The organism is Neptuniibacter sp. UBA6509 (assembly GCA_002435145.1).
Classification (GTDB): domain Bacteria; phylum Pseudomonadota; class Gammaproteobacteria; order Pseudomonadales; family Balneatricaceae; genus Neptuniibacter.
In genome coordinates this window covers 1-53,310 of record DJLT01000077.1, presented here as the reverse complement: position 1 = coordinate 53,310, position 53,310 = coordinate 1, and the positions used below count along the sequence as shown (strand labels likewise).

Genomic DNA, 53,310 nt, shown 5'->3' with positions numbered 1-53,310 from the left:
GGGGAGTCCATCCCATTTCCCTAATACATCAACTTCCTGCCAAAACGCACTCAGAATGGAAAATTACTTAAATAAATCAAGTTATGTTTAATTAATGTACTACGATAAATAAGATAAAACTGTGCATATACAGTGCCTGTATGACATAACGATTCGTATCAACTATATATCTCTTTAGACACAAAGAAAAAGTTGCGGGATGAACGCTTTCTTTCATTAGATGAACTTACAGCTCTATCCAGGTTCGGCGCTCGATAGCCATTTCACCGTGAAGCACCTCACTCTAAAAGTGGAGGCCAACTACGGGGATCAGGAGGCATTCGTTGCATCGAAAAACGTCAGCAGTTGCCAATTAGGCACCACCAAAATCAGCCAAAACTAAAAGCTGAATTAGCACCGAATTTCCCACTCAACAATTGCCACCTGAGGGACCCAAGCTGCCTCTCTCGGCCCGCCTCAGAAAAATCGGTAGCGCGGCAGACAGCTTAGAAGTCGAACTTTTACAGGGTGCTTTGTGATAAATAGAGATAATTAAGATGCTTTAACTCGCCTCCTGACTAAGAACATAGATTAGAATGATAACTCTGCTATATTGACGACTTTGACCATTAACAAATTTCGGTTTCGCTTCACTATAAATAAAACTTTATAAACATTAGGCTCCCAATGTGGATTGAACTTATAAAGCTCATTGCGCTTTTACTCGCATTTACGATGCTTCTTACCTTTGTATTTCGGGCCGTTGGTAAAAACAACCCACGAAGCAGTCTGTTACAGGGAATACTATTTGGTTTCATCGCCATTGTAGGGATGAGTATGCCTGTACATTTCTCTACTGGAGTTATTATTGACCCACGTTCAGTTTTAGTATCTGTAGCCGGCTTATTTGGTGGACCATTGACAGCAATACCTGCAGGAATACTGGCAGGTGGATATCGTCTATGGCTCGGAGGAAGTGGAGCTATCGCTGGTATGCTTGTCGTGCTGTTAAGTACCGTTTCAGGCCTAACTGCATACTATTTGCGTAAAGCAAACTATTTGCCTGTAACTGTCGTTAATTTATTTATTTTTGGACTTTTCAGCCATTTTATCGCCTTGTTTGGGTTATTTGCACTTCCAAACGAAATCATGTGGGCAGTTATTAAAAACCTCTCTATTCCTTTCTTCATTATCTATCCTCCCATGACAATTTTCTTGGGATATTTAATAAATTTCATCGAAAGGAAACATGACATAGAAGAACAGCTTGTTTCATCTACTGCGCAATTAAAAGGACTTTTTGATGCCAGCCCTGATTTGATGTGGCTCAAAGATATTAATGGCGTTTACCTGATGTGTAATCATCAATTTGCAAAGTTTTTTGGGGCACCTGAGTCTGAAATAAGGGGACAAACGGATTATGATTATGTAGATGAGACATTGGCAAATTTGTTTCGCGCAATGGACAAAAAGGTTATAGCTTCTGGCTGCCAATCAAAAAATGAGGAGTGGGTTAATTTTGCTACTGATGGAAAGGATGTATTACTAGAAACAATCAAAACTCCAATATACGGTAGCGATGGGCAAATCATTGGAGTGCTTGGTGTCGCCCATGACATCACTCAACGAGCACAGAATGAAGCGAGGTTGAGGCAATCAGCAATTGTATTTGAAAGTACTACAGAAGGTGTAATTATAACTGATAAAGCCTCAGATATCTTAGATGTTAACCAATCATTTTCGGAAATTACTGGATACCTAAAAGAAGAAGTAGTTGGTAAAAATACTCGCATACTCAGCTCTGGAAAACATGATGATGATTTTTATAGACAGATGTGGAATACCGTACAAAATACTGGGAGATGGCGAGGAGAGGTCTGGAACAAAAGAAAAGATAATACAATTTATCCAGAGTGGCTAACGATAAGCGAAGTTAAAAATAAAAAAGGCGAGGTAATACATTATGTTGCTGTTTTTAGTGATATAACATCAATTAAAGAATCGCAGGAAAGGCTCGATCACCTCGCTTTTCATGATGCTTTAACTGGTCTTCCAAACCGAGTTAGTTTTAATTCAAAACTAGAAGCAGCATTGAAGCATGCTAATCGTCGCAATTCTAAATTGGCAATTCTTTTTATAGACTTAGATAACTTTAAGAACATTAATGATAGTTTCGGGCATCACGCCGGTGATAACTTACTAAAATACATAGCTACCGGTTTGAAATCGATTACCAGAAAGGAAGATACTGTAGCTCGCATTGGTGGTGATGAATTTATCATTCTATTTGAAGATATCGATAATACTGATCACATCATTGGTGCTATAGAGAAGATAATGACCATAATCTCCTCAAAGTTTGAGATTGAGGGTCATAGTATTCAAGTTTCAGCGAGTGTTGGTGTGAGCCTGTTTCCGATGGACGGAGATAATCCTGTCAACCTCATTCGTAATGCTGATGCAGCAATGTATCGAGCAAAAGAAGAAGGTCGTAATACATTCCAATTTTATACAAGAGACTTAACGAAGAAGGCTTTCGAACGTGTAATCATGGAAAATGAGTTACGCAACGCTATAGAGAAAAATGAGTTTCTTCTTTTCTATCAGCCTCAATTTAACCTATCGTCGCAACATATCGCTGGATTAGAGTCCTTAGTAAGATGGAATCACTCTACATTAGGGATAGTTCCACCAAACAAGTTTATCACTCTGGCAGAAGAATCTGGGCTAATCAATCAAATAGGTGAATGGGTGATAAATGAAGCATGCCGCCAAGGTAAGGAATGGATGGATAAGGGACTTGAATTTGGTCGTATTGCCGTGAATATATCCAGTGTTCAGATTAATAAAAATGAATTGGTAGATATTGTTTCATCTGCATTAATAGAAAGCGGCCTACCACCATCTCGTCTTGAGCTAGAAGTGACAGAAGGGGCTATTATGAAAAAGACAGACAGTGCCATTGCCCAATTGGAACAACTCAGAAAAATGGGAATAATGTTGTCAGTAGATGATTTTGGCACTGGCTATTCATCATTAAGCTACCTGAAGAAACTGCCTATAAGCAAACTGAAAATTGACATGAGCTTTGTTCAAAATATTCCTGATGACAATGACGATAAAGCAATAGTCAATGCGATAATCAGCATGGGTAGAAGTTTAGGGCTGACTGTCATTGCAGAAGGAATTGAAAACAAAACCCAAGAAGCATATTTAAAAGACTCCAAATGCAATGAAGGTCAAGGTTACCTGTATAGCAAGCCTATATGCGCTGAAGAAATAGAGAGAATATTGTAATTTAGACAATTAAATGGATAGATCTCTATTACTTGATTGAGATTGAGACCAAAATCGGCGGTTATGGCAGTAAGTGAATACAAATTATCGATAGAATTCGGTGCGCTCAAAACGGCAAAAATCGCCAATATGATACCGCCAAAATCAGCCAAAACCAAAAGCTGAATTAGCACCGAATTTCCCACTCACAAATTGCCACCAGAGGGGCCCAAGTTGTCCCTCGCTGCCCACCTCTGGCGAAACCGAGGGCTGGGCATCTCAATTGGTATTGTGCGGTTGAAAATTCTGAAAGTGGCAGACAGATTGGGAGTCGGACTTGTGCCGGATGCTTGGTCATGGATAGTTATGAATAAGATACTTTAACTCACCTCCTGACTGCCCTTCTTCGGTGGTTAGGAGGATCATCCATTTATTTTTTTGAGGTCAGCCTGTGTCAATAGCAGATGCCTTTTAGCTTGATAAAAGGTGCTAATACTCAACAAAAACCATATAAACCCAACAGTCCATCTTCCATATTCTTAATATTGATCTAAAACATAGTGTTTCATCAGGTCAAGCGCTATGCTCACCTGAAAAATAGAAAGGATTCTTTATATGACTAGGAGCTGTATATATGGATCGTAGAGTCTTTCTCAGAGCCAGCAGAGATGTCGGCATAGCTGTTACAGCTAGCATTGCTTTTCCGTCAATTGTAAAAGCTTACAACGCCAAACCAACCATTAAAGTGGTTGGCACGCACGTAACCCTTCAAGAGCAAATACGTCAAAAAGCTGAAAAAGATCTTGGTATTAATATTGAATTTTATCCGGGCGGTAGTGCAGAGGTGCTTCTCAGAGCCTCTACTGATCCTGATTCATTTGATCTCTATGAACAGTGGTCGAACAGTATAAAAGTTTTATGGCAAGCCAACGCCATACAGGCAATTGATACGAAAAAACTGACCTACTGGGATGAAGTAAACAATCTTTGTAAGACGGGGCGTATTTCCCCAAACGCTCACTTAGGGCTAGGAGACGCTCCCTATAAGCTGCTTTACGCTCAGCCAGACGGTAGCTTGAGTTCTGCACAAACTAATCATATTAGTTTTATGCCTTATGTCCATAACACCGACTCTTATGGATATAACTCCGATATCATCCCCAAAGGAATTCCATATGAAACAGAGAGTTGGGGCTGGCTACTGGATGAAAAGCACCATGGAAAAGTCGCGATAGTCAACGCACCCACAATCGGTCTATTTGACCTCGCTCTTGCGGTTAAAGCCCAAGGTTTAATGACATTCAAAAATATGGGGAATATGACTCGTGCGGAAGTGGATCAGCTATTTGACATCATTATTGCAAAGAAACGAAAAGGGCATTTCAGGGGCGTATGGACTTCCGTTCCTCATTCTGTGGAATTGATGGCTTCCAAGGAAGTACACCTACAAAGCATGTTCTCTCCCGGTGTTAGTGCACTGAATGGCCAAGGCTTTCCTTGTATTTATGCTGCGCCTAAAGAAGGCTATAGAGCTTGGCATGGTGTTATGTGTTTATCTCGTAAATCTGTAGGTGAACGACAAGATGCCGCTTATCAATTTATGAACTGGTGGTTATCAGGTGAACCCGGTGCTTTCATTGCAAGGCAAGGTTATTACATCTCAAATCCAGAGCGTTCCAAAAAGCATATGTCAGCTGCAGAATGGGATTACTGGTATCAAGGAAAACCCGCACAAGAAGCTCTGTACGGGACGGACGGAAAGATATCAGTACCTGAAGGAAGCATTAGAAACGGTGGTTCATACGTCAAACGCTTTGAGAATGTAGCCGTCTGGAACACGGTAATGGACACTTATGAATATACATTGCAGAAGTGGAATGAGTTTGTCTTGGCTTAAGAGGCGCTGCAAATGATCGATTTTTTAATAAAGGCACTTGGCCTAAAATCACGTATATACTCTGGCTATATTCTTTTAGGTGCCGTTGCTCTACTCATTGCAGTTGTTGCATTCTTTTCCTTAAATAAACTAAAAACAGAATTCCAAGATTACTCTGCCTTCACCGACGGCACGATCGAAAACGTTAACTTCTCAGTTCAAATGTCCGAGATGCAACGGCAAGCTCTGATATATATCTACGAAGGGCATGACAGCGCAGGAGATCGAGTTGCTGAAATATATCAAGGAATGATCAAACAACTAAAATCCCAAGCCCTACATAACAATACTGTAGCAAATCAGAGGTTATTCACAACAGAACAACACTTAGAAAACTATTTCAAAACTTTTCAAGAAGTACGTCAACAACGCCAATTACAAAATACTCTGGTAATTACAACACTTCGCTCCAATGCAAATAAAGCACAAACGCTCATCGAACAATTGATAGCATCTTCCTCTACAAACGAAAAAGAAGAAAACACTAAACTACTCTATAACCAAATGCTGATTTCATTCCTGAAGATCGAAAAAAATGCATATCGTTATTTCGATACACTGAATTCTGAAAGAATTAAACAAGCATCCATCAGCATTGCAGAAACTGAAAAATTGATGGCGCTAATTAAATCTGAAGACCCTACTAAGTCCGCTGAGCATAGAGCTATAACGTCAGCGTTAATCAAATATGAGAATAGTTATTACGAAGCTGTGCAGCGGACACGGGGCTATCTTTTCTTAGTGAATGTAGTGATGGCTGCTGAAGCCTATGAAACCCTATACCAAACAAAACAATATGCAGCTCTAATTAAAGCTCAAACACAACAAACTAAAACTAACGTTTTTAAGAGCATTGAAAATACCGTTTATGCTCTAATTAGCTCAAGTTTTATTTTCATAATAGGTGTAGGTTTTCTCTCTTTGGCTATCAGCAGAAGTATTACGCTTCCGATTAAGCGTATAACCAATGCTTTTAATAAACTTACAAAAGGTTCTTTGAATGTGGAAATTCCACATTATGAACAAATGGACGAGATTGGTGAGCTTACTAAAGCGGCTACGAGTTACAAAGAAAGCAATATTGAACTCGAACATAAGAAACAAGAACTGGAACGCTCAAATGATGAGCTGGAACAGTTCGTATACACGGTTTCTCATGATCTAAAATCTCCCATAGTTACCAGTATGGGATTTATTGGAATCATCCAAAAACTAGCTAAACAAGGTAAATTTGAGCAGGCAATCGAAAAACTTGATCGCGTAGTTAACTCGAACAGGCGAATGAGCCAATTGGTTAACGATTTACTAGAACTTAGCCGAGTTGGGCGTACTGATTCGGATAAAACAAGCATTGATCTCAATGAACTGTTTAGGGCTTTCTATAGCAGCCAAGCCGAACGCATGAAGCGCTCTAGTGCTACTATGGAAATTGAAGGAAACCTTCCTACAATTTTTGCAAATGAAAGCAGAGTTCTACAAGTTTTTGAAAACTTACTCTCTAATGCCCTAAAATATGGTTCGGGGAATAATGGAACCTCGATTAAAGTGGGTATAAAAGATGACCCCAAACACCATTTTTTGTATTTCGCAGATAATGGACAAGGTATTCCTACCGAGTATCAAGAAAAAATATTTGGTTTATTCTACCGTTTAGATTCAAATTTTGAAGGTACAGGAATTGGGCTTACAGTATCGAAAAAAGTTATGACTAATCATGGTGGTAAAATTTGGGTTGAATCATCACCCGGAAATGGAGCAACTTTCTGGTTATCATTCCCCAAAGAACTAATTACTAACTTATCGCCGGAAAAATCTGCGGAGGCAATATGAACCAATATATTTTACTGGTAGAAGATGATGATGATCATGCTGAACTCGCTGAATTTCATATCAACAACTACTGTGATATTGAGGTTGTACGCCTATCCGATGGTGAAGAGGCTATGAGTTATATCGCTCTGTTGGAAAACAATGAAAAGCCTTTACCATGGCTTGTTTTACTGGATCTGAAAATTCCCAAGTACGATGGTCATGAAATTCTAACCAAAATAAAGTCATCAACAAATTTACTTAAATGCCCAGTGGTGATGTTCACTACATCTAACTCAAATAAGGACATTAAAAAGGCATTAGACTTGAAAGCTAACAGCTATATTCTAAAGCCCACGGAATTAGGCATGTACGGTGACGTATTAGAAGAAATGATCGACTATTGGAAGCTTGACCAACATCATGTATTGAGCCAGCCGGGACAGTAGTATGAGTGATACCCCAATCAAAATACTTTTACTTGAAGATAACCCAGACCACGTTGATTTATTTATTTCGATTCTGGAACTAACTTCTTTTCATAATGCTGTTGTAGATAATTATGATTCACTATTCGTAGGTTTAGAGTTACTAAACAAGTCCCCCTATGACTTGGTGTTTATTGATTTGTCACTGAGGGACAGCGTAGTAACAAGTACCCTTGGGCAGCTCGAGAAGATCAAAGCAGTTTGCCCTGTTATCGTTATTACCTCACTAGATGATAAACAAACTCTTTTGGACATTATTCATAAAGGTGCCGATGATTGTCTGCCAAAATCAGAACTGAATGATTTTACATTAGAACGAATTATTCATTACAACCTAGATAGAGCAGCGTTATATCAGAAACTGACTCATAGTGAGGCTTCGTATAAAGATCTTTATCACAACTCTCCTATTTATCACGCAACATTCGACCTTAAAACCAGAAAAATTATTAACTGCAACGAGACCTTAGCCAAGAGTTTAGGTTGGAAGTTTAATCACCTCATCGGCATGGATGTACTTGATATTTATCATGCCGATTCCCTAAAAGAAGCTGAAGCAATCCATACTCAACTATTAACAAGTGGGTATGATAAAGTTGAAAATAAACACTTGCTGTTAGCTCAGGCGGATGGTTCCTCCCGAGATGTACTGTTGAATATATCTATTGTTAATAGCAGTGGCGCAGAGTCTGATCGCTGCCATGCAACTTGGGTAGACACAACAGCAAGGGTGCGAGCACGCAAAGAGATACTTCGCTTGCAAGGTATCCAAAAACAGATTCTAGATGCTATACAAGATCCAATATGTCTTAAAGATCTCGACAGTAATATCATCGCTTGTAATCAAAGCTTTGCATTATTAGCAGGGAAAGATGAGGAAGATATCATTGGAAAAAATAGCTATAGCGTATTTCCTCAACAGCTATGCGATGAAGTTTTACCCATTGAAGAGGAAGTAATAACTTCTGGTGTGCCTTCGAAAAATGAAACATGGGTAACTTCACCAGTATCAAAGCAACAAGTCTTACTCGAAATCACAAAAACTCCATTGAAAAATGATGACGGCACCATCACCGGCGTAGTTGGCTACGGGCACGACATAACAGAAAGGCATAAATTAACGGAGCAACTTGAGCATTCTGCAAAACATGACAGTCTCACTCAACTGCCTAATCGGTACCTTTTTAAAGAACTCTTTTTGAAAGAGCAGCAACGTAGTATTCGTGACAACTCAGTTATAGCAGTACTCTTTATAGACTTAGATGGTTTTAAACAAATTAATGACACCTTTGGTCACGATGTAGGTGATGAAGTGCTGATATGCGCATCTAAAAGGATGAAAGATGCAATAAGAGAAGCTGACATCATTGCTAGACAAGGGGGAGATGAGTTTTTAGCAGTGTTAACAAATCTATCATCACCAAACGATGCCATCCCATTAGTAGGGCGTATTATTAGTACTGTAAACGAGGCCATAGTTACATCAAAAGGGAACTCAATGAACCCAGTTAATATATCCGTAAGTATTGGGGTGACCTTTTATGAGAAAAACGGATTAAACCTTAAAGAGCTGCTACGCGAGGCTGATGACGCTATGTACCATGCAAAAGCGGCAGGTAAAAATTGCTATCGCATTTATAAGCAATGACCGCTTTGTCGATAACTGAGCTTAGCCTACTTCTGCTATGTGCCCAGACCGTGTAAAAACTCGGTTTGAGGATCAGCCTTCAAGCATGAAGGAGAAATTATCCATTCAGATCGCCATAATGAGTCATTTTAGGGACTTACTTTCAGGCAAAGCCAGATTAGCGCCTAATTTATCTACTGCAAACCTATAGGCTTTGTACGGAAAAATGAAGTCGTCGAGAACTTCAGGAAACAACGTGACCTGTGATCGACCCAGGCCTTGAATGTGGGGTGACATATCAGCGGAACCTTGATGCGTTCGCTGACCATTTTCCCAACTTAAGCCTGAGTAAACTCCGGGAAGGGTTTTGTTCGTTTTCACACAGTCTGTGCCCAAAGCCGACTAATTAACCACTTAATTTAAATATATATTATCTATTATTGATACTAATAACTCTGCGCGATTCTGTACGTCGGCCTTGCGATAAACAGCACTTAATTGAGCTTTGATAGTACCCTCGGATGTCCCCCTAAGTTCTGCAATTTCTGGTGGATTAAGGCCTTTAAACACGAACATAGCAACATCAAATTCTGCAGGCGTAAGTTTCCATTCTCGCAATTGATACTCAACAATTTCATGTAAATTTTTCTGCGAGCGGGTTAGTTGATCTTCTAGGTGAGCTTTACGTAATAAAATATTTCGCAGTACACTAATTTCTAAAAGAATCGCAACTATAAGGGCAATTGATGCTACTGATTCAGCAGCAAGATGGAGTTTTTCTGCATTAGATAGTTCATAGTTAGAAAGATCACCAACTACATCAAAGATAAAAAATATAGCACAGACCGATTGCAGCAATATTATCGCTAAAATAAAAAAAGGGTGTGAAATACGATCTGTACTTAACATGGTTTTCCTCAAGGGTCAGGTATTTCTTTAACACCCGTTAACATTGCATGAGGTAGGTTAACTGAGCTGCGCTTTGACTCGAAAATAACAGCAAGAATATGAAGAACAATTGAGATTTCAGCCCAAGTAACAAATCCTTCATGCAATTCTTCTACCCACTCAGCCCCCCATAGCCAATCAGTCGTCATCAAATACCCTGACAATCCGATTAATGCTATAGATAGCAATAGATTATATATCATTACAGCACCTAACGGAGTATGCCCGATATGTATATGATTGCGTTGTAACGCTATATCTTGTAACTGTTTGAAACAACTTTCAAAACATACAGGAAAACTATTAAAGCGCGAGTAGTTCGTTCCAATAAAGCCCCACAAAAGACGGAAGGTCAGGAATCCGAGAACAAAATATCCTACATAGTTATGCAGGTCGCTATCATCATCAATCAAAAAAGCATTTGCAAAAAAAGCAACCACTAAACTCCAGTGAAATAAACGTACGCCTAAATCCCAAACATAGATAGATTTCATAACTTACCTCCCGTGCAGACTAATCTTCTTTTACACGAACGATCTCTAAAGATTTATCCATATAAACTTCATACTTAATACCATCTTTAATCGCATATGCTTCATAAAAACCATCTTCGGTTTTTATCTTACGTACTTCATAGCCGTTGTCAGTGAGCTGCGATGTGATTTCTTTTTTCGTTTCACCGCTTAGACAAAGATCACTATCACTGGCAATTGCAAATGTACTGCACAAGCCTAGAGTGATGCTTATAAGTAGCAAACGAGGTTTGGTGAACTTCAGCATTGATATTCTCCTTATGTAAATGACAAGCTAATTACAGAAGAAATTACTGATAATAGCGATAAACTTAAGTTATGATTTTTCCAATTTAAACAGCAGCTTATGCGCATAAACTTTAGTTTATAGGACAGGATTTTGGGGAAAGGTGAAGGATAGCGATGTTTGGTTTGTGCTAGCCGACCTAACAGCGAATAGCTTTACCCAGAGTTGTAACTTTATAAATTCATTTAATGGGATGGGCTTTGAATGAAGATAGCCTTGGACAAAATCACACCCCATAGAAGCTAACGTCTGATTTGCTTTTCAGTTTCAACCCCTTCAGCTATTGCCTCAATTACCAACTTATGAGCCATTACAATAATAGATTCGCACAACACTTTAGAATCTGTTGAAGCAAGCAAATTTTGTACGAATTCTTTATCAATTTACAGATAGTCGATATCGTATTTCTGAATGTATGCTAAGGATGAGTAACCCTCTCCAAAGTCATCTAATGAGACCTGAATACCTGCATCACGAAAATATAAAAGTGCAGATAAATTATTGTCATTAGCCTCTAAGAATAACCCTTCAGTTATTTCCACAACTATTGTTTTTGGATCAATGCCTTGGTCATTTAGATACTCTACCCACTTCTGCCAATGAGCATGACCTAAACCAAGCCTGCAGACTGTTACATGGTGAAGAGCGCTTTATATTTGTTGATGAGGGTTATCGAGGTGCAGATAAGAGGTCAGAGCTGCAAGACGTTGAGGCTGATTGGTATATCGCCGAACGTCCCAGCAAAGTTAGCGCATTAAAACGCCATCCTCGTATCAATAAAGCACCGATAAGCATTGAGTATATGAAAGCCAGCATCAGGGCAAAAGTAGAACATCCGTTCAGGATAATTAAATGCCAGTTTGGATTTACTAAAGCTCGGTATCGAGGGCTGAAGAAGAATGATAATAAATTAGCGATGCTTCTAGCTCTGGCTAATAGGGTTCGGGTGGATCAGATGATGAGGGCTTAGGGTAAGTCCGTCTATATGCTGTAAAAAAGAGCATATAGACATTCCAGAACGGGGTAAAAACGCCTAAAAATAGCCGAAATCCATTCAGACAGTTCAACCACCTAAAATACGGGACCTAATCGCAGGTTCCCTAGCTCCCGGACATTATCGATAGACGCAATAAACAAACTTAATAAGCAAAACCATTAACTAAACTATTTCGTAAGCTGCAGATTTAAACTCAATAGAGAAAAATGAATGCAGCCTTCTCTAGCTACATTCATACTTCAAACCAGTTCGTTACACTTTAGATTCACAATAAAAACGCTGTAGAACCTTGGTAAGAGCCTCAACATCTTTGGCACCCGCTAACTCACGTATTGAATGCATTGCAAATTGCGGCACACCTACGTCGAGTGTTTTTACACCCAACTCAGCTGCCGTAATGGGGCCAATCGTACTTCCACACGCCATATCACTGCGAACCACAAAAGACTGTACCGGAACATCCACTTGCTCTGCCAAGTCCCTGAATAATCCACTTGTTTCACTATTGGTTGCATAGCGCTGATTTGCATTTAATTTAATGACAGGTCCTGAGTTAATAAGAGGCCCATGGTTGGCATCATGCTTTTCAGGAAAATTAGGATGTATTCCATGAGCATTATCCGCTGATATCATCATTGAGCGGTTAAGCATCTGCGCACGCGCTTCAACATCAGGGACCAAACGTTCGATCACCTGGCTTAACATAGGTCCTTGAGCACCCGAAGCACTCATACTGCCAACTTCCTCATGATCATTACAAACGAGTAGCGCACCCTCTGTAGGATCTGCATTTAAAAGAGCCTGCAGACCGATAAAACAACTCAACAAATTATCCAAACGAGCTGAAGTTATAAACTCTTCAGATAAACCAACTAAAGAAGGAGGCTGGCTATCATATAGTGATATTTCGTAATCAAGGACCTTATCAATGTCGGCTACGCCCTTTCGCTCCAACTCATCAGATAGCAGTTGCTTGAAATCACACTTTTCCTCACCCTGCCCAATAATCAGAGGCAGATAAGTTTGTGCGTTGATTGTTCGGCTTTTGTTAGCCTCACGATCAAGATGTATCGCAAGACTAGGAACCACTGCGACAGGCCTTTCAAAATCGATTAGTGCTTGCTGCCTTTTCGCATTTACATCCAAATAACTGACTCGGCCTGCCATTGAGAGGTCACGATCAAACCAAGGATTTAGAAGTACACCACCATAAACCTCCACACCAAGTTGATGATAACCATGCTTGTGTATTTCAGGCTGAGGTTTAACCTTCAAGCAAGGTGAATCCGTATGAGCACCGACCATCCTTATGCCTGATTCCAGCAACGATTTTCCCTCAGGCATAGCCCAAGCAACAATGGAAGAACCATTTCTCAATGTGTAATAACGCCCTGCCTCAGCAATATCCCATGCATCACCTTCATCAAGACATTTATAACCTGCAGAATCTAAACGAGCGCTCATCTGCTTAACTGCATGATAAGGGGTGGGAGATTGCTGTAAAAAAACTTTAAGATCATTCAATAAATCAGACATCTAAAACCCTATTCACTTCTCAGCATTAAAATCAATCAATTCAACTTTAAACACTAGCGCTGAATTAGCAGGAATCATTGGCGATGGACTTGTTGCCCCATACGCTAGTTCAGAAGGTATATACAACATCCACTCACTTCCCTTATTCATTAAAGATAACCCCTCAGTCCATCCTTTAATAACTTTATTTAATGGAAAGTTAGCGGGCTTACCGCGCTGATAGGAGCTATCAAATACCTGCCCATCTATTGTCGTTCCTTCATAATGGACTGTTACGATATCAGTTAACGTTGGCTTTTCTCCTTCGCCAGCTTTCAATGCCTTATATTGCAAACCACTCTTAGTAGTTACAACCCCTTCAAGCAGAGTGTTTTCCTTTAAAAAAGCCTCACCAGCTTTCTTAACATCATCATTCAGCGCCTTCTCAATTAATTCACTTCTGAACTTTTCTTTCGCTGCATCATCACCACAACCACTCAACACAACTGACATCAAAATTAAGCCAGATAAACCTAAGGCACGTTTCATATTTTCATCCTAACTTAGAATAAAGGAATAGATTATAAGCAATTGATTTTACAACACTGCTCAGCATGACTACACTCAACTAACTTTGTTTGGGAACTAATAGCCCACAAACATGGTCACAACTGAATCCAAAGCTGAGAAAATCAAGATATACATTATGCATACATCGCTGCTAAAGCCACTCTTCATTACCGCATTTTCTTTATTAATTCCTGCCACAGCCTTTGCGTTAACAACACCGCTGGAATCAGAACCTGTTCATAAACAAACCCTGCTTGAAATAACAGAGTCTTTAAAGCTTGGACACTATAACCGAATTCCACTTGATGACACTTTATCGAGCCAAATTTTTGATCAATATTTAAAAGATCTTGATCCATCAAGAAGTTATTTTTATAAAAGCGATATTGATGAATTTGAAAAATACCGGCTTACATTAGATGACAGCATTAAAAATGGGGATTTAGACTCAGCATTCCTGATTTTTAATCGCTTTGAAGAACGTCTGGAAGGCCGCCTTGGTTTTACGATAGACGAACTTGAAACGGGTAAAGAGTTTGATTTCAGCATAAACGAAAGCCTTGACGCTGATCGCGAAAACGCACCTTGGATATCCAGCGAAACCGAGATGAATGCGCTCTGGGATCGCCGACTAAAAAGCGCCCTACTTAATCTAAAACTGGCTGACAAATCAGACCAAGAAGCACGCGATATACTGATAAAGCGCTACAACAACCAACTAAAACGTTCTTTACAAGTTAACAGTGAAGACGCTTTCCAAACGTTTGCAAACTCATTTACAAAACAGTACGACCCCCATACGCAGTACTTCTCACCGAGAAAGTCCGAAAACTTTAAAATTAACATGAGCCTATCTCTTGAAGGTATTGGCGCAGTTCTTAAAAGTGAAAACGAATTTACTCAGATTGTACGCCTCGTGCCCGCGGGCCCTGCAGACAAAACAGGGTTGCTAAAAGCAACAGATAGGATAATTGGCGTAGGCCAAGGAGACGATGGCGAAATTGAGGATGTTATTGGATGGCGTTTGGATGACGTAGTGCAACTTATTCGCGGCGCAAAAGGCACCACTGTTCGACTTGAAATCAAAAGTTCAGAACAGGAAGAGATCCCCTCTAAAATAGTTAAGATTGTGCGTAACAAGGTCAAACTTGAAGAACAATCTGCCCAAAAGCGTATTCTTGATGTTAACCACCTTGGCCGAAACTTCCGTATAGGCGTTATCGAAATCCCTGCTTTCTATATCGATTTTGCAGCACTGCAACGCGGTGATGAAGATTACAAAAGCACATCAAGAGACGTTGAAAAGCTTATCAATGAACTACAAGAAGAAAGTATTGACGGACTAATAATAGATCTACGCAACAACGGCGGCGGCTCTTTACGAGAAGCAAACGATACGGTAGGGCTTTTCATTCAGCAAGGCCCAACAGTTCAAGTTAAAGATTCTTCAGGCCGCGTAGAACGCTACCGTGATAGAAACCCTCAAGTCACCTACACCGGCCCAATGTCAGTATTGGTCAACCGTTTATCCGCTTCAGCTTCAGAAATTTTTGCAGGAGCAATACAAGACTATAACCGCGGCATCGTAATTGGCGGACAAACATTTGGTAAAGGCACTGTACAAACGCTTCTTCCCCTAAACCACGGCCAGCTTAAACTGACACATGCGAAATTTTATCGAATTTCTGGTGAAAGCACTCAGAACAAAGGAGTCCTTCCAGACATCTATTTCCCAACCCTATACGATCCAGAAATCATTGGTGAAAGCGCGCTTGACCATGCACTTGCATGGGATAAAGTCAGGTCCGCACCACACGGAATTTACCCAAGCACCCAACAATTTATGGACAAAATTAACGAGCGACATAAAGCACGCACAATGACTGACCCTGATTTCATTTTTATGCGTAAACAAGTTGAACGACTAAATGAAATACGTAAAGAAAGCAGTCTTATTCCTCTACAAGAAGCGTTACTCAAAGAGGAACGAGACAGCGCAGAAGCGTGGCAAATAGAAACAGAGAATCAACGCCGTTTACAAAAGAAACTAGAACCTATTACAAAACTTTCAGAGTTAGATGACGAACTCAAAAAGGACAGCCAAGGGCGTCCGATTAATCCAGAGTCAGAAGCTATGTTAATTGAAAGCGGCCGCATTTTGTTAGATGCAACGTTAATGCAGTTACAGTACTCTGCGGCACAAACAGAAGAGAGCAAGTGACCCCTAAATAAGGGGCCTCTATATAAGAGACCCAGGCATTTAAGCTTTTTCTAAAGAGAGATGTATTCTAGATGCAGACCAAAAAGATCATTATTTTAAGTATTATCATCCCACTTATACTCATACTTTTAAGTGGTGGTGGATATCTTGCTTATAATGAACTTCAAGGGCAGCATGCAGATAATCTTAAGGATCTTGAAAAGTTTGGTTTCTCTGTCATTCCTCTCAACACACACTCCGAAACCACCGGGGCTCTTGGTGCAAAACAGCTTCCGGCCACATTTGCTGAAAAAAAAACCACTCCCACTCAAAAAGTCATTAAAGGGTTAATGGACGACAATGAACAACTCATAGCGGAGCAAGAAGTACTCCAAGCACAAATTTCATCACTTAAGGCCGAAATAAATGCTCTACAAGAGTATAAAAAGCTTAATGAGCATTTCGCACCGCTAACCATTACTGAAGAAGTCGCCGCCGTAGAACAACAATTAAAAAAATTACTTATAGATATGCCTGACGCCCGCAGGTTCTCTAACTTACAAATTGAAGCCATGTCCGCATCTGCCGGTAACGAGTACAAGAAATTCATCGGTGGTAAGCGACTGATTCTTTCCGATATAGAACGCGAAGCTCTTGTAAAAGACTACATGCCCGCTTTTTCTTTTTGCGTTGGTGACGGTATTGATATTGCTGCTAACTCCCCTCGTGAAGAGAGACTCATTACTACTTTTTTCCGAAAACAAGACAGCAGCATCCTCTCATCTAGCTTAAAAACAGACCTAGATACTGTGATAAAGCCATGCCAAACCGCTCTCTATGCACGACTTAGCGATTACGACACCCCCATGTGAGTGATACAACCGCAGAGTAATCTTTTACCTTCAATACAATAAACACCTGTAATATCTTACTAAGATACTGTATAATGCGCGCTCAAATTATATTGAATTGGGTGCTACGCCAGTCAAAACACCCTCTTTAAAATTACTTAAACTGACCCTGTTAAACTGGCATTACAGGCTGAAGCGCTGCACTCTCCACTCTTCCATAAATGTGGAATGTAGCCCTTACTTATAGGACATTTTCAATGAGCGAAAGCTTTGCTGATCTGTTTGAAGAATCCCTTCAATCACTAGACATGACTCCAGGTAAACTTGTAATTGGTGAAGTTGTCGATATCGACAGCGACTGGGTTACTGTACATGCTGGTCTTAAATCTGAAGCAATCATCCCGCGTTCTCAGTTCCTTAACGATGCTAACGAACTAGAAATCAAAATCGGTGACGACGTTAAAGTTGCACTAGAAGCGGTTGAAGATGGCTTTGGTGAGACTCGTCTGTCTCGTGAAAAAGCGAAACGCGCTGAAGCTTGGGAAGTTCTGCAGACTAAATTTGAAGCTGAAGAAACTGTTAAAGGTTACATCAGCGGCAAAGTTAAAGGCGGCTTCACTGTTAGCATCAACAATATCCAGGGCTTCCTACCTGGTTCTTTGGTTGATGTTCGTCCAGTACGTGATGTTGATCACCTGGAAGGTAAAGAGCTTGAATTCAAACTGATCAAACTAGATCCTAAGCGTAACAACATTGTTGTTTCTCGCCGTGCGGTTCTACAGGAAGCTAACAGCGCTCAACGCGATGAGTTGCTAGCTACTCTGGAAGAAGGTCAGGAAGTTAAAGGTTTCGTTAAGAACCTAACTAACTACGGTGCATTCATCGATCTAGGCGGCGTTGACGGCCTACTTCACATCACTGACATGGCGTGGAAGCGTATTTCTCACCCATCTGAGATGCTGAACCCAGGTGATGAAATCACAGTTAAGATCATCAAGTTCGACAAAGAATCTGGTCGTATCTCTCTTGGTCTTAAGCAGCTATCTATGGACCCATGGGCGCTTATCAAAGAGCGTTACCCATCTGGTGCTAAGTGCCAGGCTCGTATCACTAACCTTACAGACTACGGTTGCTTCGCTTCTATTGAAGACGGCGTAGAAGGTCTAGTACACGTTTCTGAAATGTCTTGGACTAACAAAAACATCCACCCATCAAAAGTTGTAAACATTGGTGATGAAGTGGAAGTTATGATTCTTGATGTTGACGAAGAGCGTCGTCGTATTTCTCTTGGTATCAAGCAGTGTACTGCTAATCCTTGGGTTACTTTCGCTGAGCAGTTTGCTGCGAACGACAAAGTTACTGGTACTATCAAAACTATCACTGACTTTGGTATCTTCGTTGGTCTACAGGACGAGCTTGACGGCCTAGTTCACATGTCTGACATCACTTGGGAAGCTGATGCTGAAGCAGCTCTACGCCAGTTCAAGAAAGGCGAAGAAGTTGAAGCAGTTATCCTTTCTATCGATGCAGAGAAAGAGCGTATCTCTCTTGGTATCAAACAGCTTGAAAGCGATCCTTTCGCTGAATACGCTGCAGCAAACGACAAAGGCGCTATCGTAAACGGTAAAGTACTTTCCGTTGAAGCTAAAGCGGCTATCATCGAGCTTGCTGAAGGTATCGAAGGTACTCTGAAAGTATCTGAGATCTCTGTTGACCGTATCGATGATGCATCTACAGTATTGAACGTTGGTGATGCTGTTGAAGCTAAGATCATCACTATGGATCGTCGCAACCGCGTAATCAACCTGTCTATCAAAGCGAAAGAACAGGCTGAAGAAAAAGCAGCTATCTCTGCTGTACGCAACGCTGAAGTTGAAGTATCAGGCCCAACTACAATTGGTGACCTAATCAAAGCTCAGCTAGACAACCAGAAGTAAAATATTTTTAAGCCTTAGGGCTTAATACAAAAAACCGCAAGCAGTTAACTGTTTGCGGTTTTTTTTGGCCAACCTTGCCCCATCCCTCCTCGCACAAAAAGCAAAATAACGACCATACCAATCCAAGGCATGCTTTTTGCATTGCACATACTAGTCGTCACCTCAAAAAACCGAGGTTTAGAGCGTACATTTCTAAAAGCTCACCCACCTTGCACTTGAGGAGTAACAGAAATGCTTAATAATTTGTGGCTAATTGTATCTGCTCTGCTGGTATTCCTGATGCAAGCAGGTTTTTTGTGCCTTGAAAGTGGCCGCACACGCAGTAAGAACAGCATTAACGTTGCAGCTAAAAACATTGCAGACTTTATCCTTTCAACATCTCTCTTCTGGTTATTAGGCTTCGGACTAATGTTCGGTAATAGTCAATTTGGGCTTATAGGTGGTGATAAGTTTCTCTTTGGCTTAGATAATTCAGCCTATGAAATATGCTTTTTCTTATTTCAAATGATGTTCTGTAGTACTGCCGCAACGCTCACTTCTGGTGCAACGGCAGAAAGAATGACCTTTATGGGGTACATATATGTCACAGCAATACTCAGCGTAGTGATTTATCCCATTACTGGACATTGGGCATGGGCAAGCATTTACCAAGGCGAGCAACAAGGCTGGTTAGAATCCATTGGTTTTATAGATTTTGCAGGCTCCACTGTTGTTCATTCTGTAGGCGGATGGGTGGCTTTAGCAGCCGTTTTGATTATAGGTCCCCGCTTAGGTCGCTATGATCGCAGAAGCAGGTTTCCATCTGGTAGCAACCTACCTATGGCAACTATGGGTACACTTTTAATATGGTTTGGCTGGTTTGGCTTTAATGGTGGCAGCGTATTACAGATCAATGACCAAGTTCCTAAAATCTTACTAAACACCTTCCTTGCAGCTATCTGGGGAGGGCTCATTGCATCCTGCTTACATTATTTTGATAAACGCTTTATCGATGTTGGTTACATCCTTAATGGTATTATTGCAGGCTTAGTAGGCATCACAGCCTCTTGCTATGCGGTCTCTCCTTTATCAGCAGCTTTTATCGGCATGGTATCCGGCATAGTAGTGTATTACGGAACACTGTGGCTGGAAAGAAAGCGTATAGATGATGCTCTCGCGGTTATACCCGCACATCTTATGGCCGGTATCTGGGGAACTTTAGCCGTCGCATTCTTTGCTAATCCTGAACAGTTAGATACGGGTTTAACCTCTTCCCAGCAACTGATTAGTCAACTTACAGGTATCATTTCTATTGGCCTTTATAGCTTTACTATCAGCTATATTTTACTGCGTATTGTAAATAGCTTTGTCCCTTTAAGAGTATCTGAAGAGGATGAAAAACAGGGACTGAATATCGCCGAGCACCGTGCTTCGACAGAACTGATCGATCTACTAGGAGAGATGGAGCAACAACAAAACTTAGGTAATTTCACCTCCCCCGTAAATGAAGAACCCTTTACAGAAGTGGGGCAAATCGCACAAAAATACAATCAGGTTATAACGCGTATTAACCATGAGATGTCACAAAAAGACTTTGCAATTGATCAGTTTCAAGCCAGCGAGAAGCGCAAAAGTGCTATTCTTGATTCGTCTATGGATTGTATTATATCAATCGATTGGGAAGGCAAAATCATCGAGTTTAACCCTTCGGCTGAACGTACTTTAGGGTGCTTAAAAAAGCAGGTCGTTGGAAAAAAATTCACTCAATATTTTGTACTTGATGACGATAGACAGTCTGTCGAATACAGCTTACGCCACTCGTTCAGCTCGGCTAGTGGTCTTCTTCTAGATAGACGCAATGCGATACAAATTAAGCGTATATCTGCTCACCCTTTCCCTGCTGAAGTCACTATAACCAGTACACGCATGAAGGATGATGCTCCTATAGAATTCACATTACATATTCGTGATGTTACCCGTGAACAAAAGCTTCAATCACGACTTAAATTTCTTGCTTATAAAGACCCTTTAACGAGTTTATCTAATCGTACGTTTATGATGAAATCCCTATCAGAAGCGATACGTATGGCGAAATTACATAGTGAAACCGTCGCTCTGTTTTTCCTAGATCTAGATAAGTTTAAAAAGATTAATGATACGCTCGGGCACAAAGCAGGAGACGAGCTTTTATGCGAAGTTGCTAACAGATTAACTAAGGTATCTAGAACAGAGGACCTCATCGCACGCTGGGGTGGTGACGAATTTGTTGTCGTTATAAAAGGAGAGATCAATAACGAGATAATAAGCAACAAAGCCAGGAATATTTTGGAGATTATGAGAATGCCTGTGGAGATTAGCCAAAAGCAATTTAATATCCCCACTAGCATAGGAATTTCACTATCAGTTAACGGAAAGGTTGAAACCGACAACCTTATCCAAGAAGCTGATATAGCGATGTATACCGCAAAAGAAAACGGCCGAGACAACTATCAAATCTTTCAACCCTACATGGCTGAAAATGCTACAAAAGCGATCAATTATGAACGTTTAATGAAAATTGGCATTGCTGAACAACAGTTTCATCTTGTCTACCAGCCAAAGGTATTCCGTAGCCAAGAAAATGTCATCGCCCTTGAAGCCTTAATTCGCTGGCAGCACCCTGAAAAAGGGCTAATACCACCAGCAGAATTCATCCCTATTGCAGAAGAGAGCAATCTTATTATCCAATTAGGTGAGGTCGTCATAAACCAAGCCTTGAATCAGCTTCATCAATGGATGGCTCAAGGACTAACACCAGTGCCTGTTGCTGTTAACATTTCAGGAAAACACCTGATATCCGATGAGCTTCTACCCTTCATAAAGCAGCAGCTTACCCTTTACTCAATTTCTGGAACATTACTAGAGATAGAGATAACTGAGGGAGTATTAATACAAGATATAGAAAGCTGTATAAAAGTACTCGAAGAATTAAAAGCACTAGATATCAGTATATCTATCGATGATTTTGGGACAGGCTATTCCTCCTTAAACTACCTAAAAAGGTTACCTTTAGACATTCTAAAAATAGACCAATCCTTTATTGAAGAGTGTGATAGTAAAGAAGAAGATAGTGAAATATGCGCCACCATAATCAATCTAGCCAAAAACCTAAATTTAGATACCATCGCAGAAGGTGTTGAAACCAAGGAACAATTAAACACTTTACTCCAACTTGGCTGTGAAGTTTTCCAAGGCTATTTCTTTCACAAACCCCTTAGCGCTGAAAAAATAGCGGCACTGCTAATACCATCCGACGAGAGCATTCTAGAAGTTAAGGTAACAGCATGTTCTCACTCCACCGCTGAATTAAAGCTCGATAATAGCGGTGGATAAACAATTCCACTAGCAACGTCAAAAAGCGAATTTGCTTGCTCCTAAAGTTAATTCTTTGCCAAATAGTCTTCAAGTTCATCAGAAGGCATTGGCTTCGCGTGCAAGTACCCCTGAATAACCGCACAATCAGAACGACATAAGAAATCTAACTGCTTATCCGTTTCGACACCTTCAGCAACCACACGTATACCTGTCGCTTTAGCCATAGTGAGCAAGGCAGCAATTACAGCCTCAGATTTAACCTCTCCTATACGTTCAACAAAAAATCGATCTATTTTTATGACATCTATAGGGCACTCAATTAAACGCTGCAACGACGAATGCTCAGCTCCTAGATCATCCAGTGCCACACTAACATTCAACTCACGCAGTTTCTGTAAATTACTTACAACATCACCATAATGACCAATTAATGCACGCTCTGTAATCTCGATTTCAAACAATGAGGGCTCTAGACCTGATCGATCCAAAACATCTTTAACACGATCATAAAAATCCGGTTGCTGAAGCTCCGTCGCGCATACATTTATAGCCACACGACCAAAACTTAATCCTAATGACTGCCATTTAAGCGCCTTATGGCATGCCTCATATATTACCCAGCGCTCGATACTAGGTAGTAAACCTGATCGCTGCGCTACAGGTAAAAACTCACCCGGTAACAACACCCCTTTTTCTGGATGATTCCAGCGTATCAAGGCTTCTACACCTTCAACTTTTGATGACTGATAGTCATATCTAGGCTGGAAATAGAGACAAAATTCACCTTCTTGTATTGCCCTATGCAGATCATTTTCTATTTTTTTCTTTAATACGATATCGTCATGCATAAGACATTCAAAAAACTTATAGCATTGCCCGCCACTCTCCTTGGCTTGATACATGGCTAAATCTGCATGTAACATAAGCTGCTCAGGGTCACCCGAATCTTCCGGGTACACTGTTATCCCAACACTTGTCCCTGTACGAATCATATGACCAGATAACGGTATAGGCTGACTTAGAGTATCAATCACTCTCAGTACAGTATTCACAACACCCTCAGACTTATCGAGATCGGTCATAACTACTGCAAACTCATCTCCCCCTAAGCGCGCAACAATATCCTGCTCACGAATATTCGCCTCAAGTAAAGCAGCCACAGCACAAAGCAATTCATCACCAACCCCGTGACCTAAAGTGTCATTCACCTCTTTAAAGCCATCTAGGTCAAATAACATTAAAGAGACTTTCTTAGAATTACGATCAGCACGCTTTAATGCTTCAGTTAACTGGTCCTGAAAACCTCGCCTGTTTGCCAAACCTGTTAGCGCATCATGATGCGCTATATGCCTCACTACTTCCTCAGCTTTTACGCGCTCTTCAATCTGAACGAGTAATTCCTGAGTTCGCTCAGCTACGCTCTCTTCTAATCCCTCCTGAACGCGCCGCAACTCTCCTTCTGTACTCTTCCTGTGCTTAACCTCATCCTCTAACTGGACAAGATGACCCTCCACCTCATCAGCCATCTCATCGAAAGCATTCGCCAAAGAGCCCATCTCATCTTTTTCAGTTGTTTTAAATCTATACTGCCTATCACCCTGCTTAAATAACGCAATACCCGCAATAAGAGCTGTAATTCTTTGCGTAAGATAAGATGCTATCCAAGTTGCTATAATTATGACAATCACAATCATTAACAACGTAGAAGCGGTAAGCCTTTCCGCCATCTCTCTCAAATTACTTACAATTACTGATCGTCCCTTTAACGCCTCCTCCTGAATCTTCCCATCAATCAGGTCAATCTTATTATCAATTCTTTTTCGGGATGCCACTGCAGCTAAGTGAAAATCATTCACGTTAGCTCCAACCGTTACAAACCCAAATCCCCTCACACTATTTCCATATTGACCAGTAAAATAAGGAATTGGGGCTGCTGTCGTGAGCTTCCATAAGCCGCTCCAATATATGGTAAACGAACCGGATCCCCCTTTTTCAGTCAAATCAAACCAGCCTGTACACTGAGGGGCAAAGTTTAAGTATCGACAATCTAAAGCACGATTCCCGGTTTTCATTAAATCTTTAGCTGGTTTACGCTCTAAGCTTTGATCACGAAAAGTAGCTGCTTGCTGCTCAAATTCTGCATAAGAAAGGCCCGAAGCTTGCCAATCATCATAGACACTTTGCTCTAGCCAAGGGACCTGCGGCTGCCCTGTTTCAGGGTCATACCCCACAATAAAATAGTGCCTAGGATGAGCGATATTCCGGCCTTTATAATCCCAGATAAACGCATAATTACCCTCCGAAGCATCAGGCGTATTCGTATACCGCTGCTCCGTAGGCATTATATGATCGGTAAAAGCCATCACATGGCGATGATCCAGCGCCAAAGATACATAACCCACCTTCACACCATTACGGGTCACAGGCATTGCCCAACGAATAATGCCCTGAAAGCGCCTTCCTAGGGGGTTCTCTTTACCCGCATAAGCCCCTTTTTCTGGCTCAAATTCAATGCCAGCTTTTTTAGCTGATTTAGGTGTATATTTCCCGATAATCCTAGAAGGAACATAAGCCCCAATTACATCAGAGACATAGATATCGCCTGGCTTAAGTTTTTTTAATGCAGGGAAATAAGATTCAGCTTTGATGAAGGTATTTTCTTTTACAGAGATATCTTTAAGCTCAGATGTGAAAAGCTCAGATTTGACGACTTTTAAACGCTCTACGCCCTCCAAATCAATAAAGGTCATCTCCAAATATAACGAGGAATCTTTTAAGTCGACATTAGTATCAGCAGGGTAAGAATGGAAAGATTTAGCATTAGCTTCTAACGATGAAACAACCGGAACACCTGGCTGCTTATTATCTTTAGTGACCCAACCACTACCATCAGGCTTTAACTCCCAATCAGCCCTGTTCATTAGCTTAGATTGACGATGTGCAATAAAAGTCTGATAGGTAGCTTCATCAGGCACTAATGCAGCGGCTAATCTAATATCTTGATCACGTGCATGCAAAAAACGAGCTATAGATTTGGCCGTATCCGTTGTTATACGTTCTATTTCGTTACGCGCTCTCTCATCAAGTGCCTTCACAGCATCATTAACAGCTAGTTCTCCTGTCTCTGACAAACTCTCACGAGAAAGCTCCGCTAAACTTTCATACCTAAACCCTAGCATTTCAGCTAGTTTAGATGACTGGTTCCAAGCCACCCAAGCGATGAGAATGAGAGGAAAAACTTTTATTAAGACAAAGAGAAGAACTAACTTACCCCTCATACCAAAGGCTGCAGCACCTTGTGGGAGCGTATTTTTATTCAAACAAAGCACCTTAGGCCGTGAAGCCTAACAACAAGCAGAAAAAACTATCCCTTTCACTAAAAAATCCCTCTATCTATTGAACATAGCTGCATTGTTTGCAGCTGTAAATAAAATTGAAAAATAAAACCTAGGAATACATTCAAACAAAGAAAGGAGATATTTTAAACTTGTTACTCTATAACGTAATCGGCAAAACCCTCACCATCAATATCATTATCTTTCACCTCATACTCGCTAAGTACTTAAAGCCGGTATTAAATTCTCAGGAACTGACAGGAAATACTCTTCACATTGAATTATGCAAGAAGATCCAAAGTTTAAGAGAATACAAATTACCGCCAAATATAGGGCTTCTGATAATGACAATTAGCACTCTTAAATTTAGATTTACTAATCTTTGATCGCATATTGCTTAGACACTAACGCGCGAAATGATAGCCTCGCTTTCCACTTCGCTTTACTTTATACATTGCATGGTCAGCCTCGCGTAATAGCTGCTCAGCATCCTTAAAGGGCCCCTCAATATCCAGCAATGAAATGCCTATGCTACTGCTGATTTGTACACTCTGAGACTTATCCCGAATGTCAGTAATCACAAAAGACTCATCCATTGCAGATATAATCTTAGCCGCCACAGATTCAGCATCCGCTATAGAGCTAATATCAGACATCAGAATAATAAATTCATCCCCTCCTATGCGCCCTACAGTATCAACAGCTCTGATCTGCTCTACTAAACGCTTGCCGGATTCGATCAACACCTGATCTCCAGCATCATGGCCAAAATTATCATTTACTGATTTAAAACCATCCAAATCAACAAACATTATGACCGCTGACTTCCGCTCACGCTGCGATCGAGCGATAAGCTGCTCCATACGGTCACGACACAGCCTCAAGCTCGGCAATCCTGTTAAAGCATCATAATGAGCTAGTTTGTTTAATCGATCTTTTGCCTTTTCAGCTTGCTGCACCGCGTTATGTAACTGCGTCACATCATATTCAGAAACTAGTAGAAGATACTCGCCTGTAAGCGGATGCCGGCTTGTACGGATATCAACAACATGCCGCCTCACACCTTTGCTGGTAACCATCAAATGCTCATGCTTCCCATCCTCATGCTTTCGCCCCTGCGAAAGACGTTCGAGCCCTTCTGCACCATCATGAAAACGACGCTCAAAAATAGAAACACCACCTTCTTGATCATCGACGTAACCATAGAGCGAGGCCGCTGCAGGATTTTCAAACAATGGTCTACCCGACATATCAAAACTCGTTACGGCCACAGATGTATATCGAATAGCTTCAGAAAAAAGCAGATGTTCAGGCTGCTTACCTAAATCGACCGGCTCACTAATGAAAGCAATAATTCCACGGTGACGTTCTGGACCTAAAAGCACGGCTTTATGTCGCATTAGGAGCGTTTTAGCCTGACCGTTGGGATAAGTTGTCCAAGGGTCTGAAGTTAGCCCCTGCGAAGCGGCTTTATAGAACGTATGCTCTGTACGCTTACGAGCACCTTCAGTATCAGCAGATAGATCTTTATCAATTAGTGCTTGAAGGTTATCCAGCCCCCAAAATTCTAACGCTCGTGTATTGCCCCACCAGAAGCCATGCCGATCCAAATCAAAAATCCAGATAACATCAGGTACAAAATCGAATGCAGTAACCGCATTAAAATTTTCGAGTATAGGTAGGTGGTCAAACTGATCAGGCTGACTCAAAACATTCATCTCCAACTGATCATATGCACTTTATGCTAGAAGAAACTTCTCCGCAAATTAGCCTCATGCAATAAAAAAGCGCCCTAGGCGCTTTCTATTTATTCAATAACGTAATCGACAAAATCCTCTTCATCAATCTCGTTATCTTTTACCTCATACCAGCTAAGCACTGAAGCACCAGACTGGATCACTGTGGCCTGATCACCACTAACTAATGGATGCCATTCAGGCAGGTCTTTTCCTTCATGCACCAAACGATACGCACAACTAGGTGGGAGCCAATGAAACGCATCAACATCCTTAGGGGTTAGTTTTACGCAATCAGGAACAAGCGAGCAACGCTCTTCATACTTAGTACAACGACAGGTATCAAAATCTAATAAGTTACAAACAACCGTTGTATAGAAGACCTCTTTGGTGTCTTCATCCTCAAGCTTGTGTAAGCAACACAAAGCACAGCCGTCACAGAGCGACTCCCATTCACGGGAGCTCATCTGATCTAAGCTTTTGCTACGCCAAAAAACTTCTTGTGACGACACTTATCGCACACCACTTTCAGGGCGATCTTTGTGTAGATCTAACATGTAATCATCTTTAGGCGGCGGCATTTGCAAATAATATCCCTGATCTTCAATACCAGCCAAAACCTTCTCGGTATCAACCCGCGCCAACTTACGGTCAGCAGTCAAAGGGATATCCATCACCAATTTAGGTGTACCAAACATCTCTCTTAGCGCGTCCGGCACTTTGTTTAGCTGATCTCGTTTATCAACATATAAATACATTTCGTCCTTACGAGTACTCAGATAAACTGAACAAATTTTCATGAACTAGCACCTTAATTTCTTTAATCTGAATTTCTTAAACTATCAATTTCTTAAACTATCAATTTCTTAGACAATCAATTTCTTAGACAATCAATTTTTTCCAGCTCAGCCAACAGCGCAGGTCCAATCAGTTCCTGTCGCCACTTACTCATCTGAATAGGCAGCCTATATTCACCATGATCTACACCCGAACGTATAAGTACTTCCAACTCTTTACGTCTTAACAGTATCTCAGGAGCGATATTGTTAGCCTCAGCTTCCTTACGAGAAATAGCTTTCAATTTCTTTAGATGTTTATTCCAGAAAAAGTGCAGCGGCTTAGGAATAGCCTTAGGTGAGGATTGCTCAGCACTACTGGCACCACCCTGAAGGAAACCTAATATAGTTTCACCATCAGTACGCAAAATCCGCTTCTTAATCTCATCTAATTTAGATAATTCACCTAAACTGCGCGGCCAATTTTCAATAATTTGCAACAAAGCTTGGTTACGCAAAATGCGGTTTCTAGGCACATCTCGTTCACGCGCAATACGTTCACGCCAAGCGGTTAAATCTCTTAGTGCAGCTAACTTATGCTCAGGGCAACGCCACATCTGGGTGAATCGTAGGTAATACTCATAACCCTCGACATCATCAACTAAGGCATTATCAAGCATCGCTTGGTTTTCTTGCTCGGCCCAAGTATACGTATCCCTATCTATAAATTCTTTCTTCTGTAATTCATAGATAGCTGGCAGATAAGCAACATCTAAAGCGGCATAACGCTCCTGGCTCTCTGTGAGGGGCCGTTTCAACCAATCTGAGGTAGTTTCATGTTTTGCCATGTGGACATCAAGCTTCTGCTCTAACATCCGCTGAAGACCCATTGAAAAGCCCCAATTCAGCAGTCCCGCACCTATTTGTGTATCAAAGACAGGCCGTGGAAGTACTCCGAGTACTTTAAGAAATAGCTCAAGATCTTCGGTTGCTGCATGCATTAATTTAATGACAGACTGATCTTCAAATAATTCAGCTAACGCAGAGAAATCTGATATCTCTAGAGGATCGATTAAATAACACTGCTTTTCATCAGCAACCTGAATCAAACCTGCGATAGGGTAAAACGTTTCTACACGTAAAAACTCTGTATCTAAAGCAATGAGCGGTAGAGTACGCCAATGCAGACAATACTCTCTAAGTGCTTCCTCAGAAGATATCCAAATAGGCTGATCTGCAGAAGATTCTAATGTTTTCCAATCGTAATCCGACAACTTTAAATCCTCAAAGAAGAGAGCGTCTACCCGCCATAGCGTGTGCTAAAGTACCGCCATCAACGAACTCTAGTTCACCACCAACAGGTACACCATGCGCTATGCGTGATACCTTGATATCTTGGTCTTTCAACTGCGCCGCAATAAAATGAGCCGTAGCCTCACCCTCTACAGTAGGGTTCGTTGCCAATATAATCTCTTTCACTTCCGTGTTCTGAACAAGCTCGAGCAACTGATCAATACCAAGATCCTCAGGCCCTACACCATCAATAGGTGAAAGATGTCCAGAAAGCACAAAATACACGCCGTTATAACCGCCAGTTTGTTCCACAGCTAAAACATCTACTGGTGACTCGATCACACATAGCGTAGATTTATCACGGCTCTCAGACTGACAAATATCACAGAGCTCTTGCTCAGATAATGTACGACACTGTTTACATCGCCCAATATCTGAAACCGCTTTAGCGAGTATGTCAGATAAAGATAACGCCCCTTCAGAATCTCGTTCTAAAAGGTGAAATGCCATACGCTGAGCAGATTTGGGGCCTACACCCGGCAAACAGCGTAAAGCCGTTATTAACTGCTGAATTAAAGGACTAAACGACATAGATTAAAACGGCATATTAAAACCAGGAGGCATACCCATACCACCGGTTACATCAGCCATTTTTTCCTGAGTGTAAGCTTCAATTTTTCTAACCGCATCATTAACTGCCGCGGCTACTAAATCTTCTACGATCTCTTTTTCTTCTTCCATCAAGCTGTCATCGATATTAATACTTTTAACATCATGACGCCCATTCATTACAACTTTAACAAGGCCAGCGCCGGACTCACCGGTCTGTTCCGCAAGTGCAATCTGCTCCTGAGCTTTCTGCAAGTTTTCCTGCATCTGCTGGGCTTGCTTCATTAAATTGCCCATTCCACCCTTCATCATTTTCTCTCCTCTTTCATTAATCGATAGGTACCACAGATGACAATTCGATCTGCGCACCAAAATGCTGCTGTAATAACTTTACCGTTTCATCATTACGAATTGACGCGATAGCAGCAGAATGTCGCTCTTCACGCTTACGGTTCAAATACTGTGCGGGCGTTTCTTGCTGTTGTTCTGCCTGGATAAATGCTACATCGACTGAAACATTGCAGTATGCTGATAACGCCTCACTAATACGCTGCTGTTGAATATCATTTAGCATCGTTTTTTGATCTTTTGTGTAGTGTAAAACTACGCCATCCGAGCTTACCTGTTCTAACGAAAGGTGAGTGGCAAGGCTTTCGGTCATTCCGCTTAGACCGATACTGCGACTGATATGAACCCAGTGAGGTGGCTGTATTGAAGGCAAATCCCTAGGGCATTCATCTACTGCTACATCACTTTTTGCGATCTCAAAAATTTCATCAGCAACCGCAGCAGGTACCGCGAGTTCATCCTGAGCATCATGAGAAATCGTCTGTCCGTTATTACTCTCAACCGGATCATCAAGGTCCCATGGAGGGGGATTCCCTCCAAGGCTTTCAGCCTCAGACTTTTTTGCTGGGGCTACCCCGCTAAAGTGCCCTTCTGGCTCACCATACTGCAGTGGAGCTTCCGATTCATAAACAGGCATAACACTCGGCTGTTCTTGACCTGAGTGTGTACTTGATGGCACCAAACCAGGGTTTTCAGAAGCATTGGAGTTAAAATGCGCTGCAGCCTGAGACTCGGTCGATGTTTCCTGGGGATGTTGTAATTGAAGCTCTTGTAATTGCGTCACCTCTTGCGATCGAGGTACTTCTGGTTGAACCGCTGATGCAGAAACCTCATGACTAGGATTAGCAGTAGTTGTACTGGAAACGCCTGAAGGATGTACATCTGCAACAGTAGATACAGGACCCTGTTCTATTTTTGCTTGAGGCTCCGAATTGGCTTGATCGCTTATAGCAGAAGGGGCTGCAGTGTTACTCAGCTCAACGGACCGAGACGCTGCACCCGCAGGTCTAAATGCAAGCATTCTTAAAAGTACCATCTCAAGCCCTTCACGAGGGTCTGGAACAAAAGGAATATCCTTACGTCCCATTAACGCCACTTGATAATATAGTTGTATATCTTCAGCTGTCAGTTGACCCGACAACTCTTTGATTTGAACCACATCCCCCATACTGTTATCCACAGCATCAGGAATAGCCTGAGCCAAAGCAATACGATGTAAAACACTAATCAGATCACCGAGGACGGTATTATAATCTGGTGAAAATTGAGCTAAGTCAGTCACAGCAGCCATCAATGCCTTCGCATCACCCGCAGCTAAGCAATAAAGCATTTGGTAGACTAGGCGCTGATCAATTGTGCCAAGCATTGCACGGACATCAGCTTCATTGATAGCCCCCGCTCCAAACGCTATCGCCTGATCGGTAAGGCTCATTGCATCACGCATCGAACCATCCGCCGAGCGAGCTAACAACCATAGTGCAGGCTCTTCAAACGCGATGTTTTCTTCGCCTAGAACAAACGTTAGATGCTTAACAATTCGTTCTGGTATTAGATTTTTCAGATTAAATTGCAGACAACGTGACAAAATCGTAATAGGAAGCTTTTGTGGATCGGTTGTCGCAAGAAGGAACTTCACATGCGGAGGTGGCTCCTCCAATGTTTTCAGCAACGCATTAAAAGAGTGCGTTGATAGCATATGAACTTCATCTATTAGATATACTTTGTAGCGGCCATGGGTCGGTGCATACTGCACATTTTCCATCAGCTCACGTGTATCCTCAACCTTAGTTCGAGAAGCCGCATCCACCTCTATCAGATCGACAAAACGCCCTTCAGCAATCTCTGTACACGCTGAACATTGCCCACAGGGTGTTGAAGAAACGCCTGTTTCACAGTTAAGTGATTTTGCAAAAAGGCGAGCAATCGAGGTTTTACCCACACCACGTGTACCAGTAAACAAATAGGCATGGTGAAGCCGATCATCATCTAGAGCATTAACAAGCGCTTTTAACACATGTTCTTGCCCTACCATCTCTTGGAATCGTGCGGGGCGCCATTTACGCGCCAAAACCTGATAACTCATCGAATATATGCAGCTTATCGTCTAAAATTCAGTTTCCTATGCTACCTTTTGCGCCTATTTTTCGCTAGTGAAACCTTTTGATTTATCCCCTTATTATGGCAACCGCGTGATTCACACAACGTCTTAACAAATACGCATCTCCCCCCCAAACAAACGCTTTCAAACTAGCCCTTAAGCCTTATCTGTAGATAAATTACAGAGAAACTCGCCAGCAATAAGAATTAGGTTTAAAATTAGGCAAGAATTCTTGTGGACAAGCACCCATGTTTAAGAAAAGAACATCTAAATCAGAACTTCGAGATCAGCTTAATGCTGAGGTCGCCCAGTTTCTGAAAAAAGGTGGTGAAATAGAACAAGTAGAAATGGGTGAATCTGCACTAATTGATGGCCGTTACAACCAGCATAAATCAAGCCTAGACCGTCCCTCACCCCAAGAACGCACCCCAGTTCACGGCTTACTCTCTGCGATAGATTCACGCCGCAAGAAAAAGGCTTCCCCCTCTAAAAACTCAACCCGATTAAAAACACCGAAGGAAAAGGTCATATATGATGACTTTGGTGATCCAGTCCGAACAATCTGGGTTGATGAATAACCAATACAATAACGGCATACACTCTGACTAAGTTTTCAAACTTAATGCGCCTCAACTTTTAGCTAATACACAGTCTTCATAAAAACAATATTGATTTTTCCCTCGATGCTTAGCACGATACATCGCTATATCTGCATGTTCATACAACTCTTGGGAAGATTCACCATCAGCAGGATAAACTGCAATACCGATGCTCGCCCCAATATGAACCCTTTTACCACCAAGATCTAATGCGGGCGAAAGGGACTGAATAACTTTATCCGCAACGTTCACCACACAAGTGGAGTTTTTTATGCTCGGCAAACAAATAACAAACTCATCACCGCCTAAACGCCCTACAGAATCAGACTCCCGCACACAGTCCTGTAACTTTGACGCCACATGCTTCAACACCTGATCACCTAAAAGATGACCATAACTATCATTAACCTGCTTAAATCCATCTAGATCGAGATAAAGCAAAGCCATGCCGACTTTATTACGTTTAGAGAGAAGCAACGCTTGCTCCAAACGTTCATTAAATAGGCTACGGTTCGGGATACCCGTCAAAGGATCGTAGTTAGCTCGATAACGAATCTCATCCTCTTTTTGTTTCCTCTTACTAATATCAGAAAACAGCGCAATAAATTCTAAAGGCTCACCGTCCTCATCACGAACCATCGCTATCGTTTGCCACTGAGGATACACCTCCCCTGACTTACGTCGATTCCAGATCTCTCCTTCCCAACGATTACTCCGCTTTAACTCTTCAAACATCTCTTTATAAAAATGTTCATCATGGTGACCTGAATTAAGTATTCTCGGGCTTTCTCCTAAGACCTCCTGAGAATTAAAACCTGTAATTTCAGAAAAGGCAGGGTTTACCATCGTAATAACTCCCTCAAGATCAGTCACCATGATCGCCTCAGAAGCCGCATCAAAAACAGTCGTAGCGACCCTCATTCGCTCCTCTATTTTCTTGTATGCCGTCACATCTTCTTTAACAGAAATATAATGCGTAACTTCCCCATCATCAGAACTAACAGGCGAGATGATGGTTTTATCCCAATAGAGTGTGCCGTCTTTCCTTTTATTTCGAAGCTCTCCCTGCCAAGTTTCACCGCTAGAGATTGTTTCCCAAAGCTCAGAATACTCTTGAGTCTCGGTCAATCCAGATTGGAGCAACCTAGGGTTTTCACCGATCACCTCTTCTTGTTTATACCCAGAAACTGCATAAAAACGCGGATTAGCATAAGTAATAACACCCTCGCTATCTGTCATCACAACCCCTACAGGGCTTTGCTCAACCGCTCGCGAAAGCTCTTTAAGCCTTAAATGCTTTTTATCCTGAATATATTCATAATGCTCTAAGCGACTGCACATATAATTAAAAGCTGCAGCCGTTTCAACCAGATCACCGCAACTTTCTGCAGGTATCCGATAAGAGAAGCGCCCATTCGCTATATGATGACTGGCTTTTCTAAGATGAGATAATTGGCGTGATACTACCTTCAACGCAAAGTATGACCCGATTATCATCAGCAATACTTCTAAACTGACTAATGTGTATACCTTTTGATCCGCCTTTTTAATCAATGCAAGAAGATCACTGGCTTTAACGCCATAGTGAATATTAAATTCTTGATTTTCACTGTTCGAAAGCATAATAGCTTGATCAAGGTAACCACCATAGTTCTCAGAAAACAATGGTTGCTGATGATCGTGATCATGATCATGTATCCCTTCTGAAACAAGCAACGTTCCATCTTCTGCGTAGATATACAGATACACCAACTCGTTCGTCGCCATAAGAGAAGACACATGCTTTTTCAGCTGAGCAAACTCGCCACTTTCAATGCTTGGATGCAATAAAATACTCACCATGTCATTGATCACTTTGGCACGATGCTCCACCTCTTCTGAGGTAATACTGCGCAAGAGACTGGATGTTAATGCAGCCAGGCCAAATAGAAACAACATCCCCACAACGGCGACTGTTAATACATACTTCGTTCGATACTTCATAATAACCACAAAAAACAAGCAGACTTACATTCAAATAGTTTAATATAATAACTTCTATTAGTTGAGTAGAACATTACCTTGAAGCACATAAAGACCTTACAAAACCCTATAATTATTTCGTACTATTTCTAATACGGCTGAGCATTTCAGCCCTATCCATGAAATAATAAGCCCTATTTTAGTGAATTGATTTGCGAGCTTACCTATGACTTCCATTACGATTAAACGCCCTGATGATTGGCACATACACCTACGAGATGGCGTACAACTAAAAGACACAGTTCGCGACGTAAGCCGCTATATGGGCCGCGCTATTATTATGCCCAATTTGGTTCCACCGGTTACCAATACAGAAGAAACGCTTGGCTACCACCAGCGTATAATGGCTCAACAGCCTCAAGGTAATTTTGAGCCACTTATGGTTCTTTATCTGACAGACAATACTCAGCCTGAAGAGATCACCAAGGCAAAAGCTACAGGCAAAATTTTTGCTGCAAAACTATACCCAGCTGGCGCAACAACCAATTCAGATTCAGGCGTAACATCTGTCAAAAATATATACCCTGTTCTTGAAGCTATGCAGGAAGCGGGGATGCTTTTATTGGTTCATGGCGAAGTAACCGATTCATCTATCGATATTTTTGATCGTGAAAAAATCTTTATTGATTCAATCTTAAAAGATGTAGTTAATGATTTTCCAAACTTAAAAATTGTTCTAGAACATATAACAACAAAAGATGCCGCTGAATTCGTTGCAGCTGCCGGTGACAATGTAGCGGCAACCATCACCGCTCACCATCTACTTTTTAACCGTAACCATATGCTTGCAGGCGGGATTCGCCCCCACTACTACTGCCTACCCATTCTAAAAAGAAATATTCACCAAGAAGCTCTGATAAAAGCAGCAACCTCAGGAAGCAAGAAGTTCTTCCTAGGTACGGATTCTGCGCCCCACATGAAGCATGCTAAAGAAGCAGCATGCGGCTGTGCCGGTTCCTATACAGCACACGCGGCAATTGAATTGTACGCAGAGGTATTTGATGAAGCTGGAGCGCTGGATAAGTTAGAAGGCTTTGCGAGTTTTAACGGACCCGATTTTTACAATCTTCCGCGTAACCAAGACACTATCACCCTAGTCAAAGAAAGTTGGGATGTTCCAGCAACTTATCCACTAGGTGAAGATAATGTAGTGCCTATTCGCGCGAATGAAAAAATTGAGTGGAAAGTAAAATCCTAGCATCAAACTACAAGTACTTTTAAGTAATAAAGATAATAACTAGGGCTGCTTTGCAGCCCTTAATTTTTTTATTTCAAGATAGGCAGCTAAAGCAGGTGATGCTGCGCCATTCAACTGTTTCTCCACACGCTGGTAGTGTTGAATATTTTGATTAAGATATTCTCTATGATCATCCTGTGTTAAATCCCACATAAGATCGCCTACAGGATGAAGTTTCCTCTTATTCCCTGTTGATAAATAAATAATTTCGTAACAGCGGCCATTATCTTTTACGATCCGCTCCTCAACTAAACTAAGACCTAATTTATCAAGCTCGACACGCACTTTATAAAGCTGTCGAATGGGGCACAGTAAAAATTCCACCTCAGTATTTGGGTTATTACGTAGTACAGCCTCAACAAAATCTATCGTTAAATCACCACCGACCCCTGCAATAATCAGTAACTGTTTTTTATCTGATAACGGTAAAACTAACGATTTCAAATCTAAACAATGTGTCTTCCAACGCTCATTATCAAAGCTTGAATTCTCTAGGTCCCTTTTAACATTGGTAACTATTGGCTCAACCACATCAAGAAAATGCACAACACCTTGAATAGACGGGTCGTTCAGAATTGAATATCCCAAATAACCATGATCGCAGCAACAATCCCATACATGCCCATAAGGATAAGCAATCATCTTTTGTAGCACTTCTAAACGTAAAGGTAGCTTCAATGTTTTTCCTCTTTTAATAAAGCCAAACATAACCTAAACCAGACATGCAAAATTTAGCGAGTGGGTTTTCTAAATTTGAGTGTGAATCTATCACTGTATTTATCGATAGCTGGATGTACCGAATCATAAATAAGCCCATCTTCAGCTCTCGCGTGGAGATCAGACCAAGCCTCCAACTCAAAGCCAGCATCAAGCGCCTCTTTAATGATTCTCACAGGGTCTACTCTACGCCAGCGCTCAACAGCATAAGGCTCCATATGCCGTCTTGTATGATCAATCACACCATAAATACCGCCAGGCTTAAGCGATTTATAAACTTCCCGGTTCAACAACATCCGACTTTGAGGCGTCATATTGTGCATATTCCTAAAAGTCAGAACCATATCTAAATCAGCCAGACCAAACTCAATTTTGTCATAATAGCGAATAAACCGATGCATTTTAGAGCGCTGCCACACATGGTTATCCTCACTGACATAATTCAGATGCCCCTGCCCCCACGCCTTAACCTCATCAGACATAAAGTTCAGACCCATCGCTAAATGCAGCTCACCTGTCCCTTTTAAGACATTACCTAAAATTTTGGTATACCAACCACCTCCAGGGAATAACTCCAATACTTTCATATCTTCTTTAAGACCAAAAAACTGAAGTGTCTCTAATGGCTTACGCCGAGAATCTCTAAGCTTTTCTTCTGCCGTTCGAATATCAGACGCTATAGATTTCTGAATACGCTCATCAGAAGCCGATGCATCATACGGTAAAGATATCCCCATGATTACTAACAGCGCTAACGCTAGACATCTGCCATTAAACATAAAAGTCTCCATCTTTGAATTGAAGGTAAGCCACCCTGTGCATACTTATTGTAGACACAGATTGAGTTGATCGAGTAACCAACGAATACCTGCATCAACCCCCTGCAACGGGTGCCAGTATGCAGTAAGTTGTATTAGGTGGTTAGGGTTTTCTAGAGGTAACCAATTAAGCTCATCGGTAACATAGTGTTCTGCAACACGCTCTGAAACCGCTACGACCCAATCACTTTCTTCTAAAATACGTGTCGTTGCCCCAAAACCATTTACAGTCAAAGCGACCTCTCTGGACAAGCCTTGGCTTTCTAAATATGAATCAAGATAACCTTGCCCATCACCCAACATCGTTATACGCAGCTGAGCTTGACGTGAAAAAGCGGCTAAATCAACATACTCCCCTTGAAGCAGCGGATGATCACGCTTAGCTAAAACCCCAAACCGCTCCTCTCCCCAACAGCTTCGTCGAAGATCTAACGGCTCTCCAGGCCAATTTGAAATACCTGTGATCAGATCCAGCTGACCTGCTAGCAAGGCTTCCCGTGGATTATCAGGCTGAAGCTTCATCTCAAAACCAACTTTCCAGTGATTCTCCCTAGACAGCCTAATTAACTGAGGCAAAACCACCAGTTCAAAATGTGGGTTAGAGGCAATACGAAAAACCCGCTCATCCACACAGGGGTCAAAACTACTACTGTCACCTACCGCCTCATCCAATAGCTTAAGTGCACTTAAAATAGGTTCCGCTAACTGCTGAGCCCTAACACTCGGAAGCATTTTTCCATCCTGAGACGAAAAAAGTGGGTCACCTAGCTGCGACCTTAAGCGCTTTAAAGCATGACTGGTTGCAGGCTGTGATAGGTTCATTAAATCTGCGGCCTTAGTTACAGACTGAGTTTTCCACAAGCAGGCAAACAGCCTTAATAAATTAAGATCTAAGCTCTGCAGATTTATATGCATAAAACGAATACTTCAATTAATAAAATGAAATTTAATTATAGCCTCAATTCAAGGATGATCTAGCCTCACTCCAGAATTGATGAACTATGACCTCACTTTCAAAAGCGCGATCAGCCACAGCTCTCTACTTAGTTGTCATTAGCAGTTCCTATCCGCTGGCTAGCTGGCTTGCAGATAAAGTTGACCCACTCATGACTGTACTCTGCCGATTTTGGATAGCAGGTGCCGCGTTAGGAGTTATCTATATAGCCCGTAATACGAAACTACCTAAGCTTCCACAAAAAGATGAATGGTGGCGCTTGCTACTTCTAGCCGCCCCGTTAGCACTGTATTTTATATCGACGTTTACCGCCGCTAAGACGCAATCTCCCGTTGTGTTAGCCGTTTTATTCACAATAGCCCCTCTCACACCGGTTCTAGTAAGCTTCTTACGACAGCAACGCGCATCTGCTCAAATAGTGCTTAGTATGCTTTTAGGGTCAGTGGCAGCCATATATATTGCTGTGGGTGGAAGCCTTGAGGCACTCAATCAAGCCAAAGGAGAACCTTGGCTTTATATTTATATTCTCAGCTGCTTATTATTTACCGCCAATCCCTTTTTAATAAAAACAGTAGGAAAAGGAATGCCTCTTTTATGGCGGTCCGTTTGGATTCTTCTACTATCAGGCGCAGTGATGCTAAGCCTTCTGATCATCAGCTTGGCTTTTGACCTCAAGCTAATCCAAACAAACATACCCTCTTCGGATGCTTGGTTCGCCATCATTTGGATTAGTGTTATTTGTACGGCGGCTCCGATGTTCCTATACCAATACGCTGCTCACAGTTTGGATACTATTGAACTCGGTGGTTGGCATTTCGGACTGCCTGTACTTGTGATGCTGGAGCAATCAATCTGGATGGGAAGAGGCTTAACAAGTGGTGAAATTATTGCAGCTTTAACAATCATCCTCGCCCTAGCGCTTTTAACTACCCCCCTAAAGCGCCTACCAGGATTTAATAAAGCCACTAACACACCCTAAATTAAATACAAAAACGCACCTCATCAGGTGCGTTTTTTCATATGGTATAAGCAAGCATCAATCTCTTGGGATACTCCCCAACAGCGCTTTAGTCTCCATAAACTCTTCCATTCCGTAACGCCCCCATTCACGGCCATTACCTGACTGTTTATAGCCGCCAAAAGGCACCCTCGCATCAACTGGCGCACCATTAATATGCACCATACCGGTACGCATCTGCGCCGCAACGGCTTTGGCACGTTCAAGGTCAGCTGAATAGACACCACCAGAGAGTCCATAGATGCTGTTATTAGCAATCGTAATCGCCTCCTCTTCCGAGTCATAAGTCATAATGCTTACAACAGGACCAAAGATCTCTTCACGAGCAATTGTCATTTGCGGTGTTACTTCCGCAAAAACCGTAGGCTTGACGTAACAACCTGCCCCTAAATTATCTGGAAGCCCTGTACCACCGGCAACAAGAACAGCCCCTTCATCAACACCTTTCTGAATAAGCGCTTGTACTCTATCCCACTGTAATTTTGACACAACAGGCCCCATCTGAGCCCCCTCCACCATAGGATCACCTACCTGTATCGATTCAGCTGCGGCACGTGCAATTTCAATCGTTTCAGCTAAGCGAGCTTTAGGAACGAGCAAACGCGTTTTCGCATTACAGGACTGCCCTGTATTACCCATCACACCCTTGACGCTATGCTTGATCACCTTATTGAAGTCTGCATCATCCAGAACAATTGCAGCAGACTTACCTCCCAGCTCTAAAGATACCTTTTTAAGATTTGCAGCCGCTGCGATGGAAACCTGCTTGCCTGCCTGAGTCGAACCGGTGAAAGAGATTAAATCTATTTTAGGGTGCGCACTTAATGCCGCCCCTACAACAGGACCATCACCATCAACTAAATTAAAAACACCTGCTGGAACACCCGCTTCGTGTAGAATTTCAGCAAAAATATGCGCGGTACGAGGGGCAAGTTCACTTGGCTTAAGTACCATAGTACAACCCGCCGCGAGTGCAGGAGCGACCTTGCACGTAATCTGGTTCAGCGGCCAATTCCAGGGGGTAATCATACCGCACACACCCACCGGCTCTTTAACGATAGTCGCCGTACCAACCGCTTCACTAAAATCGGTCTTTTTAAGAACACTCAGAGCAACTTTTACATGCATAAGACCTGCCCCTACCTGCTCTTGGCGGGAAAAAACTATAGGCGCGCCCATCTCTTCAGTTGTCGCAATCGCTAGCTCTTCCGCGCGCTCTTCGTAGCATTTAATAATTCGCTCAAGCAACGCTACGCGCTCTGCTTTATCAGTTTTACTAAAGGAATCGAAGGCAATAACCGCTGCATCGACCGCCCTATCAACATCAACCTGGTCACCAAGACATATCTGAGAGGCAATTTCATCTGTCGCAGGATTATGCACATTACAAACATCTGAACCACTTGGCTCAACCCATTGACCGTTGATATAAAACTTCTTCAGATTATGCATAAAATCGCACCTATGATTACCTAATAAAATATACTTAACCTCTTAACTATAAGAGCATTATTTTAAGGTTACAAATTTCATTATATAAATAAAAAAGGCCACTCAATGAGCAGCCCTAATCAATCCTAAGATATTATTTCTATAAGCCTAGCATTGCTGAGAGCAAACCTATTAATCCACCAAATACGCCGCCCCAAACAACTAACCAACCTAAGTGTTCCTTGATCATTCGCTGCACAATCTCTTTAACCAACTGAGGGGTTAACTCATTCAAGCGCTGCTGAACGATTGATTCAACCTTGACACGCATCTCTGCCATCACATCAGGGCTTTCTAATTCATCACGTAGCATTTTGATGAAATGTTCATCCCGAGTCATCTCTTCAATAGAGAATTTCATTTTCTGAATGAACGGTTCTCTAAGTGGTTCTAAAGCATCAGTACCACCAACCATTGCCAACATTCCGCCAAACGAAGAGGCCTGGATAACATCAATCAAAGAATCAAACGTGGGTGAAAAATCCACTTTTTCAATAACAGGCGCTAAATGCAGGTCTGCTTGCTGGCCATTTTCACTACCTAGAAAACGCTCAATATTTTCTTCAGTAAAAAACTGTTCCATGAGCAACGATTTGATCCCAAGCTTAAAGTCCTCAAACCTAGCTGGGATAACACCTGAGCCATACAATCCAGGCACTTTCTCAAATAACATATGGACAGCTAACCAGTTAGTGAGCGCACCAGACAAAGCAAATAAGCCTATAGTGCGTAACACAACATCTTCAGCAATAAGACCCGCAGAAAATACTAAAAATGCTAAAAAATTAGTCAGTAAACTTTTATTCATAATGAAGGCTCCATACAGTACCGCGCATCATATTGAAAAATTGATACTTTTAAAAGAGGATCAAGATCTGGATGAATTAGCTATCGCGGTACTTAAGAATTAAACCAATGACTTCATGGTCACTTGCGACAGCAGCTAAAGACTCATTTAGAGTACGACGTTGAGGAAGCTGTATATTAAACTTATCGCGTAATAGCATTTTTACTTGATAATCAGAAGCCGGGTCAATTGGTTTACCCGCAAAAATACTTATACGTTCTAGAATGAAAGGCTTATCCATTGATTCAAGTTCACTTAATCTAGTAAAGACTTAATTAATAATGTCACAGAACTGATTGGTGGCATGCTCTGCAGGATAGTTTTTTGCCAAAAATGAGTCCATTGATTCGGCAGACATTAATCCAGTAATACGCTTCCACGTTTGCCGTTTTGACTTGTGCTCAGTCATAAGAGGCTCATAACAAGCCCATTGATCATAGTTTATACCTTCAAACTTTGATACACATAGATTTTCACTAAGATTCCTCAGCAAAATAGTTTACTCCTAATATATGGCTCTAATTAAGACCTAAACACCAATAAACATTGGTTCACGAGGCCAATAGAAATGACAAAAACTGTAAAAACCACATAAAAGGTAAAAGCAAAAAGAAGTTAAGCTATATAACAGAGAGGTAGCTGTAGACAGGCGTATAAAACGCTTTGGTATTTCAGATAGATAAATTAAAGCGGAGGGGAAAATAAAAAGAGCATGAATAATTCATGCTCTTCTTCATTTTAATTCTTACGAATTAAAAAAGTAATTCTGTCTTATACAGGGCGAATGTTTTCAGCCTGTGGACCTTTCTGGCCCTGAGTAACAGAAAATTCTACCTGCTGGCCTTCAGCAAGAGTTTTGAAGCCGTCACCCTGGATAGCAGAGAAATGAGCAAAAACGTCTGGACCAGACTGCTGCTCGATGAAACCAAAACCTTTCTCTTCGTTAAACCACTTAACAGTACCAGTTGTAGTATTAGACATGTTCGTATCCTATTTTAAATAAATAATGAGCTCTAATGAGCCAGTTTTGCACGATCTTTTACTTTTACTTATGAAAACAGGACGAGGAATTCAGGAATACTTCGAAATGGTTGTGCATAAATAGCGGAGAAATATCAAGCTGACTGAATCATATATAAAAAATTTATCAGAGTCAAGCATTTATAAAGCACGGACTCTTTGTGGTTTAACTAAGAGATAGTCGCTAGATAATGTGAATCACTATCTTTATTAAAATGATTCTTTAAACACATTCCAACGATTAGCCCTAAATGATCCCCTGCCTATTTCATCATCACTTTAGGCCCGCATATGTAACAATCACCTACACTTTCTGTTGATAGTTCCGAAGAAACAGTACTCCAACAAAGTCTTCCTTGATGAATACTCACCAACGGATGATCAGATACATAACTAGGTAGCTCATTTAACTCACCCGTTATATAGATTCTTATATCTGATTGATTTTTACCCTTTAAAAAAGATTGTAACCAACACAAACATGAAACATCCCTTTATTACCCAATAATAACACTCGGCGCATGTGCCAATGTTGGTAACGTTTCCATAAAGGGAAGAAAGCCAAGTGAGTCATTTCAAACAGGTACTTCATTAATGTAGATAAGAGTAAACAATAGGTGTTGTTTTTTGTAACCGAGTATGAGGTCAGCGTAACTGTATTTACGCCAACCTCAAGTTTTTTAAACTAACGGTTAGTGTCTAACTGCCGTAAGCGATCTATAGACTCCACTTCCCGATCAATATGATCCATTTCAGACTCAACATCAGAGATGTATTCAATACTGTCTCTAACTTGCTGATCTGCTCGTGAAGAAGACTCCACCAGACTCACCATTTCAGAACTTAATGTCTTAGAACTATCAGAAATCCTAGTCATAAAGGCTTCAGTATCTGTAATCGTCTCTCGGATTGAACTAATCGAACTAGTTACAGCATGAACCGTTTTTCCGGTTTCATCCAAACTGTGTTGAGTATTATGGGATAACTGTCTTACCTCATCGGCAACAACCGCAAACCCCCTACCCGCATCACCAGCACGGGCTGCCTCAATAGCCGCATTTAATGCAAGCAGATTGGTTTGGTCAGCAATACCTGAAATCACACTTAAGATGGACAAGACCTCTTCAGAATTCTGCCTTAGATCTTCAACCTTTGTATGCAACTCTTGTCTGTCATCAGACTGAGTTTCAATATCCTGGGAGAAACCTAAAAAGCGCTGCTGAATATCATTAAGCACACTACCGGTTGTCTGAGCATAGCCAGCCACCTCACCGAAACTATCCACCATCTTGCGAAGTAAAGGACGATACTCTCCCATACATTCAACCAAGTTACTTTGTAACTGGTTGATCTGCTCCAAACTATTAATACGGGAATTCAGAAAGTACTGGCGGAAGTTACTGTAGTGATATGGGAATTTATCCGCATACTCATCCTGAAACGACTCACCTTCCTTTACTTTAAAAAAGAATAATGCGGTGAGCGTTTGGTTCATATGCACACCTAATAATTCACCAAAGGTGGAAAAGCCTGCAACAGTAATATCTTTAAAATCATGAACCTGAGAGAGATTAACTGCATTATTCAACCGTCGTAATACACAGTCATTAGCCAACATAGCAACAGGCTGCCCTGATTTACCATGCATAAAGTTGCGATAAGCTTGTCCCGTCGCTTGCACAAAATCTTTAGCTTTGACTAGATAGAGTCTATCGCCAAACTCCAAATCACAGAAGAAAGCAATACTGCCATCATCTTCATTGATGGCTGCGATTGAACGAACAAATAGCTCCCCACCAATCTCAACCGCGAATGAATAACCGTTAAGCGCATCTCCAAGGCCAGAAGCGGAACACTTAAAGTGGTCACATAGCAGATCGACTATCGTAGAGAGTTCATGATTACCATCCGGAATAACTGACTTAACCACACGCGTATGGACATCAGATTCTGCAATGACAAAAGAGGTCGATGTTTTCTCGAAGTTATGAGCCTTCAATACACCATAGCGAGTATTTGCAGCCAATTTCACAAAAATCACAACAGCTTGGTTATGCGCAACCCGATCCCCGTCAAACACTAACGCTTGCTGAAAATCGAGTTTTCCTCCAGCTGAGCCTCCCACAAAATAGCAAGGGAATTGCCCGCTTTCATAAAGTCCCTGCATAAAGAAGTTTTCACTGGCAGATAAACCATCAAAAAATGTTAGCGCAAGCGTATCTTGGTAATTAATATCGAAAGGTACATTTATACGTTTGAACTCTTGAGAGAATTTTGCCACGCGCTCTTTGCGAGTCATCGTCACATTGCCAGAACGAATATCCTCACAGTGCAAAGGAATAGACCGGATAGCCACTTCCGAGAATATTTCGCTGCTATAACTTTGTATAACAATATGATCCCAATGACTATCAGCTTGATGATATAAAGAGCTACCACATGAGCTAAGCTCTCCGGCTGTCATTATTCCGACAATCTTCGATGCAGTTGGCATTGCAGACTGGATCTGACGAACAGTGCCCTCAAAATCTAAATGCGGTGAGATAAATGCAATGACTAATGATGTTGATGCATTTTCAAAAGCTAATGAAGACAGACTATCACTTGTAATCTCTCGACTACTAATTGATTTAACTTTAATAACTTGCTCTTCAACTGAAGAGTTTTTAGCAGTCTTGCTACGACTAAACCAGGACATACTTCATCACCTTTCTAATCACACTCCTTCCTTAGCCTAAAAAAGGAGCTATACCTTAAAACTAAGACCTTAAACCTTAAACCTTAAACCTTAAACCGCGAATACTGCAACTTTCTATACATTAGTAGCAATTAAAAACTTTATTGCCTCCCTTGAACAAGCACAGCCCTCAAAAATAATACTTAAGAACCACAAGAAATCAACTAAAGACTATGTTTTTATCTTTTTAAATCAAATAGTTAATAAAGAAATCAACGATATTAGCTGTACCTATTTAGACCCGACTTCTATCAACCACATAATTATTATAGATAGGATTAGTCAGAATGCATTTTCATCTTCAAAACTTAGCTCTACGTGAAATCGTAAAACGCTAAATGCTAAATGCTAAATGCCTATGCTATGAATTGACTAGGTACAGAATTAATAACCTTTCTAGCAACTAGTTGTGCACATAATAATTACCTAAACATGCAATAGTATTTTATTTTCTAACACTAAAAAATTCTCACTAACTTGACTTTTATATTTCATATTTTGATTTTTTTACTTGCTATACCAATTAACATGCACTAAAAATACATCTTAACAAATAGACATCGATATTCACCACATTACAAAAATAACTACTGTGAGGAGATCAAAATAAAAAAAACAACCGCACTTTTAGCAGGAATACTGACTACAACATTATGCTGGGCAGGACCAGGTGATAAGGTAGATTTTCCCGCTGAATACAAAACTAAGTTCACGCCTTATCTGTCTTTAAACCGTACACAAAATCATGATCAATACATACGTTTATACATTAACGACAAGGGCTTAAGCGGTATAGAGGAAAACGGTCAGCTGCCCTACGGTACTGTCATTATCGGTGAAGTCTATAAAGCCCAAAAAGATCAAGATGGTAAAGTTGTAACTTCCAGCTTAGGAGAACGACTGGCAAATAAATTCGCTCTAGTCGCCGTTATGGAACGCCGAGAAGGAGCCGCCAAGGAATACCCTAAAGGCTTAGGTAATGATGATTGGGATTTTGCTGCATTCAAACCAAGCGGTGAAAGAGCTAGCAAAGACCTAACAGCCTGTGCGGCCTGCCATGCACCTCTAACAGAATCCCATCACTTATTTTCCTATGATCATATAATTTCAGAACAACGCATGAAATAACCTCACTACGAATGAGGTCAGAGTGTGTACAGAAACACGCTCTGATTTTAAACAACTGAAGCGCTCAACCCTTATATCCATTACTGTTCATTGTTAATGAATTTCACTCTCTCATCTACTTACAGGTTTAAACGTCTAGACTTATAAATAATTCTAAATAAACAACATCATATAAATAAGACTCAATGCATGACTCAATCAAAAAAACACGCCAACTCGAGAAATAGAATTGATCGTTACGGCTACGCTCTTTTAACTTTAAGCGACAAGTTACAAACGAGCTTATCTCGCTGAAAAAAGGTTTTAACAGAGGGGTTTCGAATGCTTCCAAGTGTTACTGGACTCCTTATAAGCACTCCTATCAACATAAGCAGTCGTTCAGGCCATAATGAAGAGTGCTTAATATTCGATTTTCTCTGACAAAAACCTATAATGTGTCATTAGCCTAGTTTGGGCCTTAATTGTAAGAGCTACAAAATGAATCGTAAGAAGAAAATTATTCAGATCCAAAAGAAACGAGCTAAAAAAGCGAATGCTAAACTCGCGCCTCCAGGGAACAAACCTCGTTATATCTCTAAGGCGGAAAGAGAAAAACTGCAGGAAAGCAGTATCGAGCAAAACGAGTCAGCGTAAAGGCAGCAGACTCGCTTTCTATTCATTGATGGGGCCATGCTGAAAAGTAGCTAGAACTGCATAGATCAAATTAGCCAGAGCTTCATCTTAAACCATTAACACCCTAGTTCAGCCTAACGACAGCTTTTCTAACTGTTTAACTGTCTAAATGCCAACTACTTTAAAAGCATTAACGCGGTAGCCTTAGCCTTTTTAGCGGCTGAAAAATCTCCCTGCACATGAGCAAGAGTAATCGCTCCCTCCTTGAGTATACAAAGAGCATCCAGCAGAACCTGGCGTGAATCGTTATCAGGAATAAACATACTTAGCTGCTCAGCGATCAGTAAGGCTATTCTTTGTTTATGCTGTCGACATTGTCGATGTATCTCGCAATCAGGATCTGCATACTCACCGCTGACATTAATGAAAAAGCAGCCGGTAAAAGGCTGCAATTCCTCTACCCGATCATTAAACCAGTCATCTAACGCATCAAAAAGCGCCGTAACTTTTCCCTCTCCATCCTCTGCTTGGTTAAGTCGATTAGCCAACCAGTCATAAAAGCACTGATCTCTATACTCTAAAGTCGCAACAACTAAATCATCTTTACCTGAAAAGTGGTGATACAGCGTTTTTTTAGCAACTCCTGAATACTGTAAAACTTCATTAATACCAACGGCATGAACCCCTTTCTGATAAAAAAGCTCAAATGCTCCTGTAACAAGCAAACTTCTCTTTGATTCCATCAACCCGCCTCTACAGCATAAATATCAATAGGCATTTTAATGCTTAAGCTCACGGCTTAAACATACCCTAATTTTTTCTGCTCTATCCAAGCATTCGTCACTTAATGCAATCTACCTTGACAGAAGTAGACCGACCTGTCTACCATACAAAGTAGACAGATCGGTCTACAACTCTATTAATAAACAAAACTAGACATTGGGAAACTCAATAATGGAAAACTTCTTCGATAAACTTAGGGGAGATAATACACAGCTCCCACCCCTTCCAAGTAGGCAGAATATTCTTTTAGCATGGTTCGGTGGGTTCATAACAATAGCTGTAATCGCTGGGCTTGCTCAAAACTTCCAAGTAGCGCTTATACTGGGATCTTTTGGCGCATCTTGTGTACTCGTTTTTGGTTTTCCAGATGCCCCCTTCTCGCAACCGCGTAATTTAGTACTCGGCCATTTTTTAAGTTCGCTCGTTGGCCTTAGTTTTCTAGCACTTTTTGGCGCAACATGGTGGGCCTTAGCTATGGCCGTAGCAACAGCTATTGCGGTGATGATGGCAACACGTACCGTCCATCCACCTGCGGGTTCCAATCCAGTGATCGTATTTATGATGTATCCAAACTGGGATTTCTTGCTTTTTCCAACACTCAGCGGTTCGCTACTTATTTTACTAATAGCGCTCATCTACCTAAACCTAAGCAGAAACTCTAACTACCCTAAATACTGGTAGTTAGAGCTGTACCATAATGCTCCCATTCTATTTAGTCACTACGCCGTAGGCCTGGGTTCCCCATAGAGGGACTGTAGATAAGCTATGTTTATAGCTTCCAGAGGTCTCTTTAGTTGAGTAAGAAACATACATAAGTGTTTGTGACTGGCCATCGTAAATACGACGAATTTTAAGTGACTTAAAAAGAATACTTTTAGACTTTTTAAAGACCACCTCGCCTGATTTTGATTTGTCTATTTTACTGATCATCTCTGCGGTTATAGCCCCTGTCTGGCGACAAGCAATAGAACCATCACTGGGATCTGCAAAGTCCAGATCAGCTTCAATATTTGCTACATGGCAAGTTACCCCTGAAACTATCGGGTCCACCAGCACACTGATTTTGATATCTTTGGTAGTCAAAAAACCAAGTGAAACATCACCAACTTCATCATCACTGCACCCAGAAATAAATATCGATAATGCAGCAATTGCAAATAGCTTTTGACCTTTACAGCCCGCTCTGAAAAACATGTTTAAGTCCATTTTAAATTCAACAAGCCCTTAAGGGAGCTTTCTACGAATTAGAAAGCATCTATTAACTAGAAAGCGCCTATGAATTGGAAAGTATCTATTAACTAGAAAGTAGCTATGAATTTGAAAGTATCTAAGAACAAGTTTGTAATCGCAATAAAATTTGAGCCATCATGCGATCAGTTGTTAAATTAAAGGCAGCTTCGCAAACCTCGCAACATTTACTAATCTGGCTCTAGGTAAGCGTACTATCCAAAAGCTCACAGCTAATCAACGATAATCAAGATGAGGTGTAAAATGGACTTTGAACAAGCTAAAAATTACTGCCTTTCTCGCCCCAAAGCCGAGTTAGATTACCCTTTTGGTCCTGACGTTGCTGTGTTTAAAGTTAAAAATAAAATGTTTGGCTTACTCGGCATCAGTGGAGACACGGGTAAAGAGTTGGGTATCGAATATGCCGGCTATGCATTTATTAATTTGAAATGCGATCCAGAAGAAGCATCAATGTTAAGAGACATTTTCCCTGAGGTCATGCCTGGTTACCATATGTCCAAAAAGCATTGGAACAGCGTTGTTCTTAAAGATACTATGCCTGAAAAAGAGATAGAGAGACTTATTGACCGATCGTATGGGCTGGTAGTGAAAGGGCTTAAAAAATCAGAAAGACAACATTTGGAGTTGCTCTACTCACCCGAAGAACTCTATCGTTAATGAGCAGAGCAATTTGATCAACTCTTTACTTATGTGCCAACGCGTCCTCCGGCTTACATAGGAGAACACGCTCTTTTTCTTCATCTAAAATTTCTTGCGTAAACTGGCTCATAAAGCAGCAACAAACACCTTCACCAATCATAGTGCGTGGGCCTAATGGATGGCCAATATGCTTATACACACCATGTGAATGCCCATGCCCGTTATCATGAGAGTGGTTATGATCGTGCGAGTGGCTATGGCTGTGTGAATGAGAGTGTCCATGCTCAGTGCTTTTATCCAGATTTTCATTTGGATCAAATTCTGCATGATGATGGTGGATATCCACCTCTCCAGCAGCTAAGCGGCGCTGGAAAGAGTCCATTAAACTTTCAGTTCCGCTAGGCGCGTTATCATCCAGTATTTCACGTACCCGCACTTCAAATGCATCAATCACTTTTTCGTGATCATTCAGATAAGGCGTTTTAATAAATTCAAACGCTGGATTTTCAGCCGCAACTTTATCCACATAGCCAAAGATACGTTTGATCAGACGGCCCGTAAATAGGAAGTAAGGCGCTACAACAATACGCTTAAAATCTAGTTTCGTTAATCGCTCTAAACCCACGCCTACCGATGGATAGGTCACCCCAGAATAGACCGTATCAGCCCAACCAAAGCCCATATTTTCATTTACAATACGGGTTAACTTTGCCGCTTCAGCATTAGCTTCAGTATCTGAAGTACCGCGACCGACAACCACAAGCATAGTGTCATACAAATTTTCTGGAGGGTTCTCGGGATCAAGACCCAGTGATTCATAAATACGCGCTTGGAAAGCCTCGATCATCGCCGGGTGCAGGCCTAACTCTTTACCATAATGAACAGCGACCCCATCATTCTTTTCAGCATAGGTTGTCAAAACTGAAGGGATATCATTTTTAGCATGAGTGGCCGCAAACAACATGCCCGGAACCGCATAGATATCTTCAACCCCTTGCTCTAGCAACGAATTGAGCCCCATATGGATATTAGGTGCAGAAAACTCTAAAAAGCCATACTCTACCGGCATATCAGGAAAACGTTTCTTTAATCCTGCCGCTACTCGGCCAAACTCACGTTCTGCATCTTTGTCACGGCTACCGTGACCACACACCATAATACCTTTTTTAGGCACTGGGCTATCTCCAAAAAACATAAAAAATAATTGCTGAATTTTACCTAGCTGAAACTTAATTGCAGCCTCTTTTCTAGATCAATCCAACGTTAAAATATACTCACTTATAACTTGCTGTAACTTTTCAGTCACAGCAGCATCATTTTTATCTACGATGCCCAATCTCAGCAGACTGTAACCTGCTCGCTGAGGAGCTAAGTCATTCCCATCAATCACTCTAACTAAGACACCACGCTGAGCAAAAAAATCATAGAGTTGGTTGGCAAGCGAAGACTCTATCCACCCGCTATTAAAAAGCCCTGCGTTTCCCATCTTAGATATATCAGTCTCGATGAGATCTTCACCACGAGAAAAAACCTTGTGAAAAAGAGGCTTAAACAATTCAAGCATCGCATCACTGTTCTGCTGAATCCGCATCCGTGCTGTTTGCTGCCAAGAACTATCATTGAGTGCACTGACAGCAATCGCTTGGGCTGGCCCGTTTACTGCCCACGGGCCTAGATGCCCGCTTATGGTTTTCAACAGATCTGAAGGACCAAACAGAAAACCTAAACGCACCCCGGCCAGGCCAAAAAACTTACCAAATGAGCGCAGCACCCACAGATTATTTAAACGTGTAAACGCATCATAATCTGATAGAAGGCTCTGTTCCGGTTTTAGATCAATAAAGGCTTCATCAATAATTAGATAACCGCCTTCGGGCATCTGTTCAGCCCAATACATCAATTTTTCTGCGCTAAAGCTTAGCCCTGTAGGGTTATTTGGATTAATCACCACTAAGTGAAACGGCTTACCTTCAGCGAGTCGCTGCTCGATAACGCTGACCGATTGGTCATAATCATCCGCTGAATAAAAACAACATTCAGCACTCTTCTTTTGCCAGCTATCGCGATGCTCTTGGTAACCAAGATCCGGCAGTAAAACAGGGTGCGAAGGCAAAAAACCGGGCAAACATTCAATGACATGCTGAGAGCCATTACAGGCAAGGAAATCTGTAACGCCATAATACGCTGTCACTGCATCTTTGAACGCATCTGTTTGATAAGGGAGCTGCTGAAAACAGTGCTCACCCAATGATGGCAAAGGATAAGAGCAAGGATTGATGCCTGTTGAAAGATCGATCCAATCATCAACCGGCACACCGTATTGCGCACTTGCCGTGACTATATCACCCCCATGAATCAATTGGCTCACAAAGCGCTACTCTGTACTGAAACCACTACCGCCGTAACAAAATAGATAACCGCAATCCAAAACACCAACACATGGTTTACCAACTCACAGGCATCCTCAATACTTTTCGCAGAAGGAGCCTCTCCCTCTTCCGGACCTAGGGCTGGGCGCTGCTGTAGTTCACCGTGATAGATTGCTGCACCACCTAAGGAGACATTGATCGCACCCGCACCCGACGCCATAACAGGTCCGGCATTAGGGCTTTTCCAAGTTTTTGCTTGCTGACGCCACGCCTTAAATGCTAATTCGCTATCCCCCAGCAGGGAGTAACTCAAAGCGGTTAGCCTAGCGGGTACATAATTCAACAGATCATCCATACGCGCAGCACACCAACCAAACTGCAAATAACGTTCACTTTTATAACCCCACATAGCATCCAAGGTATTACTCAGGCGATAAAGAATCACGCCTGGAATTCCAAGTAAACAGAACCAAAAAATAGCGGAAAAAATAGCATCTGCCCCATTTTCTAGAACAGACTCAGTCGCCGCCGAAGCGATCGCTTCTTCTCTTAACTCTGAGGTATCTCGGCTGACAATCATTCCTACAGCC

At 41.4% G+C, this 53,310-nt stretch carries 45 protein-coding genes and 2 pseudogenes; 17 read left to right on the top strand and 30 right to left on the bottom strand.

Annotated elements, in window-relative coordinates; genetic code table 11:
• Nucleotides 1-666 precede the first annotated feature (666 nt).
• The 5 genes from B4K11_RS09795 to B4K11_RS09775 all read left to right on the top strand — a co-directional run bounded on the left by B4K11_RS09795 (nucleotide 667) and on the right by B4K11_RS09775 (nucleotide 9,136).
• Nucleotides 667-3,276: an EAL domain-containing protein gene (locus B4K11_RS09795; protein ID WP_292954778.1), complete on the top strand. Its 2,610-nt coding sequence runs from the start codon at nucleotides 667-669 to the stop codon at nucleotides 3,274-3,276.
• Between the two features lie 613 nt (nucleotides 3,277-3,889).
• Nucleotides 3,890-5,152 (top strand): ABC transporter substrate-binding protein, encoded by a 1,263-nt coding sequence (locus B4K11_RS09790; RefSeq protein WP_292954775.1) that lies wholly within the window; start codon nucleotides 3,890-3,892, stop codon nucleotides 5,150-5,152.
• Nucleotides 5,153-5,164: 12 nt separating this feature from the next.
• A complete protein-coding gene (locus tag B4K11_RS09785) occupies nucleotides 5,165-7,021 on the top strand; it encodes a sensor histidine kinase (protein WP_292954772.1) in 1,857 nt (618 codons plus the stop codon).
• On the top strand, nucleotides 7,018-7,449 hold the full coding sequence (locus B4K11_RS09780; protein ID WP_292954770.1) for a response regulator: 432 nt from the start codon (nucleotides 7,018-7,020) through the stop codon (nucleotides 7,447-7,449). Before B4K11_RS09785 ends, B4K11_RS09780 begins: the two co-directional genes overlap by 4 nt.
• A 1-nt stretch (nucleotide 7,450) precedes the next feature.
• Complete coding sequence (locus B4K11_RS09775) at nucleotides 7,451-9,136, top strand: diguanylate cyclase (protein WP_292954768.1); 1,686 nt, start codon at nucleotides 7,451-7,453, stop codon at nucleotides 9,134-9,136.
• Nucleotides 9,137-9,259: 123 nt separating this feature from the next.
• Here B4K11_RS09775 and B4K11_RS09770 read toward each other — a convergent pair whose 3' ends face one another.
• The 5 genes and pseudogenes from B4K11_RS09770 to B4K11_RS18620 form a co-directional block, all read right to left on the bottom strand.
• Nucleotides 9,260-9,496 (bottom strand): hypothetical protein, encoded by a 237-nt coding sequence (locus tag B4K11_RS09770; protein WP_292954766.1) that lies wholly within the window; start codon nucleotides 9,494-9,496, stop codon nucleotides 9,260-9,262.
• A gap of 33 nt (nucleotides 9,497-9,529) precedes the next feature.
• Entirely contained in the window at nucleotides 9,530-10,024 is a 495-nt protein-coding gene (locus B4K11_RS09765; RefSeq protein ID WP_292954764.1) for a helix-turn-helix transcriptional regulator, read from the bottom strand.
• Between the two features lie 8 nt (nucleotides 10,025-10,032).
• Nucleotides 10,033-10,557, bottom strand: a complete 525-nt coding sequence (locus B4K11_RS09760) for a cytochrome b/b6 domain-containing protein (protein ID WP_292954763.1) — start codon at nucleotides 10,555-10,557, stop codon at nucleotides 10,033-10,035.
• Between the two features lie 19 nt (nucleotides 10,558-10,576).
• Complete coding sequence (locus B4K11_RS09755; RefSeq protein ID WP_292954761.1) at nucleotides 10,577-10,843, bottom strand: PepSY domain-containing protein; 267 nt, start codon at nucleotides 10,841-10,843, stop codon at nucleotides 10,577-10,579.
• 281 nt (nucleotides 10,844-11,124) lie between these two features.
• Nucleotides 11,125-11,445, bottom strand: a pseudogene (locus B4K11_RS18620) (EAL domain-containing protein).
• Between the two features lie 26 nt (nucleotides 11,446-11,471).
• Between B4K11_RS18620 and B4K11_RS09750 the strand changes: the two are divergent.
• Nucleotides 11,472-11,852 (top strand): annotated as a pseudogene (locus tag B4K11_RS09750) (transposase); the annotation flags it as partial.
• A 279-nt stretch (nucleotides 11,853-12,131) separates the two neighbouring features.
• Here B4K11_RS09750 and B4K11_RS09745 read toward each other — a convergent pair.
• On the bottom strand, nucleotides 12,132-13,415 hold the full coding sequence (locus B4K11_RS09745; protein ID WP_292954759.1) for a M18 family aminopeptidase: 1,284 nt from the start codon (nucleotides 13,413-13,415) through the stop codon (nucleotides 12,132-12,134).
• Nucleotides 13,416-13,427: 12 nt separating this feature from the next.
• A complete protein-coding gene (locus tag B4K11_RS09740) occupies nucleotides 13,428-13,943 on the bottom strand; it encodes an FKBP-type peptidyl-prolyl cis-trans isomerase (protein ID WP_292954757.1) in 516 nt (171 codons plus the stop codon).
• 157 nt (nucleotides 13,944-14,100) lie between these two features.
• Here B4K11_RS09740 and B4K11_RS09735 point away from each other — a divergent pair, with 157 nt between their 5' ends.
• The 4 genes from B4K11_RS09735 (at nucleotide 14,101) to amt (ending at nucleotide 22,303) form a co-directional block, all read left to right on the top strand.
• Complete coding sequence (locus tag B4K11_RS09735) at nucleotides 14,101-16,185, top strand: carboxy terminal-processing peptidase (RefSeq protein ID WP_292954755.1); 2,085 nt, start codon at nucleotides 14,101-14,103, stop codon at nucleotides 16,183-16,185.
• 71 nt (nucleotides 16,186-16,256) lie between these two features.
• Nucleotides 16,257-17,036, top strand: a complete 780-nt coding sequence (locus B4K11_RS09730; RefSeq protein WP_292954753.1) for a hypothetical protein — start codon at nucleotides 16,257-16,259, stop codon at nucleotides 17,034-17,036.
• 236 nt (nucleotides 17,037-17,272) lie between these two features.
• A complete protein-coding gene (gene rpsA / locus B4K11_RS09725) occupies nucleotides 17,273-18,952 on the top strand; it encodes a 30S ribosomal protein S1 (RefSeq protein ID WP_292959345.1) in 1,680 nt (559 codons plus the stop codon).
• Nucleotides 18,953-19,183: 231 nt separating this feature from the next.
• Entirely contained in the window at nucleotides 19,184-22,303 is a 3,120-nt protein-coding gene (gene amt, locus B4K11_RS09720; RefSeq protein ID WP_292954746.1) for an ammonium transporter, read from the top strand.
• 47 nt (nucleotides 22,304-22,350) lie between these two features.
• On the opposite strand, the gene B4K11_RS09715 is transcribed toward amt, so the two are convergent.
• The 8 genes from B4K11_RS09715 to dnaX form a co-directional block, all read right to left on the bottom strand.
• On the bottom strand, nucleotides 22,351-25,605 hold the full coding sequence (locus tag B4K11_RS09715; protein ID WP_292954743.1) for a putative bifunctional diguanylate cyclase/phosphodiesterase: 3,255 nt from the start codon (nucleotides 25,603-25,605) through the stop codon (nucleotides 22,351-22,353).
• A gap of 419 nt (nucleotides 25,606-26,024) precedes the next feature.
• Complete coding sequence (locus B4K11_RS09710) at nucleotides 26,025-27,329, bottom strand: sensor domain-containing diguanylate cyclase (protein WP_292954740.1); 1,305 nt, start codon at nucleotides 27,327-27,329, stop codon at nucleotides 26,025-26,027.
• A 98-nt stretch (nucleotides 27,330-27,427) separates the two neighbouring features.
• Nucleotides 27,428-27,868: a YcgN family cysteine cluster protein gene (locus B4K11_RS09705; RefSeq protein ID WP_292954737.1), complete on the bottom strand. Its 441-nt coding sequence runs from the start codon at nucleotides 27,866-27,868 to the stop codon at nucleotides 27,428-27,430.
• Entirely contained in the window at nucleotides 27,869-28,156 is a 288-nt protein-coding gene (locus B4K11_RS09700; protein ID WP_292954734.1) for a YcgL domain-containing protein, read from the bottom strand.
• A gap of 74 nt (nucleotides 28,157-28,230) precedes the next feature.
• The gene (gene rnd / locus B4K11_RS09695) at nucleotides 28,231-29,406 is read right to left on the bottom strand and encodes a ribonuclease D (protein WP_292954731.1); all 1,176 of its coding nucleotides are present in this window, start codon (nucleotides 29,404-29,406) and stop codon (nucleotides 28,231-28,233) included.
• A 10-nt stretch (nucleotides 29,407-29,416) separates the two neighbouring features.
• Complete coding sequence (recR, locus tag B4K11_RS09690; RefSeq protein WP_292954728.1) at nucleotides 29,417-30,016, bottom strand: recombination mediator RecR; 600 nt, start codon at nucleotides 30,014-30,016, stop codon at nucleotides 29,417-29,419.
• Nucleotides 30,017-30,019: 3 nt separating this feature from the next.
• Nucleotides 30,020-30,346, bottom strand: coding sequence for a YbaB/EbfC family nucleoid-associated protein (locus B4K11_RS09685; RefSeq protein WP_292954725.1), 327 nt, complete (start codon nucleotides 30,344-30,346; stop codon nucleotides 30,020-30,022).
• 16 nt (nucleotides 30,347-30,362) lie between these two features.
• Entirely contained in the window at nucleotides 30,363-32,465 is a 2,103-nt protein-coding gene (gene dnaX / locus B4K11_RS09680; RefSeq protein WP_292954722.1) for a DNA polymerase III subunit gamma/tau, read from the bottom strand.
• Between the two features lie 263 nt (nucleotides 32,466-32,728).
• Here dnaX and B4K11_RS09675 point away from each other — a divergent pair, with 263 nt between their 5' ends.
• Complete coding sequence (locus tag B4K11_RS09675; protein WP_292954719.1) at nucleotides 32,729-33,058, top strand: hypothetical protein; 330 nt, start codon at nucleotides 32,729-32,731, stop codon at nucleotides 33,056-33,058.
• Between the two features lie 51 nt (nucleotides 33,059-33,109).
• On the opposite strand, the gene B4K11_RS09670 is transcribed toward B4K11_RS09675, so the two are convergent.
• Nucleotides 33,110-35,062: a diguanylate cyclase domain-containing protein gene (locus tag B4K11_RS09670; protein WP_292954716.1), complete on the bottom strand. Its 1,953-nt coding sequence runs from the start codon at nucleotides 35,060-35,062 to the stop codon at nucleotides 33,110-33,112.
• Nucleotides 35,063-35,267: 205 nt separating this feature from the next.
• On the opposite strand from B4K11_RS09670, the gene pyrC reads away from it, so the two are divergent.
• Nucleotides 35,268-36,299: a dihydroorotase gene (gene pyrC, locus B4K11_RS09665; RefSeq protein WP_292954713.1), complete on the top strand. Its 1,032-nt coding sequence runs from the start codon at nucleotides 35,268-35,270 to the stop codon at nucleotides 36,297-36,299.
• Nucleotides 36,300-36,338: 39 nt separating this feature from the next.
• Here the strand turns inward: pyrC and B4K11_RS09660 are convergent, their stop codons facing one another.
• Genes B4K11_RS09660 through B4K11_RS09650 form a run of 3 tightly spaced genes read right to left on the bottom strand, consistent with a single transcriptional unit; the run spans nucleotide 36,339 to nucleotide 38,788 of the window.
• Nucleotides 36,339-37,016 (bottom strand): tRNA (adenine(22)-N(1))-methyltransferase TrmK, encoded by a 678-nt coding sequence (locus tag B4K11_RS09660; RefSeq protein ID WP_292959344.1) that lies wholly within the window; start codon nucleotides 37,014-37,016, stop codon nucleotides 36,339-36,341.
• Nucleotides 37,017-37,069: 53 nt separating this feature from the next.
• The gene (locus tag B4K11_RS09655) at nucleotides 37,070-37,834 is read right to left on the bottom strand and encodes a class I SAM-dependent methyltransferase (protein ID WP_292954707.1); all 765 of its coding nucleotides are present in this window, start codon (nucleotides 37,832-37,834) and stop codon (nucleotides 37,070-37,072) included.
• 45 nt (nucleotides 37,835-37,879) lie between these two features.
• Nucleotides 37,880-38,788, bottom strand: a complete 909-nt coding sequence (locus B4K11_RS09650) for a LysR family transcriptional regulator (protein ID WP_292954704.1) — start codon at nucleotides 38,786-38,788, stop codon at nucleotides 37,880-37,882.
• Nucleotides 38,789-38,874: 86 nt separating this feature from the next.
• Here B4K11_RS09650 and B4K11_RS09645 point away from each other — a divergent pair, with 86 nt between their 5' ends.
• Nucleotides 38,875-39,807 (top strand): DMT family transporter, encoded by a 933-nt coding sequence (locus B4K11_RS09645; RefSeq protein ID WP_292954701.1) that lies wholly within the window; start codon nucleotides 38,875-38,877, stop codon nucleotides 39,805-39,807.
• A gap of 57 nt (nucleotides 39,808-39,864) precedes the next feature.
• Here B4K11_RS09645 and B4K11_RS09640 read toward each other — a convergent pair whose 3' ends face one another.
• The 6 genes from B4K11_RS09640 to B4K11_RS09615 form a co-directional block, all read right to left on the bottom strand.
• Nucleotides 39,865-41,298 carry an aldehyde dehydrogenase family protein gene (locus tag B4K11_RS09640; protein ID WP_292954698.1) on the bottom strand — a complete coding sequence of 478 codons (1,434 nt, stop codon included), beginning with the start codon at nucleotides 41,296-41,298 and terminating at the stop codon, nucleotides 39,865-39,867.
• Between the two features lie 139 nt (nucleotides 41,299-41,437).
• On the bottom strand, nucleotides 41,438-42,145 hold the full coding sequence (locus B4K11_RS09635) for a DUF445 domain-containing protein (RefSeq protein ID WP_292954695.1): 708 nt from the start codon (nucleotides 42,143-42,145) through the stop codon (nucleotides 41,438-41,440).
• A 76-nt stretch (nucleotides 42,146-42,221) separates the two neighbouring features.
• Nucleotides 42,222-42,425, bottom strand: a complete 204-nt coding sequence (locus B4K11_RS09630; protein ID WP_292954692.1) for a hypothetical protein — start codon at nucleotides 42,423-42,425, stop codon at nucleotides 42,222-42,224.
• 30 nt (nucleotides 42,426-42,455) lie between these two features.
• Nucleotides 42,456-42,593 (bottom strand): hypothetical protein, encoded by a 138-nt coding sequence (locus B4K11_RS09625; RefSeq protein WP_292954689.1) that lies wholly within the window; start codon nucleotides 42,591-42,593, stop codon nucleotides 42,456-42,458.
• Between the two features lie 362 nt (nucleotides 42,594-42,955).
• On the bottom strand, nucleotides 42,956-43,165 hold the full coding sequence (locus B4K11_RS09620; RefSeq protein ID WP_292954686.1) for a cold-shock protein: 210 nt from the start codon (nucleotides 43,163-43,165) through the stop codon (nucleotides 42,956-42,958).
• Nucleotides 43,166-43,889: 724 nt separating this feature from the next.
• Complete coding sequence (locus tag B4K11_RS09615) at nucleotides 43,890-45,902, bottom strand: methyl-accepting chemotaxis protein (protein WP_292954683.1); 2,013 nt, start codon at nucleotides 45,900-45,902, stop codon at nucleotides 43,890-43,892.
• A gap of 582 nt (nucleotides 45,903-46,484) precedes the next feature.
• On the opposite strand from B4K11_RS09615, the gene B4K11_RS09610 reads away from it, so the two are divergent.
• Together B4K11_RS09610 and B4K11_RS09605 are read left to right on the top strand one after the other, a co-directional pair.
• Entirely contained in the window at nucleotides 46,485-47,069 is a 585-nt protein-coding gene (locus B4K11_RS09610; protein ID WP_348703278.1) for a cytochrome P460 family protein, read from the top strand.
• Nucleotides 47,070-47,546: 477 nt separating this feature from the next.
• Nucleotides 47,547-47,702 (top strand): DUF2986 domain-containing protein, encoded by a 156-nt coding sequence (locus B4K11_RS09605; protein ID WP_292954680.1) that lies wholly within the window; start codon nucleotides 47,547-47,549, stop codon nucleotides 47,700-47,702.
• Between the two features lie 155 nt (nucleotides 47,703-47,857).
• On the opposite strand, the gene B4K11_RS09600 is transcribed toward B4K11_RS09605, so the two are convergent.
• Nucleotides 47,858-48,424: a TetR/AcrR family transcriptional regulator gene (locus B4K11_RS09600; protein WP_292954677.1), complete on the bottom strand. Its 567-nt coding sequence runs from the start codon at nucleotides 48,422-48,424 to the stop codon at nucleotides 47,858-47,860.
• 211 nt (nucleotides 48,425-48,635) lie between these two features.
• Between B4K11_RS09600 and B4K11_RS09595 the strand changes: the two genes are divergently transcribed.
• Nucleotides 48,636-49,145 (top strand): HPP family protein, encoded by a 510-nt coding sequence (locus B4K11_RS09595; protein ID WP_292954674.1) that lies wholly within the window; start codon nucleotides 48,636-48,638, stop codon nucleotides 49,143-49,145.
• A gap of 27 nt (nucleotides 49,146-49,172) precedes the next feature.
• Here the strand turns inward: B4K11_RS09595 and B4K11_RS09590 are convergent, their stop codons facing one another.
• Nucleotides 49,173-49,658: a CreA family protein gene (locus B4K11_RS09590; protein WP_292954671.1), complete on the bottom strand. Its 486-nt coding sequence runs from the start codon at nucleotides 49,656-49,658 to the stop codon at nucleotides 49,173-49,175.
• Between the two features lie 297 nt (nucleotides 49,659-49,955).
• On the opposite strand from B4K11_RS09590, the gene B4K11_RS09585 reads away from it, so the two are divergent.
• Nucleotides 49,956-50,369: an MmcQ/YjbR family DNA-binding protein gene (locus tag B4K11_RS09585; RefSeq protein ID WP_292954668.1), complete on the top strand. Its 414-nt coding sequence runs from the start codon at nucleotides 49,956-49,958 to the stop codon at nucleotides 50,367-50,369.
• A gap of 25 nt (nucleotides 50,370-50,394) precedes the next feature.
• On the opposite strand, the gene B4K11_RS09580 is transcribed toward B4K11_RS09585, so the two are convergent.
• The 3 genes from B4K11_RS09580 to B4K11_RS09570 all read right to left on the bottom strand — a co-directional run.
• The gene (locus B4K11_RS09580; protein WP_292954665.1) at nucleotides 50,395-51,546 is read right to left on the bottom strand and encodes a sirohydrochlorin chelatase; all 1,152 of its coding nucleotides are present in this window, start codon (nucleotides 51,544-51,546) and stop codon (nucleotides 50,395-50,397) included.
• Between the two features lie 57 nt (nucleotides 51,547-51,603).
• Nucleotides 51,604-52,719: an aminotransferase class I/II-fold pyridoxal phosphate-dependent enzyme gene (locus B4K11_RS09575; protein ID WP_292954662.1), complete on the bottom strand. Its 1,116-nt coding sequence runs from the start codon at nucleotides 52,717-52,719 to the stop codon at nucleotides 51,604-51,606.
• A partial coding sequence (locus tag B4K11_RS09570) for a CobD/CbiB family cobalamin biosynthesis protein (RefSeq protein ID WP_292959343.1) occupies nucleotides 52,716-53,310 on the bottom strand: 595 nt, incomplete at its 5' end. The genes B4K11_RS09570 and B4K11_RS09575, both read right to left, overlap by 4 nt.

What these genes read in the sequence shown, in the direction of transcription:
- B4K11_RS09795 (WP_292954778.1), top strand. Translation starts at nt 667, where the DNA reads ATGTGGATTGAACTTATAAAGCTCATTGCGCTTTTACTCGCATTTACG.
- B4K11_RS09790 (WP_292954775.1), top strand. Translation starts at nt 3,890, where the DNA reads ATGGATCGTAGAGTCTTTCTCAGAGCCAGCAGAGATGTCGGCATAGCT.
- B4K11_RS09785 (WP_292954772.1), top strand. Translation starts at nt 5,165, where the DNA reads ATGATCGATTTTTTAATAAAGGCACTTGGCCTAAAATCACGTATATAC.
- B4K11_RS09780 (WP_292954770.1), top strand. Translation starts at nt 7,018, where the DNA reads ATGAACCAATATATTTTACTGGTAGAAGATGATGATGATCATGCTGAA.
- B4K11_RS09775 (WP_292954768.1), top strand. Translation starts at nt 7,451, where the DNA reads ATGAGTGATACCCCAATCAAAATACTTTTACTTGAAGATAACCCAGAC.
- B4K11_RS09765 (WP_292954764.1), bottom strand. Translation starts at nt 10,024, where the DNA reads ATGTTAAGTACAGATCGTATTTCACACCCTTTTTTTATTTTAGCGATA.
- B4K11_RS09760 (WP_292954763.1), bottom strand. Translation starts at nt 10,557, where the DNA reads ATGAAATCTATCTATGTTTGGGATTTAGGCGTACGTTTATTTCACTGG.
- B4K11_RS09755 (WP_292954761.1), bottom strand. Translation starts at nt 10,843, where the DNA reads ATGCTGAAGTTCACCAAACCTCGTTTGCTACTTATAAGCATCACTCTA.
- B4K11_RS09745 (WP_292954759.1), bottom strand. Translation starts at nt 13,415, where the DNA reads ATGTCTGATTTATTGAATGATCTTAAAGTTTTTTTACAGCAATCTCCC.
- B4K11_RS09740 (WP_292954757.1), bottom strand. Translation starts at nt 13,943, where the DNA reads ATGAAACGTGCCTTAGGTTTATCTGGCTTAATTTTGATGTCAGTTGTG.
- B4K11_RS09735 (WP_292954755.1), top strand. Translation starts at nt 14,101, where the DNA reads ATGCATACATCGCTGCTAAAGCCACTCTTCATTACCGCATTTTCTTTA.
- B4K11_RS09730 (WP_292954753.1), top strand. Translation starts at nt 16,257, where the DNA reads ATGCAGACCAAAAAGATCATTATTTTAAGTATTATCATCCCACTTATA.
- rpsA (WP_292959345.1), top strand. Translation starts at nt 17,273, where the DNA reads ATGAGCGAAAGCTTTGCTGATCTGTTTGAAGAATCCCTTCAATCACTA.
- amt (WP_292954746.1), top strand. Translation starts at nt 19,184, where the DNA reads ATGCTTAATAATTTGTGGCTAATTGTATCTGCTCTGCTGGTATTCCTG.
- B4K11_RS09700 (WP_292954734.1), bottom strand. Translation starts at nt 28,156, where the DNA reads ATGAAAATTTGTTCAGTTTATCTGAGTACTCGTAAGGACGAAATGTAT.
- recR (WP_292954728.1), bottom strand. Translation starts at nt 30,016, where the DNA reads ATGTCGTTTAGTCCTTTAATTCAGCAGTTAATAACGGCTTTACGCTGT.
- B4K11_RS09685 (WP_292954725.1), bottom strand. Translation starts at nt 30,346, where the DNA reads ATGATGAAGGGTGGAATGGGCAATTTAATGAAGCAAGCCCAGCAGATG.
- dnaX (WP_292954722.1), bottom strand. Translation starts at nt 32,465, where the DNA reads ATGAGTTATCAGGTTTTGGCGCGTAAATGGCGCCCCGCACGATTCCAA.
- B4K11_RS09675 (WP_292954719.1), top strand. Translation starts at nt 32,729, where the DNA reads ATGTTTAAGAAAAGAACATCTAAATCAGAACTTCGAGATCAGCTTAAT.
- B4K11_RS09670 (WP_292954716.1), bottom strand. Translation starts at nt 35,062, where the DNA reads ATGAAGTATCGAACGAAGTATGTATTAACAGTCGCCGTTGTGGGGATG.
- pyrC (WP_292954713.1), top strand. Translation starts at nt 35,268, where the DNA reads ATGACTTCCATTACGATTAAACGCCCTGATGATTGGCACATACACCTA.
- B4K11_RS09655 (WP_292954707.1), bottom strand. Translation starts at nt 37,834, where the DNA reads ATGTTTAATGGCAGATGTCTAGCGTTAGCGCTGTTAGTAATCATGGGG.
- B4K11_RS09650 (WP_292954704.1), bottom strand. Translation starts at nt 38,788, where the DNA reads ATGCATATAAATCTGCAGAGCTTAGATCTTAATTTATTAAGGCTGTTT.
- B4K11_RS09645 (WP_292954701.1), top strand. Translation starts at nt 38,875, where the DNA reads ATGACCTCACTTTCAAAAGCGCGATCAGCCACAGCTCTCTACTTAGTT.
- B4K11_RS09640 (WP_292954698.1), bottom strand. Translation starts at nt 41,298, where the DNA reads ATGCATAATCTGAAGAAGTTTTATATCAACGGTCAATGGGTTGAGCCA.
- B4K11_RS09635 (WP_292954695.1), bottom strand. Translation starts at nt 42,145, where the DNA reads ATGAATAAAAGTTTACTGACTAATTTTTTAGCATTTTTAGTATTTTCT.
- B4K11_RS09630 (WP_292954692.1), bottom strand. Translation starts at nt 42,425, where the DNA reads ATGGATAAGCCTTTCATTCTAGAACGTATAAGTATTTTTGCGGGTAAA.
- B4K11_RS09625 (WP_292954689.1), bottom strand. Translation starts at nt 42,593, where the DNA reads ATGACTGAGCACAAGTCAAAACGGCAAACGTGGAAGCGTATTACTGGA.
- B4K11_RS09620 (WP_292954686.1), bottom strand. Translation starts at nt 43,165, where the DNA reads ATGTCTAATACTACAACTGGTACTGTTAAGTGGTTTAACGAAGAGAAA.
- B4K11_RS09615 (WP_292954683.1), bottom strand. Translation starts at nt 45,902, where the DNA reads ATGTCCTGGTTTAGTCGTAGCAAGACTGCTAAAAACTCTTCAGTTGAA.
- B4K11_RS09605 (WP_292954680.1), top strand. Translation starts at nt 47,547, where the DNA reads ATGAATCGTAAGAAGAAAATTATTCAGATCCAAAAGAAACGAGCTAAA.
- B4K11_RS09600 (WP_292954677.1), bottom strand. Translation starts at nt 48,424, where the DNA reads ATGGAATCAAAGAGAAGTTTGCTTGTTACAGGAGCATTTGAGCTTTTT.
- B4K11_RS09595 (WP_292954674.1), top strand. Translation starts at nt 48,636, where the DNA reads ATGGAAAACTTCTTCGATAAACTTAGGGGAGATAATACACAGCTCCCA.
- B4K11_RS09590 (WP_292954671.1), bottom strand. Translation starts at nt 49,658, where the DNA reads ATGTTTTTCAGAGCGGGCTGTAAAGGTCAAAAGCTATTTGCAATTGCT.
- B4K11_RS09585 (WP_292954668.1), top strand. Translation starts at nt 49,956, where the DNA reads ATGGACTTTGAACAAGCTAAAAATTACTGCCTTTCTCGCCCCAAAGCC.
- B4K11_RS09580 (WP_292954665.1), bottom strand. Translation starts at nt 51,546, where the DNA reads ATGTTTTTTGGAGATAGCCCAGTGCCTAAAAAAGGTATTATGGTGTGT.